Here is a 57,671-nt window from a genome sequence, read left to right on the forward strand (position 1 = left end):
CGACCCGCTCATGCCGGGTCCCCGGCGACCGGGAAGTTCTCCAGCTCGGCGGCCTTCCAGACACCCTCGCGTAGTTCCCAGATCGAGCGCAGGCCGATCACCCCGGCGGGGGTGTCGTAGACCGTTTCCCCGATCTGCTTATCGCCCTCGGCCCGGACGGCCTTGATCTCGTACCCGGTCACCAGGCCCCGGGGCACGGTGACGCCCTCGAAGACGGCCGGCAGATTCTCCTGCACCATATCGGCCAGGGCGGCCTTCATATCGCCGGCGACGACGTAGCCGACGTGCCGCTCGTAGAGCGTACGGAAATCCTCCGCGGACATATGTTTTCTCCTCGCTCCCCCCGGGGGGCGCCCTGTCGGCGACTCGGGAACCCTTCGACTTTTACCTTATGTCGTTAGGTATTTTTGGTCAACGTCCGAGCTCGAGGCCCTACCACGACCCGGCTAGTCGGTCTCGAACCGGAAATCTCCGTCGGCGGAGATCACGACGGGCTCCCCCGCCGTCTCGGCGGCCACCAGGCGGGCCACGGCCTCGGGTTCGACGGTGGACGCCAGCGTCCGCCCGCCGCCCGGCGTGCGTGCGGCGAGAAAGCCGCGTTCGGGCTCCCCCGCGCGGTCGTAGACCACGGTCCACGATTCGGCCGTGGCGGACCCGGCGTACCCGGGTTCGGCACGAACGGTCGGTTCACGATCCACCGCGGCCTGCACGTCGTCGCGGCGGAACCCGGCCCGCGGAGGTTCGGTGCGGTACACGCCGAACGCGTGTTTGGTCAGATAGCCGCTGTTCGCGGTCACCAGACCGTAGGTCCCCGGAGCTTCACGCAGCCGGGTCGCCATGGCCGCGATCGCGTGGGTGCTGTAGTTGTTCCACGGACCGCCCGCGAATGTCAGCCCGCCGGTGACGGTCAACGGCCGGCTCGGATCGCCGGTCGCCAGGCCCAATTCGCGGGCCGCCACCTGAACAGCCGAGGGGAAACACGAGTAGATGTCGATATGGGTGAGATCGTCGCGCCCGACCCCTGCAAGTTCGAGTGCGCGGGCGCCCGCGAGGCGAATGGCCGGTGACCGGTCCAGGGCGCCGCGGGCGGCGATATCGTAGGTGTCGTGCGCCTCGGTGCCGGACTGCGGGAAAACCCAGTTCTCCCGGGCGATACCGAGTCTCGTGGCCGTCTCCACCGAACACAGCAGCAGCGCGGCGCCCTGCTCGACCATATTGTTGGAGTTCATCAGCTTGGTATAGGGAGCGGCGATCCAGCGGTTCGCGGCATCGGGCGTGGTGATCTCCGCGGCGGTATGCGCCCGCGGCGTCCAGGCATACGGGTTCTGCGCGGCGACCTCGCTGAACCCGGCCCACAACGCGCCGATCACGGCGCGGTGCTCGGCGCGGGACCGGCCGGCACCGAGCCGGAGGGCCTGTTCGAAGATCGGGTAGATATACGCGGGCCGGTCCAGCCCGGCCCGCATCTCGGTATCCGAACGCATCGGCACCTCGGGGACGAGGATCGGCGCGGCCGGTACCGATTCGTCCTGCACCGTCCACTGCGGCCGGATTCCCTCGCCGCGCAACTTCATCCGGGTCCGCCACGATTCGGCGCCGCCGATCAGGACGATATCGGCCCGCCCGGTCGCGATATCCTCCGCCGCCGCATTGACCAGCACTTGCGGCGTACTGCCGCCGCTGCCGGTGTATCCGGTGTGCCGGGGTTCGGCGCCGATCCGGGCGCCCACCAGCGCACCGGGGTCGCGGTAGCGCCACGACAGCAAGCCGACGATCCGTACCGAGTCGACCAGTTCGAGCAGTTTCGCGCTGCCGGCTTCGTCGGCCGCGCGCACTGCCGCGTCGGCGATCAGATCGACCGGTTCGCGGCCACCCGCGCGGTCACTGATCTGGCCGCCGCCGACGAGTACCGGGGTACGTGGATCCAAGGTCACGACCGCACCGCCTCGAGAATCCGCTCACGGGATTCGGGCCGCGGCCAGCCGCCGAGTATCAGGGTGGTCAGGCACGTGGACTGCCAGCGATTCACGATGTCCTCACAGATCTTGTCGACCGGTCCGATGAGCGCCACGTCCTCCACCATTTCCGTCGGCACCGCCTGCGCCGCGTGGTCGATCCGGCCGCTCAGGTACAGCTCTTGAATTTCCGCGCAGGCTTCGCCCCAGCCCATCCGGACGAACACATCGTTGTGGAAGTTGGCCTCTTTGGCACCCATCCCACCCGCGTACAGCGCGATCACCGGTTTGAGCCGGGCCGCGGCGCGTTCCACATCGTCGTGCTCGACCAGCCAGCACACATTGGCCACTTCGAAATCCGCGGCTGTCCGGCGCGCTCCGGGCCGGGCGAAGCCGTCGGCGAGCGCGGCGCGGTAGAAATCGTCGCTCTTCGGGGAGAACCACAGTGGGGTCCAGCCGTCCGCGATCTCGGCGGCCAAGGCCACATTCCTGGGCCCCTCGGCCCCCAGATAGACGGGAATGTCACGGCGCAGCGGATGCACGATCGATTTCAGCGGTTTACCGAATCCGGTGCCGCCCGGGTACGGGAGCTCGTAGTGCCGGCCTCGATACGTCACCGCTTCTTCCCGCGCCCATACCGCGCGCATGATCTCCACGTACTCGCGGGTGCGTTCCAGCGGCCGCCGGTACGGCCGGCCGTACCAGCCCTCCACCACCTGGGGGCCGGACGCTCCGATACCGAGGATCAACCGGCCACCGCTGAGGTGGTCGATGGTCTGCGCAGCCATCGCCAGTGCCGTCGGGGTACGGGCCGAGATCTGGCACACCGAGGTACCCAGCGCGATCCGCTCGGTGCTCGCGCCCCACCAGGCCAGTGGCGTCAGGGCGTCGGAACCGTAGCTTTCCGCGGTCCAGAAGCTGTCCACGCCCAGCGCCTCGGCCTCGGCGACCGTTTGCGCCATCCGCCGCGGCGGTCCCGCGCCCCAGTATCCGGCCGCGATTCCGACCTTCATCTCACCACCTGCCGTTCCGGGGTTCGGTCACAACTGTCGTCCTGTCAGTGGTTGCGGTAGACCGGCGGGCGCTTTTCCAGGAATGAATGCACGGCTTCGCGATGGTCCTTGGTCATGGCACTGAGGATCTGGGTGCGGTTCTCCAGGTCGATCGCGGCACGCAGGCTCGGCACCTCGAGGTTGGACCACATGACTTCTTTGGTCATCCACACCCCGAACGGGCTGTTTCCGGCGATGACCTCGGCGGTGTCCAGGGCCGCGTCGAGTAGGCGATCCGCGGGCTCCACCGCCGAGACGATCCCGATCCGCTCGGCCTCCGCCGCATCGACGGAGCGGCCGGTGAGCAGGATCTGCGCCGCCCGGGAGAAGCCGATCATCCGCGGCAGCAGCCAGCTCACCCCGATATCGCAGTTCGAGAGCCCGCGCTTGATGAAGGAGGCGTGCAGCGCCGCGGTATCGGCCATGATCCGGATATCGGCCATGAGCGCCAGCGCCATTCCACCGCCCGCGGCGGCACCGTTCACAGCGGCGATCACCGGCGCACGCACCCCCCGGAACGCCTCGACCAGCGAGGCGATGTGCTGCTGCACCCGCAGACCGGCCTGCGGCCGTCCCTCGCCCTCCGCCGCACCGGGTGGCGTGCCGTAGCCACGCAGATCCAGCCCGGCGCAGAACGCCTTACCGTTTCCGGTGAGCACGAGGGCACGCACCGCGGAATCATCGCGTACCTCGGCCAGGGCGCCGTGCAGCGCTGCGATGAGATCGGTGTTCATCGCATTGAGCGCATCGGGACGATTCAGGCGCACCAGCAGCACACCCGGCCGCGGTCGCTCGGTCTGGATCAGGTCGGACATATATCGCATCACCTCGGACGGTCTGGCACAGCCCTTCCATCGAATCGGGCCGCTGCGACTAAAGCTAACGCCTTTAGATTAATTCCTCAAGGCCCGCCGCGTTCACGGCCACTTCCACCCGCGCGGCCCCACTCCTGGCGCCGGCACACAACACCGGCCGCGAGCCGCCCGACCTGAGCGAGGCCGGGCATACACCGCACCACACCGAATGCCCGGCGCCGACTCCCGAGCAAGCCGGGCATCGACAACTAAAGGCCAGCATCCGGGCGGCGGCGCCGTGGTCGCGCGCCTCCTCGGCCGCGTCCCTGATCGCCCAACCCGCGGCCGCGATCTACAGCGCGACGCAAGCGGGCGTCAACGGCCCGGTGCGGGGGCTGTCGCTCGGTCTCGGCAAGTACGGCATCCGGGTGAATGCGCCGGCCCCACGGAATGTCACCCAACTTCCTCGCCCCGGCCGGGGCACCGGTCGTGGGGCGGTCGTACGAGGAGGTCGCCGGGCCCTGGGATCCCGCGGTATCTCCTGTTCCGCTCGAGCTGAATCGACCACCGAGCTTGCGGGACAACGCGAATGTCGCCCTGTTCCTGGCCTCCGACGAATCGGCATACCTATCGGGCCCGACGGTCCCGACGACCGACGGCGGCACACTGTCGCGGGTCGCGATGGCCTTCGAGGAGGACACCGCGGCCACCTGAGGACGGCTACACCGGGCCACCCAGCCAGACTCCGACCTCCTCCCCCGACACATGCCGCGCCTCGTCGCTCACCAGGAACGACACCGTCGCGGCGATCGACTCCGCGGGTATGCGGGGCCAACTCGCCGCGAGCGTGTCCACCGCGTCCGGGCCGCCGGAGGCGATGATGTCGGTTTCGACGAATCCGGGCATCACCGCGTTGACGGTGATGCCCCGGCGGGCCACCTCGAGCGCGAGGGTGCGGGTCATGCCGAGCAGGCCGGCCTTCGCCGCAGCATAGGCGCTCATGGTGGGCGAGGGTTTGCGGCTGCCGGACGGACTGCTGACGAATACCACTCGGCCCCATCCGTTCTCATACATTCCGGGCAGGGCGGAGTGGGTGCAGTAGAACGCTCCGCTGAGGTTGACGCCGATCACCCGGTCCCACTCCCGGGGCGACTGTTTACGCGCCGAGCCGGCGAGGTTCATCCCGGCGTTGTTCACCAGGACGGTCGGCGCGCCCAGTTCGGCTGTCGTCGTGGCGATCAACGCCGCGGCCTGGTCGGCGTCGGAGATATCGGCGCGGACGGCGGTCGCCCGGCCACCGGAAGCGGTGATCTCGCCGACCACCTCTTCCGCGTGTTCCGCGCTCGCCGAATAGTTCACCGCGACCGCGAACCCGTCGGCGGCCAGGCGATGGGAGATAGCGGCCCCGATCCCCCGGCCGCCGCCGGTGACGATCGCGACTCCCCGATGCGGGGTGGATCCCGGTTCTCCGCTGTCCCGGGCTGTCATCGGCTCGACCTCGTCTCTGTCGGTTCCACGGGCAACGACCGGTATTCGCGCAGCACCTCGACGTTGATCCCGGTGAGATGGGATTGATTGCTCAGAGCGTCGTAGCCCGCCCGGCCGGTGGGCGCGAGATGGTTCGCGTTCACCCCGGCCTTGCGCCGAGCTACGCCGAGTCCACCGGCGCGGTGCTGGCCCCAGCCGTGCGTCAGGGCGACGACACCGGTGCGCAGTGATTCGTCGTACTGCAATACGGCATCGACCGCCCCGTATCGATTGCGGACGAGAACCGGGTCGCCCTCGACTAATCCGCGGTGTCGCGCGTCGTCGGGGTGCATCCACAGCGGGTTGCCCTGATGGATCTCCTGGTCGAAGACCGGGAGATTGTGCAGCCAGCTGTTGACCATATGGTGGGTCCGCCGGGTGATCAGCTTCAGCTGGCCGGGGCTTTCGGCCGCCAGTTCGGTGAGGATCGATTCCGCGGTGTCGTAGGCGCGGCGGAACAGGTCCGGGCAGCAGTCGATCAGGCCGTCGTCGTGCTGTACGGCGATCTCGAACACATGGGCCGGGTCGGCTTCGGGGAGGACCTCGGTGCCGCACGGCCGGGCCGCGAGCCGGTCCAGGGCGGTGCCGGCCGCGCGCAGGACGGCGTCGATGGGGGCGAACGGGTCCGGGTCGGGGTCGTCGAGCAGGGTCGGGACGCCGAGTTCCTGCTGGATGCGCGAGAGGATCCACCAGTCGTCGCGCCGTTGCCCCGCGGGTTCGACGACCGCGGGCGTGTACTGCACGTACGGTTCCAAGGCCACGCCCAGGGTGCTCAGGAAGTTGATATCGGCACGTTCGAGCCAATCGGTCGCGGGCAGCACGTAATCGGCCATCTCCCCGGTGACGGTCCGGTACAGATCGATCGTGACGATCAGCTCGAGCTTCTCGAACGCCCGGCGCAGCCGCTGTTCGCCGCCCACCGACAGCAGCGGGTTGCCGGAGACGACGATCAGGGCGCGGACCGGTTCATCGGGCTGTTCGATGAATTCCGGGAGCAGTGCGGCGGGCAGGTCGCCGCTCACGGTGCGGAGCTCGCCCAGCGGGCTGTCGAAGAACGGGTCGGTGCGGCGGCGTTTCGAACCCCGTACCGCGTCGGCGATACCGCGCGAGTAGATATTGCCGCCGCGGCGGCCGAGATTGCCGGAGAACAGGCTCACCATCGTGAGCATCCAATAGGCGAGCGCGCCCAGGCGGCCTTGGTTGACGCCGGTGGCCATATAGACACTCGCGCTGGGCGCCGCGCACAACTCGACGGCGACCCGGCGGATCGTCTCGGGCGCGATACCGGTCACCTCGCCCACTCGATCGGGCGGATAACGGCGGACGAAGTCGAGCAGAGCGTCGATATTGCGGGCGTGCCGTTCGACGGCGGCGCGATCGAACCCGATCCGGAAGACGATCTCGTGCAGCAGTGCAGCCAGGAAGAAGAAATCGGTGTCCGGCTTGATCTGCAGCACCTCACCGGTGTCCGGTGTCGAGGATTCGATCCGGCGCGGGTTCACGAACAGCACCGTGCCGCCGCGGGCGCGGACGGCGCGGATCTTGGCCATCGGATCCGAGATGTGCAGCAGGGTCATATGCGAGACGGCCGGGTTGCTGCCGAGGCACAGGAAATAGTGGGTGTGCAGCAGGTCCGGGATCGGGTGGGCCATCGACGCGCCGAACACGGCCTCACTGGCCGCGTATTTGGCGGAGGTGTCCTGGGTTCCGGCGCTGAAACGCATCCGGGTGTCGAAACCGCGCGCGATCCGGGCCGCGTTCGCGTAGTAGGCGCCGTTGAACGCCGACGGATTGCCCTGATAGACAGCCAGGGAATTGCGTCCGTACCGACGACGGATGTCCTGAATGCGGGCGGCGATATCGCGGAGGGCGATATCCCAGTCGACCGGCTCGAACCCGGCCGGCTCCGCACCGCGAAGTGTGCGTCGTTCCAGTGGGCGGTCGAGGCGGTCCGGGTCGTCGTGCACCTGGAGGTAGTGCACACCCTTGTGACAGCAGAAGCCTTTGTGCACCGGATGCTCGGTATCCGGCCGAAGCCGGGTCACCTTCCCGTCCGCCACCTCGGCCAGCAGACCGCAACCCGGTTCGCAGATACGGCAGAACGTGTGGATCTGTTCGGATGTCACCGGCTCACCCCTCGACGCGATCGGCGGCGGCGATCCGGGCGGCGTCCACGGAGTCGACGATCTTGACCCGCGGGCGCCCCGCTTCCTGCCCGCGCTGCCGCTCGTACCGGTCGATCGCGCGCCAGTCCGCACCGCTCAACGCGTCCGGGCACCGACGGCGGATCAGCGCCGCGAAATCGCCGGTCGCCGACGGTGCCGGCAGCCGGCCGAGCCGGTGATCGGCCACCAGCGTGGCCACCGTTTCAGCCGCACAGTAGCGATTCGTTCCGATCACTCCGGTCGCGCCGCGTTTGATCCAGCCCGCCACGTACTGACCGGGGACCGGGTCACCGCTGTCCGGATCGGTCACCCGGCCCGCGATATTGACGACCGTTGCCGTCTGCTCGTCGAACGGCAGGCCGGCGATCGGCAGGCCCCGGTATCCGGCGGCGCGGATCACCAGGCCGCACGGGATCGACTCCACTGTCCCGGTCTCGGTGCCGCGTACTGTCAGCGCCTCGGCATGCTCGCTGCCGTCGACCGCCCTCGGCGTGGACCCGAAGCGCAGCACGATCCGCTTGTTCCCCGGGGTCGGCCGATGCCGGGCATATTCGGCCAGCGCCCGCAGCTTCGTCGGCGCGCCCGGACCGGCGGCCACCGGGCCGTCCACCAGCACGTCCACGCCCGGTAGTGAACCCAGCGCCAACAGTTCCGGAGTGGTACAGGCCGCGTGTTCGGGGCCGCGCCGGCCGAGCACGATCACCTCCTCCACCGAACTCTCGGCCAGCACGGCCAGCGCGTGGTCCGCGATATCCGTGCCGCCCAGCCGCTCCACGTCCATGACCAAGAGGCGGGCGATATCGAGGGCGACATTGCCGGTGCCCACCACCACCGCGCGCCGCGCCGACAGATCGAAGCGCCGAGCGGCGTGCTCGGGATGGCCGTTGTACCAGGCCACGAATTCGCGCGCGGAATGGCTGCCCGGCAGTTCCTCGCCCGGGATACCGAGCCGCCGATCCCCGGCCGCACCGGATGCGTGGAGTACGGCGTGGTGGTATTGCAGCAGTTCCGCCGTGGTCACGTCCCGCCCCACCTCGACCCCGAGGTGCATACCGAACCCGGCGCGGCGCGCGGTCCGTGCGAAGACCCGGTCCACCGTTCTGGTGCGCCAGTGATCCGGAGCCACACCGAACCGCACCAGCCCACCGGCCACGGGCAACCGCTCCAGCATGGTGACCTCGGCGGCGATATCGCGCCGGGACAGCAGTTCCTCCGCCGCGTAGAAGGCGGCGGGACCGGATCCGACAACGGCTACCCGCAGCGGCGCGGGTACTCCCTCGGTGGCGGTCGCGATCGACAGCGGTAGCGGCTGAACGTGTGCTCCCGGCGCGGCTTCGCGCGGATTGCGTTCGAAGTACTCGGCATTCAGGTCGCGGTAGCGCTGCTGCTCGGGCCGGAGCATATCGGCGGATGCGATAGCGTCCACCGGGCACACATCGGCACAGGCCCCACAGTCGATACACGTAGCCGGGTCGATGTAGAGCATCTCGGTGCTCCGGTACGCCCGTTCGGCCGGGGTGGGATGGATACAGTCCACCGGGCAGACCGCGACGCAGGTGGCGTCGTTACAGCAGTTCTGCGTGATCACATAGCTCATCGGGTGTGCTCCTCGCGGCAGCGGGTGACGGTGACCGGCACCCCGTTGAAGATCGGGGCCGCGGTCAGTGGCTCGAGGGCGGCGGTATCGTCGACCAGGGCGTTGTAGTCGGCGCCCGGCGCGGCGGCCGAGCGGGTGGTCCGCAGCCCGGGGCCGCGATGCCCCCAGCCGTGCGGCATGCTCACCACGCCGGGCCGCAGCGCGGTGTCGACGCGCAGTTCCGCGGTGACGGTGGCGACCGGGGAGCCGACCAGCACCCGGTCCCCGTCGACCAGTTGACGCCTCGCCGCATCCGCCGGGTTCATCAGCAGCGCGCACTGGCCGTCGTCGGGCTGCGGCAGAGCATTGTGCAGCCACGAGTTCATGGCCCGCCGCTGCCGCCGGTTGATCAGCAGCAGATCCGGGACCGGCCGCGCGAGACTCGCGCGCAGGCGGGCGATATCGGCGACGATCCGCTGCGGGACCAGATCGATCCGGCCGTCCGGGGTGCGCAGCACGTCGGGGAGACGCGGGCGCAGCGGTCCGTAGTCGATCCCGTCCGGGTTCGCTTCGAGCAGCGCCAGGGTCAGGCCGCCGGGCACCGCACCGAAACGGTCCCCGTAGGGGCCACTGCGCAGCCGCAGGTCCAGCAGCCGTTCGGGCCCGCGGCGGCCGGCGGTCGCGGCGCGGACCCGGTCGAGTTCGGCGCCGGCCAGTTTCGCGGCCCGGCGCGCGGCGACCGCGGCGACCGCGTCGTCCAGTTCCTGCGTCGTCCGGCCCGTTTCGCCCTGGGCGAGGGCGGCCAGACGCAGCAGGATCTGCCATTCGGCCTGTTCTCCCTCAGCGAGGTCGAGCAGCGGCGGTGTGTAGCGCGCGACATTACGTATCTGGAAATGCGCGAGGGTCACGTCGTGATGCCCGCGGGTCGCCAGCGGTGGCGGTGGCAGGATCACATCGGCGTATCGGGTGGTCTCGTTGACGTAGCAGTCCACCGACACCATGAATTCCAGCTCACGCAGCGCCTTTTCGACACGGCCGGTGTTCGGCAACGATCGCGCGGGATTACCCGCCACCGTGATCAGGGCGCGCGTACGCCCCGGTCCGGGGGTGAGGATCTCCTCGGCGAGACATACCGCGGGTAGTTCCCCCATGGCCTCGGGCAGCCCGCGCACCCGCGACCGCCACCGGCCGATCATCGGGCGCACGGTGGATATCGGCCAGGTGTTCGGCCCACCGGCGGGCGGTAGCGCGAACATCGCGCCGCCGGGCCGGTCCAGGTTCCCGGTGACGACGGTGACCACCTCGACCAGCCAGTTCGCGAGGGTGCCGAATTCCTGCATACAGCTACCCATCCGGGAATGCGCCACGGCCGAATCGGCCGACGCGAACTCCCGGGCGACCCGGCGCACGAGTTCGGGCTCGATACCGCAGGCCGGGCCGACCACCTCCGGCGGGAATTCCCGCGCCAGTTCCAGCACCTCGGCCACCCCGGATACCTGCTCCGGAATCCGACGCGGACGGGTCGCGCGCTCGGTGGCGATCACCGACAGCACCCCGAACAGGAACAGGGCGTCGGTGCCGGGCCGGATGGGCACGTGCAGGTCGGCGAGGGCAGCGGTATCGGTGCGCACGGGATCGACCACGACGAGGGTGCCGCCGCGGGCGCGGAGCCGGCGCAACCGGTCGGCCATACCGGGTGCGGTGACAGTACTACCGTTCGACACGACGGGATTCGAACCGAGGATGAGCAGATGGTCGGTGCGGTCGATATCCGGCAGGCTCAACCCCAGCCCGGTGCCGTACAACAGGATATGCGCGAGGTTCTTCGGCCACGTGTCGACGCTGGCCGGCGAGTAGATACCGCGCGTACCGAGCGCGGCGATCAGCTCACCCAGGTAGAAGGTCGTATCCAGATGGTGCGCGCCGGGATTTCCGTGATATATCGCGCAGCTGCCCGGATCTCCGGTCACGAATTCGGGTAGCCGGCGGGCGATCTCGTCGAACGCCTCTTCCCAGCTCGCCGTACGGAAATCCCCGGTGGCGGTCCGCAGCAGCGGTGTGCGCACCCGGTCCGGGTCGGCTTCCAGCGCGCCCAGACCGAGACCCTTGGCGCAGCTGTGCCCTGCACTGAACACATCGCGCGGATTGGGGGTGATCCGGGTCATCCGCCGATCGTCGATATCCACGAGCAGGCCGCAGGTCGATTCGCACAGCGGGCAGATACGGTGTGCGCCGCGCAGAGTCGTCATATCGCCTCCGGGGTCGTTCGCGGCGCGGGTTCGACGGCGACCGGGACGGCCGTCAAGGTCGGCATCGCGTTGATCGCCTGCGCCCCGGCGGTGCCGGTCAGCGCATTGACATTCACTCCGGACTCCTCGTCCGGGTCGAGGGAGCCGAAGCAGTGGGTCATCGTCACAGTGCCCCGGGCGACCGTCTCGTCGGCACGTACGGTCGTCCGGACCCGGCCTGCCGCGCCGCGCACGATGACCGCGGCACCGTCCACCAGTCCGTAGGCGGTGAGGTCGTCGGGGTGCAGGGCGGCCGGGTTGGTGGCCCCGGGTACCGGGCCGGGCACCCGTACACCGGTCGAATTGACGGCCTCCCGGATGCGGCGGACCGTCAGGCGCAGCGGAAAGCGCTCTGCCCCAACGCGTTCGCCGAGCGCGGCCCGCAGTTCCGCGCGGACATCACCCGGCATCGACCGCAGGCGGTGCCCGGCGGCACCGGGCACCGGTGGGCCGACCACCGCGCCTGCGATATCTGCCCGACGACCGTGCGGTGCTTTCGTGAGTTCGCCGAACGGCACCCGGCCGCGTTCGGTCATCATCGCCAGCAACTGGTCGGAGGTGGGTGGCCGGTCCGGGTCGAGAATCCGGCCGGCGAACTTCACCGGTTGCCCGGACGCCACCGCGAGGCCGAAGAAGAAGCGCCGGTCGTCGATCGTCCCCGGCGGCGGATCCAGTACCGCGGGTGTGTACTGGGCGAAGGGACGCGGAAAGAACGGTTCCATTATCGCGGTGTGATCGGCGCGCTCGTACATGGTCGTCGGGGCGATGACGTAATCGGCCAGCCGGGCGGTATCCGACAGCCGGGGGTCGACGCAGACCAGCAGATCCAGCGAGCGCAGCGCACGCAGCGTCTTCGCCCGCCCGGGTAGCGCCACCGCCGGATTACCGCCGGAGACGATCAGCGCGCGCACCCGGTCGGGGCCCGGCGCGAGGATCTCGTCGGCGACCACCCATTTCGCGGACTGGTCGATCGTCATGGTGGAGAACAACTTGTGCGAGCCGGTACCGCGGAACCAGGCCCGGGCCAGCAGCGGGGTGAGGGCTGCGAAATTCTGCTGGGTTCCCATGTACAGGGCCACCGCGTCCGGGCCGTGCCGGTCGACGATGCCGCGGAGCCGCTGCGCGATCTCGTCCACCGCCGCGGCGACCGGTACCGGTGTGTGCGCACCGGTACCGGTACGACGCAATGAGCTCGTCAACCGGTCCGGTCCGTGGACGAGGTCGCCGGCCCGCCGGCCCTTGGGGCAGGCGTAGCCGCCGGAGATCGGGTGCTGCGCGTCGCCGAGAACACGCGTGATGCGCCCGTCCTCGATATCGAGCAGTACTCCGCACGAGGAGGCACACAGGCGGCAGTACGAGACACAACGCCGTGCGGAGGTATCGGTTTCACCGTCGGTGGCCACCGGGATCCCCCTTGTCTGCTCCCGACCCGGACGACCCCTCATCACGCCGTCCCGGCCGGATTCGCGCCCACCGGACGACCGTCGGCCACGAGCGCAATCTCATGCGCCCGCAGGTCGGCCCTCGACCGCGACCGCGTCGGCGGGCACCTCCGGAAACCGCTTCCGCAGAATCGGTTTGGCGAGTTTGCCCGAGAAGGTCCGCGGTAGCGGTTCACTCAGTGCCACAGCATGTTTCGGTCGTTTGAATTTGGCGAGATCCGTCGACGACACATGTGCGATATCGGCGACGATCTCGGCCGCGGGCCGCTCACTGTGGAAAACCACCATCGGCACCTCGCCCCACCGGTCGTCGCGCACCCCGATCACCGCGAGATCCACCAGCCCCTCGATCGCGTGCAGTGCCCGCTCGATCTCCGCCGGATACACATTCAGGCCGCCGGAGATCAGCATGTCCTTGCTCCGGTCCACGATCTTGAGGAACCCGCCTTCGTCCTGCAGGCCCAGATCGCCGGTACGCAGCCAGCCGTCCACCAGGGTGGCCGCCGTCGCCTCCGGTTTGTTCCAGTACCCGCGCATCACGTGTTCGCCGCGCACCAGGATCTCCCCGACCTCACCGGGCGGTGTCTCGACCCCGGGATCGCCGATCTTCACCTGCGTGCCGACCAGCGCCAGCCCGGCGAATCCGGGGCGGCTGCGAGCATCGGCGAAGCTCAGCGTGGAGACCATGCCCGACGCCTCCGTGAGACCGTAGGCCTGGGTGAGCGGGATCCCGTGCGAACGATAGAAATCGACCAGGTCCAGGCTCACCGGGGCACCGCCGGTACCGGCGTAGGTGAACTTCGCCAGCTTCCGGGAGCCGAAATCGGGCAGGGTGGTCATCCGTTCCCAGATGACCGGCACGGTGGTGGTCGCGGTGATCTGCTCACGTTCGAGAGTGTCCAGCGCGATCTCCGGATCGTATTCCCGCAGCAGCACCATGGTCGCGCCCGGAACCACCACCAGCTGCATGAAGATCGACAGCACCGAGCCGGTGTACACCAGCGGTGCCGAACACAGGACCCGGTCGCGGGCGGTGAACCCGTGACTGACGGTCTGGGAGATACCCGGTGCCATCGCGCTCCGATGCGTGACCAGTGCGCCCTTCTGGACCCCGGTGGTGCCGGAGGTGTAGCAGATGAAGGCCGCGTCGTCCCCGGCGATCTCGACCCGCGCCGCCGGACCGGAGTCGAGCAGGTTCCGGTACGGACGGTGCGCGTCACCACCGATCGCGAAGGTCTCGAATTCCGCCTGTTCGGCCGCGACCTCCAGCAGGGGCGCGAAATCGTCCTCCACGATCACCACCCGCGGCGCCGAATCCAGCACCATCGGGGCCAGCTCCTTGGCGGTGAGCCGGAAGTTCAGCGGGACACTGATGGCGCCCAGTTTGAGCGTGGCCAAGATGACGTGCGCCAGTTCCGGGCGGTTGAGCATCATGACCGCGACCCGGTCGCCCTTGCCGACCCCGCGGGCGGCCAGACCACGTGCGAGCGCGTCGGTCACCGCGTCCACTTCGGCCCAGGTCTCGACGGTATCGCCGAATACGATGGCCTGCTGGTCCGGGCGGGTCTTGCCCCAATAGCGAGTCAAGTCCGCAAGATTCATCTGAACTCCTCGTGATCCGCCGGAGACGCCGGCCGTAGACAGGGGCGATGTGATCGCGCTCACTGCGTGCCGTAAACCTAACACCTGTAGATAGCTGGAGCAATACCCGATTTCGGCGATATACCCGCATCCACCCGCGCGCACGCCGACGACACCCGCGGTGAAAATGCCCACCGGGGCGTCGTCCTAGGCGAAATGGCCGGCTCAGCCCTCCGTGGCGGCCCCCGCGCCTATCGATAGCCCAGCGGTAGCCGCGGCGATCCGCTCGTCGTCATATCCCGCGATCTCACGCAACACCCGCGCAGTATCGACCCCCACCACCGGTGGAAGAGCCGGCGCGAACTCCTCGCCCGCCACCCGGACGGGACTCACCAGGAATTCGAGCTCCCCGGCGCCCTCGTACTCGACGCGATAGGTGTTCTCCCGCGCCCGGAAGTGCGGATCGGCCAGCATCTCGGACACGGTATTGACCGGGCCGCCGGCGATCTGGTGCTCGACGAACAACCGCACCCACTCGTCCCGGGTGCGCTGCGCGAAGATCTCGGTCAGCGCCCGCCAGACGAGATCCGCGCGCGCGGGCGCTTCGTCGTCGGTGCCGGTCAGGTCCACCTCGACGAGATCGTCCCGCCCCACCGCGAGCAGGAAATTGCGCCAGAACTTCTCCACATGGGAGCCGAAGAGAATCGCCGCGCCGTCCTTGGTCCGGTAGGCCTCCAGCCGTGGCCAGTCCGGCAACCGCCCGTCCGGCAACCAGGTCGGTCGGGGCATCGACCGGTCACGGTTCAGCTCCGCGTCCGCCAGATCCGGCATCCACGCCGCCGCGATATCGATCCCGGACACCTCCACCCGGCATCCGGCGCCCGTGGTGCGCGCCCGGTGCAGCGCCGCGAGCAGCCCCATCGCCCCGTAGGCACCCAGCGCATACATGGCGATCGGCGGGCTGGTGGAACCGGCGATACCGGTGACCGGCGGCTCGTCCGGCGTAGTCACCGCGCGCAGACCCGCATAGGCGTCGAACACCGGACCACCGGTACCCAGCGTGCGGTACGGGCCGTCGGTGCCCATCCCGGATACGGTGCACAGGACGATTCTCGGATTCACGGCGTGCAATGCGTCGAAGCCGATACCGAGCCAGTCCAGATAGCCGCCGCGCATCCCCTCGATCACCGCATCGCAGGAGCGCGCCAGATCGAGAAACGCCTGCTTCCCCTCCGATGTCCGCAGATCGAGTGCCACCGACTTCTTGCCCCGGTTCCAGCGCAGATGCATGAATGCCGGACCATCCGGCTCGCCCACCGCGCGACTACCGCCGACCCGCACCGGATCGCCGCCCGGCGCGGCTTCGACCTTGATCACCTCGGCACCGAGATCGGCCAGATGGCCACCCAGTGAGGAGGGGGCGAGCTGGGCCACCTCGAGTACCCGCACGCCGTTCAGCAGCGAGAAGCCGCTCATTGCCCGGCTCCTTCCTGTCCGTCGGAAATATTGTGTGTCTGTTCGGGTTTCAGCTCGATCCACAAACCGTCGGCTTCGGCCAGCAACCGGTCACCGTGGTGGAGAGCGCCGCGCAGGAAGCGTTTGCGGCCCTCCTGCCGGACAATTCGGGCGGTCACCGTCAGTTCGGTGTGCAGCGGCGCGGGCGCCCGGAAATCGACACCGAGATGCGCGGTCCGCGCCCACGGCCGGCCGTGGTTGGCCAGCCGGGCCAGGATCTCGTCGAAGATCAACGGTGTCACACCACCGTTCATCGCATACCGCCCGGAGTGGAAGCGCCCCACGGTGACCCGGCCCCGCGCCGAGGTCGCGGTGATCTCGTCGAGATGCAGCGGCGGCGCCAGCGCGTGCCCGCGCCCGGCCAGATCCCAGCGTTTTCCGGCAGTCTGGCAATCCTCGTCGACTTCGAATTCCCGCATCCCGGTAGCGATCTCGGACAGGCGGGCACCCGCAGCGGCGGCGACCGCCGGAGTCGGCCGACTCCTGGTGACCGCTTCCTGAACAGCCCGCAGCGCCCGGACGAGTCCGGCGTATTCGTCGCCGGACTCCCGGGTCGGCAGGAATGGATCGTCCCAGCTCGGGTCATTCGCGCGCGACCCACCCGGGGCCCCGACACGGTCACGCCCAGGTCGTACCCCCGGGCCGTTCGCCATCTGCTCCTCCGGCCCGAACGGGCGCCGGGTGTGGTCACGCTGCGTTACCATCTCCGCGCTCAGTTCACGCACACGGTCCTCATGCGGCCCGAGCGGAGGCCCTACCCGGTCATGGTGCGCCGCCGCCTCGGGGCCCGGCACACTCATACCTCGACCTCCGGAACCCGACTCCGGCTCGCGAAGAACGACGAGAACATCTCGGATATCGGCTGCTCCGCCAGGTTCGATCGCACCGCGGCGTTCTCTCGGTCGAACCGGTCACGCAGGCTCCGGCCCGCACCTGCCAGCAGCAGCGCCTTGATCTCCCGCAACCCCGCGGCGGGCCGCTCGGCCATCAGCTGCGCGAGATCCACCGCGGCCGCGGCGACATCGACCGCGTAGCGATGCAGCAACCCGATCCGATGGGCCTCGGCACCGCGTACCTCGCGCGCCGTCAACAGCAGGTCACGAGCGTGCGCCCCGCCGATCAGCGAATCGAGCAGCCAAGTGAGGTTCACACCGCCGTATCTTGCGGCGGAGGCTGCCATCGAGGTATCCGCGCCGCCGACCCGCAGGTCCGAACACACGGCCAACATGGTGCCCGCGCCGTGCGCTGCGCCGTGCACGGCCGCCACGGTCGGTTTGGGAAAGGTGACGTACCGCCACAGCAGCTCCTCGCGCTCAGCGGTCGCGGCCACGGCCTGTGCGGGTGTCAGCGCGGCGAGTTCGGCCAGATCGTATCCGGCGCTGAACGCCCGGTCCCCCGCTGCGGCGAGCACCACCGCCCGCACCGAATCGTCGGCCGCGGCCACCGACAGCTCGTCGTCCATCCGCCGCTGCAGGTCCAGGGTGATCGCATTCCGCACGGCGGGCCGGTTCAGCGTCAGCCGCAGTACCCCCGGAGCCGGCCGGTCCGTGCGCAGATCGTCGTCGCTCACGACGCGCTACCGGCTTGCCACCGGCGCAGCCGTACGCTCCCGATCGAGCGTGGCGACATCGGCGGCGACCATATTGTGGAATATCTGACCGGGCAGTTCGTTGCGGCCGTAGATCAATTCGTGGACCTGTCCGTGCGCGGCATTGTCGGTGATCGTCTTGGTGACGAACCAGTCCTCGGCGTGCAGGGTTTCCATGAGCAGTTCCCAGTTCTTCTCCAGGATCCGCTCCTCCCGTGGTGTCTCCGGTTTGCGGGGTGAGAGCAGCCGGATGGTGCAGTAGCTGACATTGGGGTCTTCCTTGTCCGGGACGATGGTCCAGATCTCGAAATGGTTGGGCTCGGTGACCAGCATGGTGCCCGGATAAACCGTGTAGTTCGCCAGCGAGTAGTCGCGCACATCGAAGCTGTCGGGATCGGCGTCGCGTACCTCGGTGATCGCCTTGCGCGCCACCACCAGCCGCCAGGACCGGCCCACCGGGTCGAAGGCGGTGATATTGCCCTCGAGGTAGTTGCAGACCGTCTTGGTGTGCAGCTGGCAGAGGTGATAGGAGTCCTGCACCCCGTCCACGGCGATCTTCCAGTTCATGCCCAGCCGCCAGGTCTCCTTGCGGACCTGGTGGGAGGTGGCCATCCCGGTATCGGTGACCTCGGCGTCGTGTTTGGGGCCGAGCACCGCGGCGATATCCAATTCCGCGCCCACGGTCGGCACCACCCAGATCAATCCGTGCCGCACTTCGCACGGGAATTCGACCAGTCCGTATTCCGAGCGGTCCATACCCTCGAATCCGTCCGCGTGCGGTAGCCCCCGCAGCGACCCGTCCTTACCGTAGGACCAGTTGTGATAGGGGCAGGAGAAGACCCGTTTGCACCCCGACTCACCGAATTCGACCTTCGAACCACGGTGCCGGCACACATTCGAGAAGGCCTTCACACTGCCGTCGTTCTGTTTCACCACCAGCAGCGGAGTGCCGATCAGCTCGGTGGTCAGGAAATCGCCGGACTTCTGCAGTTCGTCGACGTGCGCCACGATATGCGGAAACCGGCGCACCACTTCGCGTTCCTTGGTGGCCAGCTCCGGGTCGTCGAACACCGAGAAGGGCACGCGGAGCAGATCGTCCGCGTAGTCGGTGGTGTCGTTGTCCACATGAGCGATCAGCCGCTGGGTGAGCCTGATCTTCTCCTCGCGCTCCATACGTCCGAGCGTGGCACGTGTTACAAATTTTGTCTAGTGTCTTATCTAAAGCTTTTCGATTATGTTGATCGTTGGTACGGTGCGAACCGTGACAGCGAGCGGTACGAGGACGGCGAACGGCACCGACGCGCGGTCGGCCATCCTGGTCGCGGCGGAATCGTGCTTCGCCCGTTACGGCATCACCAAGACGACCATGGAAGATGTGGCACGTGCGGCGTCGGTCTCCCGGGCCACCGTGTACCGCTACTTCACCGACCGGGATTCACTGGTCGCCGAATCCGTGACCCGCCGGGCCCGGGCGAACATGGGTCCGGCCCGCGCCGGTATCGCGCGCTGGCCGGGCATCGAGGACAAGCTGGTCGAAGGAATCTGCGAGGACATCCGCAAGGGCATGCTCGACCCGATGATGCACCGCCTGGTCTCGCCGGAGGAGATGATCCTGTCCACCCAGCTGCTCACCGAATCCGGACGCGCGGTCGAGCTCACCTACGAACTCTGGGAACCGGTGCTCACCGCCGCGCAGCGCAGCGGCGAGATCCGGCCGGAGCTGGATCTGCGGCTGGTCTGCGAATGGATCTCCGAGATAGAGATCATGTACATCAGCCGCGGCGCCGAGGAAGCGAGCTCACTGGACCGGATGCGCGAGAAGATCCGCACTTTCGTGGTACCGGCTCTGGTCCCGCGCGGTGTGTGAGCGTGCCCGACCGGTTACGAGCCCGCGGGCGGCCGCGGGCTGTTCCCCGGTCCCCGATAGGTCCCGAACAGGGCACTGCCCGGTTCCGAGCGCTCCACGAACAACGCGTTCGACACCCGACCCTCGTAGCGCCGCATCGTCACAGTGCCGGTGGCCGCATGGATATTGCCGGTGACCGCGCCCGGCCCGTGCAGGCGCCCGGCCGCCCCACGCGTCACAGAAACCAGCATCGACCCGCCCCATACATCCCTGCACCGCTTCCATGTCACCGATCTCCCCACACTGCGGAGGCCGGCATTCGATCTTCCGGGCCCCGGCCGGCCCGGGCTTCTCGTCGGCGGCCTCGCACATGCTCCGGCGTGGAGCGCGACCGAACTCGGCGAAAACCCCTCGATTCCGCCGCGGTCGCAGTCGCTGACCGCCGACGAAACGAGGATCGTCGTATAGGTAGAAGGCACACATCGGCAATCGGAGTGCCGTTCCCTAGGTATGACCCGTCGGCACCGGCTGCGCCGGCGATCCGGCCACGATCATCGGCGCCCTGGACCGGGCGGCCCCGGCAACGCGACTGCCGAGGGTTGCGACATCCGCTCCCTCCGGATCGTCGGCAGCGCCGAGCCGGTCGTTGCCGACGGTGCTCTCGCCCGGTCGTTGCCCCCGGACAGTGCCGTCGGCGGCTCCCGGAGGAGAGTCAGTCTTCGGCGACCACGATCACGCTGTCCATGGCGGACAGCGTGATCGTGGTGTCCTTGGACGGATTGAGAGTGACACCGTAGGCCGGTGGACGGCCGGCGTAGCGATGGAGCCGGTAGCCGATCGCCGCCTCCCCACGCAACCGCGCCGCATGGACGACGGTGGCGAAATTGACCTCTACGCCGGGGGTGACGTAGTCGGCGGCGGGCTTGAGGTAGATCTCCGAACCGCTGGGATCGAACAGATCGGTGAACACCGCATGCAGATGGCGGTTCTCCGCGAGCTGAGTGAGCAGCAGGCTGATCAATTTACTGCTGACAATGAAGTCGTCGGCTCTGGTGACCTGCGCGATCTCCCGGTTCGCATCGTCGTTCATCTCGGTGACGATCGAATACGGATCGCCGAGCCGGACTTCGATGTCGCGCAGATGCAAGAGGGTCACCAGGGTCCGGTCGTCGGCGCGATCCTCCTCCAGCAGATCGTCGGTGAGCACGATGACGTGCTGGTAACTGCCCGGGTTCAGCGCTTCCAGCGAGCGCCGGCTGGTCGGCCGGCAGGCCCGATAGCCGACAATCAGATTGGCTCGCGGACTGTCGGTGACATCAGCGGGCGGGGGCTGCGGGGCAGCGATGTCTAGCACCGAGCCGGGGGCGACGTACTCGTCCAGCAGCCCGAGAATACGAGGGCCGCGTGAGTTCCACCCGATCAGCAGGGTCCGGTCGGGTGCGGGGCCGGGGGCGTCGTCGGGAAGCTGAACCACGGCCTCGGTGACCACGGGCACCGGCTCGGCCGCCAATTCCACCAGCAGGTCGTCTTCGGCGAGCACGATGATCTGGTCGTCCGCGGCGATCACAGTGTCCATGGGCGGGTTCACCGCCACCGTCCCGTCGCTGCGGCGCAGTCCCACCGGACAACTCGTGTCGTAGGCGCTGAGTGCGTCACCGAAGGTCTGTCCGGCCAGGGTGGGCTCGGCCCGCAGGTAGAGGCCGTTGCCGGCGAAGTCCAGCAGGTCTGTGCACACCGTGGACAGGCCCGACTGGCGATGCGACTGGACCACGATCCGGACCGTGATGTCCTCGGCATCGATGACCAGGGTGTCTGCGTCGGTGGCCAGCCGGGCCGCGGCCACGTCCTCGGACTGCCGGACGGCGGTGACGATATGGGGTCGCCGGGCCGGCCACGATCGGTTGTTCAGCAGCAGCAGAGCTTTGATCACGTCGATATCGGCGTCGTCGCCCGGCCGCGGCAGCACGATGATCGATTTGGCCGTGTCCGGACTGACCAGCTCCAGGTCGCTGCGCTTGAGCGGGCTGCCCGACCGGCAGGTCACCCGGGTGCGGCCGGTGGCCCCGACCCGGGCGCGGATCTGATCCTCCATATCGACCTTGTCCCGATCGGCCAGGACCACCACGCTCGAGCGGCGAGTTCTCTCGTTTGCCGTGGCCAGTTCGGACACCACGGTGAACACCTGATCCGACCAGCCCAGCACGACCGTATGTCCGGCCTCGATCAACGGGGCGCGGCCCTTGCGCAGTTGCGCTATCCGATGTTCCATCCCGGTCACGAGCACACCGATCAACGAACTGACGATGAAGATCCCGCCGAGCGTCACCACCAGCATCAACACCAGGAACGGCACACTGAACACGGTCGCGTCGTCGCTGCCCATGGTCCCGGGATCGAGCGTGCGCAGCAGACTCATCCACGCCACACCCACCCAGCCGCCTTTGACGCCCGCGACGTCGGCCGGTGCCAGCAGCGCGGCCAGCGCCGTGGTCACCCCGATCAGCACCGCCGATGCCAGACCGAGCCAGCCGATCAACGCCGGCGTCCCGCGATCCATCGTCCGGTCGAACCAGAATCGCAGCCGATCCCGCACTCTGATCCTGGCCACACTCACCCCTACTCACACCCACACCCACCGCAACTCTTCGAGGACGAAGGTAGCCGCCCGCCGCGAATCACGCACTACCGAAGCAACATCCACGCCGAGACCCGGCACGAATTCCGAGAGGTGTTCGCCGGACCTTCACGGTCGGGCCCGACCGCTCGCGTCGACGCGGTCGGCCGAATCGCCGTATATGGGCGGTGCTGGATCCGCCGGCATTCTCGTCATCTCGGGCGGCGAGTACCCGCAGGGTATGCACCCATGACGCTTACTCCAGCGACGGCCGCAGTCGTCCTCGAGCCGTGAACTTTCACCGGCGCCGAGATATCGGCCGGGGCGGCCTTCCATGCGTGTTCGTGATCAGCAGAGCACCGGCGGGAACCGAGCTCCGGCGAGGCTCCCGACCGAGCGCGAGGGCCCGTACAGAGTCCGGGTCCGCGGCAGTGAACCGCCCGGCGACTCACAGTCCGGGGAGCAGTGGCGACCTGCCGGTCACCGGGACGCGGGTGGGATGCTCTGCTCGTACCGGAAGACGTTGCGGGGATCGTATTCCGCCTTGATCCGCCGCAGCTGTTCGAAGCGCTGCCTCCCCCAGTAGGCGATTTCCCACTCCTGCATTCCGACGTTGGGTACGTTGACGTAGGCGCCGTCCACATACGGCCGCAGCGCCTGGCTGAACTCAGCGGTCCAGGCCTGGGCCTGCGCGGTCAGCGGGTCGTCGACACCCGGTCGAGTCGAACGAGTCCCCCAGCCCGCGCCGATCTCGCCGTAGAACAGCGCATCACGATGCGCGAACGCCGTGCCGCCGGGTGGCTCCGTCCGGATCGCGCCGCCGAAGGCATCGACGAAGTAGTTGCTCTGCTCTGTCGGGGCGTTTCGCATGAAGTCGCCGATGATGTCGATCGCTTTCTTCGGGAACGGTTGTTCGACGAACTGCGAGAAGAACTTCCAGTTCGCGGGCTCCTGCGGAAGCGGGGTCTGGGCTGCCGCGAAGATATCGCCCCAGTTGCCGACCTGCCCTGTGACATCTGGCTTACCGACCGACAGGATCGGAGCCAGCATCTCTTCGGCCTGTGCTGTCGTCCCCTCCACGAGCCACGCCGACAGCAGGATCTGGGACTTGTGGATCTCGAGCTCGGAGCCCAGGCGGCTGTCGGCGGACGGTATCGTGCGCTGCCAGGCCTCGAAGATCTCGTACAGGTCCCCTGTTCCATCCCAGGTCGCCTGCACAGCGGCGAGGCGCGCGAGCGGATGCACCTGGTAGGTGAGTTGTGTGACGATGCCGAAGTTACCGTTGCCCGCCCCGCGCAGCGCCCAGAGCAGGTCCGAGTGGTGCTGCGCGTCCACGTTGATCACCTCGGCGCAGTCGTGACCCGACGGGACGACGACTTCGGCGGCCACCAGGCTGTCGCAGGCCATACCGAGCCAGCGGTTGAGGGGCCCGAGGCCGCCGCCGAGCGTCGCACCGCACACGCTCACGCTGCCCTCGCTTCCGGTTGTGACCGCGAGATTCTGCTTCGCGAGCGCCGTCACCGCTTCGAGCTGGGTGAGTCCGGCACCGATCGTCGCGGTATGAACACCGGGGTCGATCCGGACCGACTTCAACCGGCTGACATCGATCACGATGCCGTTGTCGATGTTCGACCAGCCTTCGAGGGCGTGCCGGCCGCTGCGTACTCGCAGCGCGACGTCGTGCTGCCGGGCCCAGGTGAGAGCGTTCACCACGTCCCGGGTTTCCTGCGCGAAGACGATGACCAGCGGGTAGTGGGAAAAGAGCTGGTCCCAGCCGAGTCGCTCCTGCGGGTACGACGCGTCGCCGGGGCGGACGATATGGCCGGTCAGCGTCGCGGGCGGGCATTCCGGGCTTCGGCTCGGGGCGCCCACGGCCACCTCTTCCGAGACGCTCGTATCCGCGCCCTCCGGCTTATCTGCGGCCGTGAGACCCGATACGACGATCGCACCGACGCCGGTGGCGGCCGACGTTCTGAGCAGGTCACGGCGCGAGATTTCGCTCAAGTCCAGATCCTCTCGGTCGGGCTGCGCGGTGCCCGGCCGCCGAAGGAGCTCCTACCCGTCGGCCGCCGGGCAGTTCCGATGGGTCGACCCCCGCACCGTAACGGGATGACGGGGCAGTGTGTCCCGACACGCCAATCGAGGACGACGGCGACAGTCGGATCGAGCCGCTGTCCGGGCAAGGCGAGGCTGGATCGACCACGCGCCGCTGCGGTGATCCCCCGAACCGCTCTCGACGAGCACGGGACCGTCCGCGATGTGCATCTCGGCGTCCCCGCGCCGAACAGCTGCTCCGCCACCCTCGACACCGGCGGCCCGGCCCCGGCCGAATTGCACTGGACGCTCGCGCGGGTGCCCGCGTCCAGCGCCGTCGACGAAACGCGCCGGGTGGGCGAGGTCGCGGTGGAGGTGCCGGCCCCGATGGGCGAGACGCCGCCCGGTTCGAGCGGGCAGTGCTGGGTGACCGCCCAGTTCCCGTCCACGGTGCAGGTACTCCTCTCCCTGCGGGCGGATCCGGCGACCGATACCTGCGCGCTCGGCAATGCGCTGATCGACGTAGCCATCGCCCAGCTGCCCACCGGCCCCGCCTACGGAACGTCGCCGGATTCGGTGCGCACTGTGCTCACCGGCGCCGATCCCTGCGAGATCCTGCCGCGGATCGGCGCCGCACCGCTGCTGCCGGCCGAGGACAACCAGCTGGTGCAGAACTGCAAATTCGGCGCGGACACCATGATCGAGTACACCTATCAGGCCGTAGCCGATATCGATCATCAGGAAACGCGCACCTTCGACGGGCGGCAGGTGTTCGTCACCCACCTGCCGGAGATCGGTCATACGAGCTACGCCTTCGCCGCCGGACCCGCCGTCACCGGCGATATCTTCCCGGTCGTCACGGTCCTCGGCCGGAATCAGCCCGAGGTCGAAAGCGCCCGCGACGCTCTGCTGACCCGATTTCCCGCAGCCTGAACACGGGCAACGTCGGCTCACCGGTGTGTGAAGGCGAGCCCACCCGCGACGGCGAGCATCGTGGCACCGGTGCCACGATCCAGCAGTCGCCGGGTGCGTGATCTGATGTCGAACGAGTTGAGGGTTCCGCCGACCCCCGTGTACACCGTCGCCGCGACGAACTCGACAGCGAGGTAGGCGACGCCCAGCGCGAGCAGTTGCGCATTCATCGACCCCGCCGCGTGATCCACGAACTGGGGCAGGAGCGCGGCGAACAACAGCAGCGCTTTGGGATTGGTGAGCGCCACCACGAACTCCTGGCGCGTCAGCTGCCATCGGGTTCGGCGCAGCGACCGCGTGCCCGGGTCCCGGCCCCCGTGCGCGTCCGATGGCCCGGCAGCGCGGCTCTGATAGAGCATGTATCCGCCGAGGTAGAGCAGATACGCCACCCCGCACCATTTCACCGCGGTGAAGACGGGCTCGGAAGTGACCAGCAGCTCACCCAGCCCCACCGCGGTCGCGAGGACGAGCAGCAGGAAAGCCGACAGCCGGCCGGCCACAGCCACCAGCGCGTCCATCGTTCCCTGCTGCACCGCGTTGCGCAGCGACAGAAGCTGGTTCGCACCCGGAGTGAAGGCGATCAGCGGAGCCGCCACCAGGAACGGCTGCCAGTGCGGACTCGGCATGCCCCCTGTATACCGTCGACACAGCTTCATCGGATACCCCCCTTTTTTCGGTCACGCAGGACTGACGAAGTGGGCCCTCGAGACGCGCCGCATCGGCCTCTGCTCCCCGGAGCCGCCGCCGGGTGTCCCCGCGAATATCAGATCGGTGCCTCGCCGGAGAAACAATGGGCGTGGGCGCCCGGCCACGGCGAAGTCGGCGCGGCCGCGGAGGTGTCCGGTGATCGCCGCCCTGTCGTCGTGTTCTCACCGGGCCTGGGTTCGCCGCGTGAACTGAGCACCGCGCAAGCCGTAGATCTTGCCGGCCACGGTTTCGTCGTCGTCACCCTGAGCCACACCTGTGAAACCGCGACGGAATTTCCCGGCGAGCGGATCGAACAGAGCGTTCTGCGTCCGGCCACCGACCGGCCGGGCCGAGGCACAGATCACCACCGCATCGACCATCCGGGTGGCCGACACCGGGTTCGTGCTCGACGAGCTCACCGATATCGCCGCGGGGAACAATCCGGACGTCGACCGGCATCCGCTGCCCGCGAACCTCTCCAGCGCACTCGACATGTCGAAGGTCGTGATGTTCGGACATTCCCTGGGCGGCGCGACCGCGGCCCAGGCGATGCACGACGATCCCCGGATCGCGGCGGCTGCCGATCCGGACGGCCGGCTGTGGGGATCGGTTGTCACCGATGGGCTGAACCGTCCGTTCATGCTCATCAGCGGAGACGGCGAGGTCGACAACTCACCGGTGCTGGGACCACCGCTGGGGAGTGGTGACGTTCGCGCCGAAGTAATATTTCGACCCCGGGCCGCTCATCTCGGCGTGGGCCGTCGATACCGAATCACCCCAGGAGTGCATGTGGCAGACGAACGCGGAGTCCGAATCCCCCGCTGGCTCAAACCCGTCAACCGGGCAATGGTCGCGGTCAGCCGGATAGGCGTGTCGCTGCCGATGGCGCTGCTCACCGTGCCGGGTCGGAAATCGGGTAAACCCCGGACGACTCCGGTGACGCCGTTCGAATACGACGGCCTCGAGTATGTGCTCGGTGGTATTCCCGGCGCGGACTGGGTGAAGAACGTACAGGCCGCGGCCACCGCGGAGTTGAAGGTCGGCCGGCTGCAGCGCACCGTGCGGCTGGTGGAGATACCGGCGAGCGAAAGCGAACCGGTGCTGCGGGAGTTTCCGCGCCTGGTGCCCACCGGGGTGCCGGTCATGATCAAATCCGGCGTGGTGACCAGCGACGACCCGGACGAGTTCGCCGCGCTGGCAGGCCGGTGCGTGCTCTTCCGGATCGACGATATCTGACCGCACGCTGCACGGCCGGGAAGTCGGTGACGAAGTTGCGACCACGATGCGTGCGGCGAGCAGCAGCGGCTGAGCCCGGTCAATAGTGGGTCGGCGGCCGGTATCGCCATCTCGACAGCGCTGCCGGGCTGATGCTTTCCGGTAGCGGCGCCACTTGGCGGGCGTTGTTCATCCGCAGCGAGAGCCTGGGCGAATCCGGTCGGCCTCGGTCCTGGATATCGCGCGTCCACATGCCGTAACCGATGTAGTGTTTGCCCGATCCCGCTGCGAATGCCGCCTCCACGAGTTGTTTCTCGCCGACTACGACAAGCTCTCCGGCCGTCGGTCTTCCTGGCTCGGGTAGCAGCGGATACCTCGCCGCCCGACAGCCGTCGCGGGGCCGCCGCCCGAGACGGACCCTGCCCGGCCATGGTGTCCTCGGTTCGTACGCGGCGAAGATGACGGCCACCGGATGGGCCGGCGGCCGTTCGAGCCTCAGCCGCTCGCGCAGGGCCCAGGTGCGCTGCGGGATATAGAGGAAGCTCAGCCATTTCACCCGCTTCCCCCGGCATTCGGCATACCATTCGATGTCCGGGTCGACATCTCGAGCTGTGTAGTCCTCGAGCAGCGCCGCGATCTTCGCGGCAGTGTTGAGAACCGTCGTCAGTCGTTCGGCGACCACCTGGACACCACCGGCGACACTCTCGCGCGCGTCGGCAGGGCCGAACGCCTCCGGAACCACCAGCCGGTAGCGTCGGCGTCCCGACATCGACCGTTCCCGAACCAGCGCTTCGGCGCTGTCGGCTCGAATCACACGGATCCGCTGACTCACGTTGTAGCGGCAGTTGGGATCGTGCGGGTTCGCTCTACCGTCTGCGTGTGGCTGGCGCCGGAAATGCGGCCGGTGGGCTCGCGACCGCTCCTTCGGCGTGGGATACACCGCGTGGACCACTGCGGAACAGTTCGCGCACCGCAACATTCCGGCCGGCCATCGATGCCGGTGAGTCGGTATGTCCTCGGCGCGCACATACTCCGGTGGGTTCGTCGCTATCAGGCGCGCTTCCGGCATCGCCAGCGTCGATCTGTGTTCGTGTGGATCGGCCCCCATCTACCGATGGTGACCCGTCCGAGCCTGGTGGCGCCGGAAAACGCCTCGGTCGTTACCGAAACGCGCTATACACCGATACTTCTCGTGGGTACACACTGCGGGCGCGGACTCGCGCAGCCACCCGGACAGTGGATGCCGGGGCGGATTCGGCTCGCGAACGACGAGCCGAATCCGCGAAGCTCACCAGCCGGAGCCCGAACCACCCGATCCGGTATTGGCAAGGATGGTGCCGATGATCATCTGCAAGATCCCGGCGACAGAGCCCAGATATTCCACGGTATTCCTCCGACTTCTCATCGCCGACTGTCCGGCGTAGCAGGAATCTAGCCCACAAAGGATGTGAAATGTCATTTTTTCACCAAAATGACAGGTAACCAGCTATCTCTTGGAAAACCTCTCACAATGCAAGACCCGCGCCGCAGTCCACTTCGGCGTTCGATATGCTCGAGCCTCCTTCGGGCGGGCGAGTCCAGCCGTGTGACATCTGCGCAGCGCCGGTCGGACGGCCGCTGTCTGTACTGTTCAGCCGCAATGCACCTCGAAGGTCTGCCATATGTCGTCACCGATGAGACCGCCCCAGTCGATGCACTCACCCTTCGCCTCGACTTTCACCGGGCCGGCGAACTCGGTGTAGTCGGCATCATCGATGAGCACATCGCTGTGATCCTTCGACGTCCGCAGTCCGGCGCCCATCCGCACCGGTTTCCCCGGCCGGTCCCGTACGGTGACGACGCAGTTCCGCACACCGTTGTAGGTCAGGTAGACGGTTCCGCCGTCGAGTTCGCGCGAATCGATCACGTCGTAACCCTTACCGCACTGACCGCCGTAGGTTGCCGCGGACGCGGTTGCGGGGTGGAGTACCGCCGCGCCGGTGGCAATTCCGATTGCGCTCGCGCACACTGCGATTGTCCTCTTTGCCTTCATCACGTGAAATCTCCTTCGAACGGCATTCGCTTCAGCGACCGCAATTCTTCGGCTTCGGACCCGACGGGTCTGTACGCGCAACGACATCCACTGTGTGTCCGAGCCGACACAAGACCCGCCGAAACGTATCGATCATCGATATCGGCACCCCGCCGGACGGCGTCCGCCGAAAAGGAAGCTGCGAGAAATCCTCAGCGGCTCGCTCGAAGTATGCGGACCGGGCGCAACGCCCGGGGTGGTTCGCCCTCGAATTCCGCGGATCCACCGAGGTACCCGGCGATGAGGTCGGCGGCGGAGTGGTCCTCGATGTCGGTGAAGCCGAGCGCACGCAACTGAGCGGCGAGGTCGTCCGGAGCGAAGTAACTGAACCAGGGTTCGCCGACCGCTGCCGCGCGATTCGCGCGCGCCTGCAGCTGTGCGCGATCCTCGTCGGTGTCCGCCGACTGTAGATAGTCGAAGATCACCTCGACCGACCCGGGTCGACGCGCAATGTATTCGAGGGTGGTGCGAGCGGCGTCGGGGGTCAGATAGAAGACGACACCGAGCCACACGAATACCGCCGGATCGGTCCGGCTGAACCCGGCGGCCTCCAATCGTGTTGCCAGTGTGTCGGTTTCGAAGTCTACCGGCACGAAGGTCAACCGCTCGGGCCGGTCGATACCGGATGCGGTGAGCCGTTGATGCTTCCACGCTTGGGTAGCGGGATGGTCGACCTCGAAGACACACAGGTCGGGATGCGGGTTGCGATAGGCGAAAGTATCCAGGCCGGCACCGAGGATCACCACCTGTCGCACGCCGGCAGCGGCAGCCGCCGCCACCCGATCCTCGGCGAAACGGGCACGAGCAGCGAAGAACAGGCGACGCGGCCGATCACCGACAGCCAGCCGCAGGATTCCCGTGCCGCCACCGTCACCGGGTCGATCCTGCGCGGGCCGGCCCAACTCGGTGAGCTCATCGGTGGTGACCCCCAGCAGACGGGCCGCCAGTGGATCGGTGAGAATCCTCGGCCGGTCGGCAATGTGATGGTAGGCACGGGCGTAGGCGGCCGCGAGCGCTGTCCGGCTCGGTCCCTCGTTGTCCATATTCACGAACCTACTCACGAAAACGCCAGGAGATCGCGCCGCGCGTTGTAGATCACCGATTCCCCGATCGATTCCGGCGACCGCCCTGCCCAGCTCGCAGTGCCCTACCCGTCGAGGCCGAGTCGGTGGCCGAGCCACGGGAGCTCTTTCTCGAGGCCGGCGGCCCACACAGTGAAGGTGTGCTCACCGGGCACTTCGGAGAGATGAACGTTCATTCCCGCGGCGTGCGCGGCGGCGGCGAGTCGCTCCACGGCACCACGATTATCGGTGTCCTCGACTCCCACCACGAACGCACCGGCCGAGTCGGGGTATCGGTTGCGCGCCAGCAGCTCGGCCGGATCGTTACGGGCGAAGGCCTCCGCGTCGCCGCCGAAGACGTCCCGGATGGTGGTGTTCCGATCGCCGATGGACGGTTCGGCCTGTCCGGACAGGTCCAGGAAGGTGGGATAGACCTCAGGGCGCGTGGTCGCAAGTTGCACAGCGCACGTACCACCGGACGACAAACCGCCGACGGCCCACGCACGCGGATCCGGATCGGTCTGCAAATGGCTGCGCACCCACTCCGGCACATCGACGCTCAGGTACGTCGCCGCATTGCCACGATGCGAATCGACGCAGAGCGGATTACGGAACTGGCCACCGGTGCCGTCGGCGAGCACGACGATCGGGGCCAGCCCCCGATGCCCGGCTGCGTACGCGTCCATGGTCTCGGTCAATCGGCCTCCGACCAGCCAGTCGTCGGGGCCGCCGGGCTGGCCTGCCAAGAGCACGAGGACCGGCAGATCGGGGCGCGGAGACGCGAAGTAGGCCGGCGGCAGATAGATCCGCGCCTCCCGCGCGGGGAACCGGGAGACAACCCCCGGGATGGCGGTCTTCGCCACCGCACCGGAATCCGGAAGATCGGCGGGCGGCGTCCAACCCCCGAGCCCCTCGACCGGTCGCGGCCCGGGTGCCAGGGCGGCATCGAACGGAACGATGCGGAAGTCGTTGATGCCGAGGACCGTACGCACTGTCGGGTATGCGTCGTAGACCGCGTTGATTCCGCCCACAGCGCAGAGCACCACCGCCGTCGCCACGCCGAGCAACCCGGCGGCGACCAGCGGTCGCGACCGTTCCCGGCGACGGACGACACAGCGACCGGCCAGCAGCGCGACGGCGAGAACCGCCACCCCGGCCCATACATAGACGACCACGGGCAGCCGGTCGGGGAACGGCCGCCATACCTTCTCGACGAGCACTGCCGCGATCACTACCGTTGCGACATCCGCCACCGCCACTGTGGTGAGGCCGACGCGCAGCCAGCGACGCTGCAGACGGGTGGCCAGCGTCGCCAGGCCCACCGCCGTGACGACGGTGAACACAAAGACCGCACCTGTCGTCGTCACCGGTAGGTCGAGCACCGCTCCGAGGAACCCGGTCCACGACATGACGTCCAGTATGGCGCGCGCCGCATCCGCGGCGTTCGGCCGATGTACCGGCCGGCGACCTTCCGAAATAAGATGCGACGAGCTTCTGACCTGCGGGTAATGTCGAACCCGAAGCTACAGAGGGCGACCGCGGCCCTCAGGTCGAAGGACTCCACAACGGAGGGCCGCCGATGGGTGACATAGCTGATACCGTCCGTACACCGCACCGTGGCACAGCTTTCCTGTGGCACTACGTCCGCAGCGCGCCGTGGACCTTTTCCTGGCTGACGCTGCTGTTGATGACCACGGTCGTGCAACATCTGCTGCCGTCCGCCGACCTCCGACACCTACTCGGCGAACGGTCGACCAATCTCCGGCACCTCGAGTCCGACCCGATACATGTCCTCGTGACCAGTCTGTTGTGGATCGACGGCGCGTTCTGGCTGCCCTACCTGCTGCTCTTCTGTATTTTCCATGCCCCGGCCGAGCGGTGGCTGGGTTCGTTGCGCTGGGCGGCCGCCGGTCTTTCCGCGCATATCGGGGCCACCTATCTCAGCCAGGGAGTGCTCGCCCTGGCCATTCGTCACGGTTACGCCGATTCCGGCATGATCGATGTACGCGATATCGGCGTCAGCTATTTCCTCGCCGGCATCGTCGGGATTCTCACCTATCATGTGGCCCGCCCGTGGCGGTGGCTGTACCTCGGGGCGAGCCTCGTGTGGTTCGCTGTTCCGTTGGCGACCGACCCCACTTTCACCGCTCTCGGGCACTTCTCGGCGCTGTCGATCGGGCTGGCCGCCTACCCGCTCACTCGGGCACGAACCGCGCCGCAGTGGAACCCCGCTGTCGAGTGGCAGCGGCGCCGGGCCCGGGCCCGCTGACCCGACCGGAAACCGGCGGCCGGGGAGTCCGCTATTCGTGCGGTTTGGCCAGCGGGAACGCCAGCGATTCCCGGATGCTGCCACCGGTGATGAGCATGACGACGCGATCGACACCCAGGCCCAGTCCACCCGTCGGTGGCATGGCGTGCTCGAGGGCCTGGAGAAAGTCCTCGTCCACCTCCATGGCCTCCTCGTTACCGGCGGCAGCCAGCAGCGACTGCGCGGTGAGCCGACGGCGCTGGTCGATCGGATCGGTCAGTTCGCTGTAGGCCGTACCGAGTTCGACGCCCCATGCCACCAGGTCCCATTTCGCCGCGACACCGGCGATGGTCGGATGCGGCCGGGTCAGCGGCGACGTCGAGAGCGGGAAATTCGTATAGAACGTGGGAAACCCGGTATGCCCTTCGACCAGGTGCTCGTACATCTTCTGCGCCAGGGCGCCGGCGTCCCAGTTCGGTTGGTGCGGGACCCCCCGCTCGTCGCACAACTGCCGCAGCACCGACGCCGGAGTCTGCGGCGTCAGGTGGTATCCGATCACCTCGCCGACCGCGTCGTGCATCGTCGTCACCGGCCACGGCCCAGAAATATCGATATCGACCGGCGTGCCGTCCGGACCGGGGCGTCGGACGACAGGCCTGCCGTGCGCGGCGATCGCGGCCGCACGAACGAGATCCTGGCACAGTTCCATCATTTTCTCGTAGTCGCCGTAGGCCGCATAGGCCTCGAGGATCGTGAACTCAGGATTGTGGGTGGAGTCGGCGCCTTCGTTCCGGAATGCTCGGCCGAGTTCGAAAACCTTGGGGATACCGGCGACGCACAGACGCTTGAGATATAGCTCCGGTGCGATCCGCAGATACAGATCGAGGTTGTAGGCATTGATGTGGGTATGGAAGGGCGCCGCGTTCGCACCACCGTGCACTTGCTGGAGGATCGGGGTCTCGACTTCGAGATAGCCGCGGGCGCCGAGCGTATCGCGTATCGACCCGATGACGGCGCTGCGCTGCCGCAACAGTATGCGGGCGCTTTCGTTGACAACCAGGTCGACACAGCGCTGCCGGATCCGGGACTCCGGATCCACCAGACCGCGCCATTTGTCCGGGAGGGGGTGCAGGCATTTCCCGTCCAGTCGCCAGTCGGTGGCGAGGACGGAATCCGTTCCGTTCCGGCTGGTTCCGACAGTTCCGCGGATACCCACCAGATCGCCGAGATCGAAGTCGGCGAATTCACGCGCCCGGCGTCGACTCACCCGGCCGGCATCGACCAGCACCTGGATATCGCCGGACCAGTCCCGCAGCACCGCGAACACCACACCGCCGAAATCGCGCAGCCGCAGAATCCGGCCGGCGATGCTCACCGTGGCACCCAGCTCCGCCTCTGCCGCGTCGCCGATCGTATGGGTCGGCGCCACGGCGACCGGATACGGGTCGATACCGGCACGGGTGAGTGCGGCGAGTTCGTCCATCCGGACCCGGACCTGTTCGGGCCTGCGGCGAGGATGCGAGGCCGGCGCGGGTTCGACGGTCCGCGGCGGGCTACCGTCGGCGTGCAGTACACCGGATTCCAGCACTGCGGCGGGCACCGCGATCCGGGTGCCGGTGTACTCACGCGCGGCGTCTCCACGATCGTTGCGCCACGGCATCGTGACGAAACCCTCCGCGAGTGCTGCCGCCCAGCCGACACGCGGAAGGGAGCGCTTGTCCTGGAAGCAGAGGAACCGGGGCACCCATTGCGGCTGATATTTCGCGTTGGCACGGTACAGGGTCTCCAGTTGCCACCATCGGGACGAGAAAACCAGCAGCGATCGCCACAGCCGCAGGACCGGCCCGGCACCGATCCGCGCACCTTCCTCGAACACCGAGCGCATCACCGCGAAATTCAGCGACAGCCGCCGCAGGCCGAAACCGTCGGCGGCCGCCGCCAGGTCGGTGACCATCAGCTCCACGCAGCCGTTCGGTGCGTTCGGGCCGCGGCGCATCAGATCCAGTGACGCGCCGGAGGTACCCCACGGTACGAACGACAGCAGTCCGACACACTCACCTTCGGCGGTCAGCGCCTCGACGAGCAGGCAATCCCCGTCGAGGCGGTCGCCGAGCCGGCCCAGCGCCATCGAGAAGCCTCGTTCGGTTCCGGTGTCCCGCCACAGGTCGGCCAGCCGGATGATCTCGTTCATCTCACCGGGTGGGATGTCACGGTGCCGGCGCACCCGCGACCGGAGGCCGTGTCCGCGGGCCCGGGTGACGGCCTGTCGCACCGCCCGCATCTCCTGGCCGCCGAGCGTGCGCAGCGCGCGGGTCGACACGATGGCCTCGTCCCCCAGGTGCAGTACCGCCGCCCCAGCCTCCGCGTGTGCGTGCGCGGCCGCCTCGCTCGCCCCCATCACCGCGGGTTCCCATCCGTATCGCTCGCATAATCGACGCCATTCGGCGATCGCCTGTGGCCAATGGGCAGCGGAACCGAGCGGATCGCCACCCGCCAGGCATACACCGGCCTCGACCCGGTAGGTGATCGCAGCGGTCACGTCGGGCGCGAACACCACCGACTTGTCGCGACGGGTGGCGAAGTAGTCCAGCGAGTCGGGGTCGGCGGCGGTGGCGAGCAGACCACGGAGGGCGGATTCATCGGGGCCGGCCATCGCATTGTCGGCGCGCTGGGACCGGAACAGTACGAAGGCGGCGGCCAGCACCGCGACCACGCCGAATAGCCCGAGCAGGGTGTTGAGCCCCGGTCCGGGACGGCCGTCGAACACCTCGGACTCTCGGCTGATCGCCGCGGCCAGCGCGGTGACCCGCGCGAACGACCAGAGGAAACGTTGCCCAGGAGCGAGTGTCCCGGGAAAGAGCTCGACCAGGCCCCAGCCGAGCATCGTCCCGACCGACAGCAGGCCCACGAGCACCAGCAGCGCGCGCCACCCGGCGCCGCGCCGGACCCGGGTACCGAACTCCCGGTGCGCGGCGATCAGGACGGCGAGTACCACGAGGTGAACAACGAGAGCTGCCCCAGCGTGCACATTGTGGTCCACGATCACCTCGACGAGGTCGAGCGCGGTGAACGCGACCAGGTACACCGTCAGCAGCCACCAGGCGACGCGTTTCCGGCGGGCCAGCGCAGCGGCCAGTAGGCCGAGCACCAGCGCCCAGGTGACGCTCGTATCCGGTGCGCCGAAGTAGTAGTGGTCGATGTACGCGCGGGGGACATGCAGCAACCGGCGCACTGTCGAGGACAGGCTCCACAGCGCGACAGTGGTGGCGAAAACACCGACGATGACCGCGGCGAAATGCGGAACCTCGGCGCGGTGGGCAGTCCACCCGCGTCCGAGGTGCGAGCGCGCCGCTTCCGCTTTCGTAGCCATGGCGATGATCCCTCTCTCACGTCGCCCGCCGACACCGGCCTCGTCGCTGCACCGACCGAAATCTCCGCTATCCCGCGCCCGGCCCGGGCATACGCGAAGGCGTTCGGGACGATTCAGGGAGCCGTGGCGGCGGGCACGGGCCTCCGGTAGACACCCGGGTAGGCCGACCTCGGCCGACCGGGGTCACATCGGCCGGGCAGCCGGGTCATCGCGACGGCCGCAGGATCGCCGTCGTGACGAAAAGGCCCGCGATCAGCACAGCGACCGCCGTGATCACCCGAGCCACCGAATGCGAGATATCCGCGACAGCGGCGCCGAGCACGAGACAGGTGAGCAGGGCCAGCATGACGGTAACCCGATCTGTGCCGATGCCCCGGCCACTGCGATCGGTCAGCGCCGGCCGACTTCGCCGGTTCGTCCGTGTGCCGTCGGCGGCGCGGCGCAGCCGACGTTCCTTGTGCGGTTCGTCCCTCGCAGACCTGATGTGTCGGGCCATGCCTGACCTTCCGGATTGTGCCGTCTCCACCTGGATGGATACATCCGGCCGACGCGCGCCGACCACGCAGTTGCCGGTTACCGACGCCCGGCAACTGTCGCCCTCTCGTGAAAACTGTAGCCCTACCCGGGCACGTTGCACACCGATTCCACCGAGCCTCACCGATCGATTTGCCGGTCGGATGCGGGGTGCTGAGATCGGCATCCGGTGGCGGGCTTCTCCCGGTCGCGCGCTGCACGCCGCCGAGCGCGATCGTGCCCACCGAAGCCGGATAGTCGATCGATGATCGACGGGCACGACAAGCGGGGTACCTGCCGAAGCGAACGCGCCGACGGCACGGGTCCGCGGCGGCATCGAAGCGATGCGGCCCGGGAGACTCCACTGGGCGGAATCCGACACCCACCGCTGTCCCGGTCGACTCGAGCTGATCGACACACTCTTGTGCGCCGACCAGCCGCCGGTCCCGGCCGTTGGTTCAAATCGATTGCGTCGCAAGCATGTCCATGCACAGTTCCCCCACGAATGGGAGGACCAGCTGCCTTGACTAGTGGTCCAGAACACACCAAACTCTCATTACTCCAGCACTTCTGGAGACCTGTCGGCCGACATGGTGAGTTCTGAGCGAATCGAGGATTCCGGCTATGACGACGAGTATCGCGGCCGTATCGGCTGAAACAAAGGTACCCGCTGCGGATTTCGACACGACACATCTCAAGGAGAACCTTCGCTGGGGCCATTTGTTCTGGCCGGGCTCCACGGCGCTGACCGAGGAGCAGATAGACGACCGAGTAGCCCGCTACCAGCGGTCGCTCGAGCGCTTCCGGGCCGGCGGAATGCAGGGCAACTACCTGCCCGACGATCTGGAAGTGGACTCGGCGTGGCATGCGCACCAGTGCGATCCGGTCGGTTACGCGGAGTTCTGTAACCGCTATTTCGGTGGCATTCTCGCCCACACGGTAACGCTGTGTGTCTGCAAGTTGGTCGATCTCGACAAGAAGTGATCCACGCACCGTGGTAGCCGACTCGGCAGGGCCCGGCTTCCCGGCGGTTCATCCCCGTGGGTAAACGCAAGAATTGATCCCGCCGGTGTGGTTCCACTGCAGGGGGCTACACCGGCGGCAACTATCCGACCGTACCGATGTCCGCGTGCGGCCGGGCAACCCCACCGCCCATAGGATCGACCGCACCGTTTGCGCGACCACGAATTGCATTACTCACGTGTAGCTTTCGAGGATCCATCGATGAACAATTCCGTGGAGCAGCCGACGATCCCGACCCGGAGCAGGCGTCACACTCTGTTATCGGAGCCGGCTTGCCCGCTCGCCGTGGCGGGTCACCGTCTCGGTACGACGGTCGAGAAGATCGTCTTGAAGGGCTCCGGCACGATCCGGTTGTTACACCGTGACGCGTCGCGGAGCCAAAACTTTTCCGGCCCGTCATGATGAGCACTTCCGGACACCTCACGCGCGAGAACTGGGCAGCTGGCTTCTTCGACGAAGGTTTCCGTGAAACCTTTACCATCCTGGGACGATTCGACGCGACCGAGAGCGAGGTCGAGGCGATCGCCACCCTGCTCCGGCTACCCCGCGGAGCGCGAATACTCGACATACCCTGCGGTTTCGGCCGACACGCCGGACCACTCAGCCGCCGCGGCTATCGTGTGGTCGGTGTGGACAGCTCGCCGGAACAACTCGACGATGCTCGCCGTCGATATCCCGACTGCACCTTCGTACTGACAGATATGCGAACACCGCCCGCAGGGCCCTACGACGCAATTCTGAACCTGTGGACGAGCTTCGGATTCTTCGACACCCGCGAGGAAGACTTTGCCGCTCTCTCCGCCTGGGCCGACGTTCTCGTGCCCGGAGGCAAACTCGTCATGGAAATCGATACTCTCGAATACTTCGAGCACCGTGTACGCAAGGGCAGCGAACCGATCAGTACCCAGCTGACGCAGCGGTCCGATCTCATCGGGAATGCTCGATATGATTGGACCACACAGGAACTCGAGCTCCACTGGCGGCGTCCTGGATGGTCTCGACGGGGTCGCCTGCACATGTATTCCCGCCAGGAGCTCGAGACAGCAATCCACGCAGCCGGATTCGACCACGCCGCATTCACGAGCGACTTTTCCGGTAATCCGGTGGAAATCGACAGCAGTACGGTCATAGTCGCAACCAGGTAGCGCCCACTCCTACGATGGTCGACCACTCCGAGGTCGTCCTGTTTCGTCATCTGCTCGCGCTCGGAAGCCGCCACGCTACACCCAGGCGTATCACCGGGATCGAACCCCGTTCGGATACTGAGCGTGCATTGCCGGTGGGTGTCGGTGGGCACCGGCAGACGGTGCCCACCGACCCGGCCGATCGCCTACTTCTTCTCCACGGTCCTGGCGAGGATGCCGAGCGAGGCCCGGAGCGCGGATTCGGGAAGGATCGGGAATATTCCCATTTCGCGGTATTGCGCGGCGATCCGACTCCAGTCGTAGTACGACGTCACCACGGTAGTGCCGACCTCACTGGGTTCCACGCGATAGCCGTAGCGGTGTTCGACCGGCGCCTGGGTCTCCCGGGAAACTGTCCACTCGAGATGCGCGTCCTGTTCGAACGCGGTGATGGTCACCGTGACGTCGTACTTCCCCATCAATGGAAAGTCATTGAGTGATTCACGGTCCATATGCACGAGGAATTCATCTCCGACGGCGGTGATGATCTCACCTTCTGCGGATTGCAGCATGCCCGTGCTGTCGATCGACACATGCCCTTCGGGCGAGCACAGCAATGCGAAGATCTCGGCGGGCTGCGCCGCGATCTCCCGTCGAACCTCGAACCGTTCTTCAGTCATACGATCATCCTCCCACAATCGCCCCGCGTACGCGGGGGAAAGAGGTCCCGGAGATGGGGCTCGGCGAGATAACGGGGTATGCAGCTGCGAAATAGCGGCGCGAACCGGAACAGACTCTCCTACAGAGTCATTCGCTGCCCGTCGGCACCCTCGGGTACATCGTTCGAATATCACCCTCGCACAGGATCGACAGCCGCTCCGGGGGTGGCGCGGTGGGCTTCGTTTCCGATTTCGCCGCCGCACAGCGTAATTCTCGAGACGGTCTCGCAGCGGATTTCGGCCATCCTTGGATGTCGCAATTCCACAGCACAATTCCGCCGCGCATCCGACGGCGAACTCGCTTATCCCCCGATTTCTCTGTACCGCAGCAGAATTTACCCAGGGCGCGTCCGAGGAGTTCGTGCGTATCTCCGATACGTGTATTCCGGTGCCGACAAACGGCCGTCGCGGACGTACACCGAATTCCGCGGCAGCCCCTCTTCGCGCAGAGCTGCCCTGCCCTATCCGAGTCGACGTTTCAGGATCTCGCCGCTGCCTGCCCTGGGCAGACCATCGACGAACTCGACGACCCCCGGGCGCTTGTACCGGGCGAGCCTGCCCTCGAGCCAGCCGTTCAGTTCCTTCTCGTCGAGCTCCTCACCGCTGCGCAGCACCACGACTGCCTTCACCGCCTCCCCCCGGCGCGGGTGGGGTACGCCGACGACAGCGACCTCGAGCACCGCGGGGTGCGCGCCGATCGCGTTCTCCACCTCGACCGAGTACACATTCTCGCCGCCCGAGATGATCATGTTCTTGAGCCGGTCGTGGACGTAGAGGAATCCGTCGCTGTCGATCATCCCGATATCGCCGGTACGGAACCAGCCGTCGGCCGATATCGCGGCCGCGGTCTCCGCGGGCTTGTTCCAATATCCCGGAGTCAGTTGCGGCGTCCGCAACCAGATCTCGCCGTCTTCGCCGGTGCCGACGTCGCGACCGGTGGAAATATCGATGATCCGGCACTCACAGGTGGGGTGGATACGGCCCACACTGCCCGGATGCGGGTCGACCTCCCCCCGGCGCAGGATCGGCGCGACCGCCACCCCGGCACAGGTTTCGGTCAAGCCGTATCCCTGCGAAAATCCGGTCCGTGGCAGCATCTCCATCGCCTCGTCGATCAGCGAGCTGCTCGACGGTGCGGAACCGTAGATGATCACTTCGAGGCTGGACAGGTCGAAGGTCGCGGCGGCGTTCTCGGACACCAGATCGGCCAGCAGTGTCGGCACCAGGCTGGTGTGGGTGACAGCCCGGTCCTCGACGGCGCCGGCGATCGCGGCGACCGAGGTCCCCGACGGGATGACCACTTCGCCGCCCAGATGCACACAACACGTCACCGAGCTCATCCCGCTCATCCGGAACATCGGGAGGCAGGCCATGTACCTCATCTCCGGGTACAGCGCCCAGGCCGTCGCCGCCTGCCGGGCCATCTCCCGCAGATTCCGCTCGACCAGCTGAATGCCTTTGGGCTCGCCGGTGGTGCCGGTCGTGTAGGCCAGCAACACGACGGACTCGTCGGTTTGCTCGACATCCGGCGCGTAGCCGGAATCGCCTGCGGCATACCAACGCTCGAATTCGGATTCGCCTGGCCCGTCCAACCGGATCACCGGGCACCGAGGGTCCGCCCCGGATGCCGGCTCCCGCTCGGCGAAGAGCAGCGAAGGGCTGCAGTCCGCCAGCACGGCCCGGAGCTCGGCCGCCGTCAGCTCCGTGTTCAGACCGACGAGCACGATTCCGGCCCAGGAGGCGGCGTAGACGAGCTGGACATAGGCCAGGTCGTTGTGCGCGAGCACCGCCATCCGGTCTCCCCGGCGAAGACCGGCAGCGCGCAGCCGGTCCGCGATTCGCGCGACGTCCCCGGTGAACTCCGCATAGGTCCGCGACCCCGCGGGCGCGCTGATCGCGCGGCATCCGGCGCGGTCGCGGGCATGCCCGACCAACTGACCGGCCAACGTCGGAGAGTGCGGGATGTTCATCGGCGTCTCCCTGGATCCTGGCCGCAACCGCGGCCATCTGCCCGGCGTACCGGATGGTCGATAACCCATCCGTGCCGGATCACGCTGCCAGCGTAGCGATCTCGTCGACAGCGAGCTGCCACGCCAGGGAAGGATCGTGGATCATCTGCGCCGACCGGGATCCTCCAGACGCAGATCGTGCGCCCGCCGGTGTGTTGCCGGTGGACGATTCGGCGCCCGCTGATGACGAACGTCGTGGATTCGGCCGACCCGGATCTCGTCCGCCCGCTGCGTAGCGCTCGAAGGCTGCGCGAGATTACTTGTGGTGCAACGATGTCGGCCACCGGCCGGTAAGTGTGCTCCGTGCCGGTGCCCGCCCGATCTTCCCACATCCGGCAATGCGGGCGGTTGCCGCGGTGGGAGTATTGCGCAAGTTCGATGCGGCGGTCGCAGGATATGAATCGTCCTCGACCCGCTGCCGCAGACGGGAGTCGCACGTGGATACGAGCCGCGAACAGCCGGTCACCGACTCAACGGAATTCTCGGCTGCTCACCCCGACTACGCGACCACCGGTGCCCTGGATCTGTTGCGCAGCAGCGAATACCGATACCTGGACGACGGTGGCGTGGTGTATCTCGACTTCGCCGGCGCCGGACTCGCCGCGACCGCTCAACACCGAGCCCACGAGGCCAGGCTGACCAAGCAATGCTTCGGTAATCCGCATTCGGAGAATCCGACGTCCCGGGCTGCCACCGCTTCGGTCGAAGAGGCCCGCCGCGCGGTGCTGGCGCATCTCAATGCCGACCCCGCCGACTACTGCGCGGTCTTCACCGCCAACGCCTCCGCCGCCTGCCGTCTCGTGGGCGAGGCGTATCCGTTCACCCGCGGATCGCGATTCGTCGTGACCTCGGATAATCACAACTCCGTGATCGGCGTCCGTGAATTCGCGCGACGGCGCGGCGGGCGGGTCGTCTACGTGCCCATCGACACACCCGACCTGCGCACGAGCGACGAAGCGGTCGACGCGGCGCTGAGCCCGGGGAGTGCGCGCCGCACCGCCACCGCCGGGCGTCGTGGCCTCTTCGCGTATCCGGCGCAGAGTAATTTCACCGGGGTACAGCATCCGCTGGACCGGGTGGAACTCGCACATGAACGCGGCTACGACGTACTGCTGGATGCCGCCGCCTACCTACCGGCCAACACGCTCGATCTGAGCGTGGTGAAACCGGACTTCGTCCCGATCAGCTGGTACAAGCTGTTCGGCTATCCCACGGGGGTGGGCTGTCTCGTCGCGCGCCGGTCCGCGCTGGCCAGGCTGCGCCGGCCATGGTTCGCGGGCGGCACCATCGCCGCGGCGAGCCTGCAGGGTAATTGGCACGTCGCGGCCGACGACGAGTCGGCCTTCGAGGACGGGACCCTGAACTTCCTGTCCATTCCCGACGTGACCTTCGGTCTCGGCTGGTTGCGCGATATAGGCCTGGATCTGGTGCGCCGCCGCGTGACCGCCCTCACCGACTGGCTACTGACCCGGCTGGTCTCGTTGCGCCACGACAACGGGTCCCCGATGGTCCGCATCTACGGTCCGCTGGATACGGCCGACCGCGGTGGCACCGTGGCGTTCAATTTCCTCGATCCGGAAGGCGTCGTCGTCGATGAACGCCTGATCGCCACCGAATCGGCGGCAGCGGGTATATCTCTGCGGACCGGATGTTTCTGTAATCCAGGAGCAGGCGAAGCCGCGTTCGGGATCGGCCTGCCGGTCCTGAGCCGCCTGTTCGGTACGCGCACGGCCACCATGGAGGAATATATCGAGGCGTTGGGCCTACCCAGCGGCGGTGCGATCCGTGTCTCCTTCGGCCCGGTCTCCGATATCGCCGATGTGCAGACCTTTCTGCGGTTCGCGGAGACCACCTACCGCAACCGGCCTGCCACCCAGGAAGGTCTGCGTCCCCGGGAACGCTGCTGACCGGTCGGGCAAGAGACGGCGATCGACCGTATCTCGTCGCATCGTCGGCCACTCCGCCGTCTGGGTTCCCGAGCCCGACAGACGCTTTCAGGCCGAGAACGCCACCCACTGGACGATGCCCGGGCACAGGCGGAAGGCAGCCGGCTCCGGGAGGGATCCGGGTCGAGATTCGGACCGCACCGCGTCACCCCCTCATCGGGTCACGCGGTGCGGTCCGGTCCATGAGCCACGGTCGGTTTCGTTGCAGTGACCGACGGTCACCGGGTCGGCCCACTACAGCTCGTCATGGTTGTCTCACGGGTGAGGTGCCGGATACGCCGGTTCGACGGCCGGCGACGCGGGGCGGCTCACCGCGCGGTCCGCTGCTGGACCTGGGCGTAGAGCGCGGTAGCCGCCAGTGCGATCATGCCGACGAACAGATACTGCCACGCTTGGGAGAGCCCCAGGAATATCGTCGAGTTCTCGATCAACTGCAGGAAGAGTACGCCGAAGAGCACGCCGACGAAGCTGCCGCGACCACCGAAGATAGAGGCGCCGCCGAGCACCACCGCGGTAATCGAGGTCAGCGTATAGGTGAGGCCGGCTGTCGGGTCCCCGACACCGATCTGCGACATCAGCAGCAGCGCACCGAACGCGGTGAGCACGGAACTGGCGATATAGGCCAGCGATTGGACACGTCCGACCGGGATCCCCCGGTAGTGGGCCGCCGAGTCGTCGGACCCCGCGCCGCGCAGGCGCAGTCCCAGCGAACTCCGGCGCGACAAGTACTCGAGCGACACCAGCAGAGCCGCACCCACCAGGACAGCGACCGGAATCGGACCGACCCGGGTGTTCAGAACATCGACCACATCGAGGGCGATGATGCCGCCGGGCGCGTCCCGCAGGACCAGCGAAAGTCCCTGCAGGGCGGTATAGGTGATCAATGTCGCGACCACCGGGCTCACCCGCGCGAATCGGATCATGGACCCGTTGAGCAGGCCGACGGCGAGGGCGAGCACCACCATCGCCAGAAAGCCCAGCACCCACCAGCCCCACCCGTAGCCTTCGACGACGAAAAAGGAAGCGACGACGACGAGTGTCCCGGCCAGCGGACCCACCGACAGATCGATACCACCGGTCAGCATCACCACCAGTTGCCCGGCCGCGATGAACAGGATCGGTGCCAGTAGTGCCAGCATGCTGCCGATGTTGAAGGCGGAGAGGAACCGTTCGCTCTGGGTAGAGCTCACCGTTGCCAGCACGAGGGCAGCCACGATCAGGACCAGACTCGGCGCCTGCTGACTCGCGATGAACCGCCGGAACCTGCTGCCACGGCCGGCTGCCGCGTCGACTCCGGTGGCGACCGGGCCATCGCCCCGCCCCGCCGTGAGCGATGCTTCGGTGATGGTGTGCTCGGTCAGTGCGTCACCGGTCAGTTCCTCGACGATCCGGCCGTGCGAGAAGACCAGCACGCGATCACAGAGTCCGGCCAGTTCGACATTGTCGGAGCTCGAAACCACCACGGGGATACCGTTGTCGGCGGTATCCCGCAGGCGGTGATAGATATCGGAGCGGTTTCCGACGTCGATGCCCTGAGTCGGTTCGTCGCACAGCAGCACGTGCGGTTCGGACAGCAGGGACCGGCCGAGGACCACCTTCTGCTGGTTGCCGCCGGACAGATGCTCGAGGGGTGTCTCGATCGTGGCGGTCTTGACGCCCAGCGCCCGGACCTGGGCACCCGCGAACTCTCGTTCGGCGGCGGCGGAGACAATTCCCCCGCGCGATACCCGGCCCGGCGCCGCGACGGAGAGGTTCTCCCGCACAGACAACGCAGGAGCGATGCCCTCGATATGCCTCTCCTGCGGCATCAGGACTATCCCGGCGGCCCGGGCTGTCCTCGGCTCGGAGAGGTCGACGGTGGTAGCGCCGACCCGGACGCTGCCGCCGGCGGCGTTCGCACCGCCGAGTGCTCTGATGAATTCGCGCTGGCCGTTACCCTCCACCCCTGCCAGCCCGAGGATTTCCCGGCGATGCACCCGGGTGGTGGCGCCGCTCAGCAGCCCGGCGCTCAGACCCTCGATCTCGACGGCTACTCCCCCGATATCATCGGCCCGCGGCGGGAACAGCGCGTCGATGGTCCGTCCGGCGATCAGGGTGACGATCTCGCCCTCGGTGACCTCGCCCGCGGCGAATTCGCCGCGTTTGCGCCCGTCGCGCAGCACTGTCATCCGGTCGGCGAGGGCGAACACATCCGGAAGCCGATGGCTGATGTAGACGACAGCGACGCCGGACTCCGCAAGTGAACGGATCAGCCGGAACAGCGTTTCGGTCTCGGTGGCGGCGAACGGTTCGGTGGGTTCGTCCAGGATCAGGACACGCGGGTTCGAGGCGAGGGCGCCGCAGATCTCGATCGCCTGTTTCTCGGCCAGTCCGACGCTGCCGGCCGGCGCCGACGGGTCGATGTTCATTCCCATCGGCGCCAGCACCTGTTCGGCCCACGGGTGCGCGCCCGCCGGATCCGGTCGCAGTGCGGGCGGGACCGCGAGCACCAGGTTCTCCGCGACCGTCAGATCGGGCAGGATCGCCGGGTGCTGGTAGGCGATGGCCAGGCCTTGTTCGCGGACTGCCATGGGCGATCCGCTCACAATCGGAGCGCCGTCGATCGTCAGGGCTCCCTCATCGGCGACGAGCGCACCGGAGGCGATGGCCATCAGCGTCGACTTACCTGCGCCGTTTCCACCGATCAGGGCGTGGATCTCGCCCGCTTTCGCAGTGAACGAGACGGAGTCGAGCGCGGTGACGCCGGGAAAGCGTTTGGTGACGCCGGTCAGAGCCAGACCACCGGTGGACACGGTTGTCATAGGGAGGGCCTTTCGAGATGGAGGTGGAACCGGTTGTGCGCGTCGACGGTTCGCGCGGCGGTGTTCACCGATAGATCCGGGACAGCGTGGCGGTGGAGAGCTCCGAAGACAACACCGCACTGCTCGGGAGATCACGGTCGCATCGAGGTGGCGACTTCGGGTCCAGCGAGTTCTCGACGATCGGAATATCGACGATATTCGGCTCCGGATCGTCGATACCCTGGGCGTCGGCAACGGCCTTGCGTAGCGCCAGCCGGACCATCCAGGTCCGGGACGAGACCGTGACCACCTGAAAGCCGGGCTGTTTCGCGCGGTTGTCCTGATAGGCACAGGCGAAACCGTTGACGTCGTTGGCCGTCCAGATCGGTAGTGGGCGCCCGGCCTGCAGGAAGGCTCGGATACCGCCGAGCGAGGCATCGCCGGAATCGGCGATCACCGCGTCGATCTCCGGGTACTTGGTGATGAGGCCGGCGACCACTTTTTGTGTTTGAGCGGGGTTCCAGCCGGTATCGATCGGCGCGCTCGGCGCGTTGAGCAGCGTGACCGCGGCGCAGTCGGGGTTCTCGCTCAGTTCGGCTTCGATACCGGCCATTTCGGTGAGGCTCTGCGCATTGCCCGGCGTGCCGCCGAGGAATACCGCGTTGCCGCCTTTCGGGCCCAATGTCTCGCAGGTCCACCTCGTCCAGGCCCGGCCGTCGTTGACGGTGTTGTGGCCGACGAAGGTGGTGTAGTCCACACCTGCTTCACCACCGGGGCTCGCGGTGTAGGGAACCACCGACACCCCGGCCTCGTAGGCTTCGCGCAGGGTGGGTATCAGCGCTGGTCCGGCGTCGGGGAACACGACGAGCGCGTCGACGCCCTGGGCCACCAGAGCCTTGATATCGCCGATGGCCTTCTGCGGATTCCCCTGCCCGTCGGCATAGGGAAGGAGTTCGATATTGGGGCATTTGCTCGCCTCGTCCTCGAACTCCGCGCGGGCAGTCTTACGGAAGGCGTTGTCGCCGACGCCGTCGGCGAGCGCGACCCGCACCGTATCGGTCCCACAGAGCCGGCTCATGGGGACGAATTCGTCGACCGAGCCGATCTGCGATCGATCCAGATAGACCGGGTCGACCTCGAAGTCACCGGTGGCGTCGGAGAAGGGGCCGCCCGCGCATCCGCTGAGCGCGAGCGCGGCGAGTCCCAGCAGTATCGAGGCCCGGCGGCGGAGAAGGTGCGGTGATTTCACGTGAGAACAGTCCTTGCCTGGAGTCGGCGATGCCGGGTCAACTACGCGTAGCGGGGCGGCGGAAGTAGGTGCGCCAAGGGATGCCGCGGACGACGACCGCCACGGCGAGTACCAGGGCCTGCACCAGCAACTGCACGGCGGTCGAGGCGCCGGCCGCGAGTACGACCTGGCCGAGCTGGGTCAGGAACACCGCGGCGACCGCGGTGGCCGCGATGGAGGAGATACCGCCGCGCAGCAGACTGCCGCCGAGGACGACCGCCGCGATGGTGGTGAGCTGGTAGCTGTCGCCCAGCCGCAGATCGGGCGTGCGCAGGTACGCGGCCAGCAGCGTTCCGGCCACGGCGTAGGCCACACCCGCGAGGACATACGCGCTGATCTCGGTCACCGAGGTGCGCAGACCGAGGATTCGGGCGGCGGGCACACCGGCTCCCACCGCGATGAACCTGCGCCCCGGTACCGAATGCCGGAGCAGGATATGGCCGAGTGCCACCACGACTGTCGCGACGAGGAAGAGGCTGGGGACACCGAACACCGAGCTGACCGCGAACGCGCTCAATGCCGGGTCCGCGGTGCCGGGGAACCCGTCCGACAGGATCAGGACGAAGCCGAGCAGCAGCGAGTTGACCGCGAGTGTCGCGACGAACGCCGCCACGGAGAACCGCACGACGGCGATACCGACGATCAGCCCGGATACCGCACCGCACGCTATTCCCAGCAGCACGCACGCCGCCAGCGGTAACGAGCCGTTCTGGGCGATCTTGGTAGCGAAAACGGCGGCGAGTGCCATGACCCCGGGGACCGAGAGATCGATACCGCCGTGTGCGATCACCAGTGTCTGGCCGAGGGCCGCGATCGCCATGATCGCCGCGAAGGGCAGCATCGCGCTCAGCGCGGAGGACGACAGGCTGCCCGGAGCCAGCAGCGGACTGAGCACGAACAACGCCACGGTGATGGCGACCACCGGCAGAAAGCGGTCGGCACGCAGCCGGGACAGCCACGGGCCGGTGAGCGACGCCGCCGGACCGGCGGTGGCGGTCAGGAGTTGTCCGGTCCGTGCTGATTCGTCCGTCTTCGGTTTCATCGGTTCAGACACTGGTGTAACCGCCGTCCACGGCAAGATCCGCTCCGGTGACGAAACTGGAGTCGGTGCCGAGCAGGAACGCGATACCGGCCGCGATCTCGTCGGCGTCACCGATCCGTCCCAGCGGATGCGCGGCGTAGAGATCGGCGCGCGCCGCCGCGGGATCCGGCTGGGCGGCAAGGTAGGTGGCGAGTTGATCGGTCGCCACCGAACCCGGACTGACTACATTGCACCTGATTCCGTGCGGCGCCTGTTCCACCGCGATCTGCCGGCTCAGCTGCGCCACCGCACCTTTGGACGCGCAATAGGCGGCCTGGTTGGGCAGCGCCACCGATCCGGAGATCGAGGACAGGTTCACGATGGCGCCGGGTCGGCCGGTTCGGCGCAGCCGGCGGACGAATTCCCGGCAGGTGAGGAATGTTGCGGTGACATTCACCGAAAGAACGGAATTCCAGTCCGCCACACTCGTATCGATCAGCGACGTCGAGATCATCGTCGCGGCGCTGTTGACCAGACCGTCGACCTCGCCGAACTGTTCGTATGCGGTGGCGAATGCGGCCGCGACCGCCTGCTCGTCGGTCACATCGGTGGCGTGGGCGACGGCACGTGCGCCGACTGCTTCCACGGCCGCGGCGACCGGTTCCAGCGTGGACATATCACGATCGAGCAGAACGATATCGCTTCCGCGTCTCGCGAGGAGCCGCGCCGTGGCTGCTCCGATACCACCGGCTGCCCCGGTGACCAGTACGACTTGGCGGGTCATGGGTGTTCCATTCTGAGTAAACATGTTGCATGCAACACGTGACGTGTCGAGTAGGTTGACATGCTGCATGCAGCATGTCAACCTCAATCGAGCTTCGACCCAGAAGGGAACCCATGTCCGACTCCCCCGTACGTGTGTCCGTTGCCCAGGTCCCCTCGCTACGTGGCGATATCCCGGCCAACGTGGCAACCGTCGCACAGACGATCCTCGACGCGGGCAGGTCCGGGGACACCCTGATCGTCTTCCCCGAATGCGGGCTGAGCGGCTATATGTTCACCGATCGTGACCAGGTGCTCGCCGCATCGCTGCCGGTCTCCGACCCGCGGCTGGCACCGATCTTCGAAGCCGCCGCACGAGCCCGTGTACACGCCGTGATCGGGCTACTCGAAGCCGACGGTGACCGCGTGTACAACACCGCGCTCGTCGTCGGGCCGAACGGTATCGCCGGCCGCTACCGCAAACAGCACCTGCCCGAACTGGGCGCCGATAATTTCGTGGACCCCGGCGGCGGTGACGAACCGCGGGTCATCGATATCGGCCCGATCCGGGTGGGTTTGATGATCTGCTTCGATCTCCGGTTCCCGGAATCGGCCCGTGCACTGGCGCTGGCCGGCGCGGACGTTGTCGCGATGCCCACCAATTGGCCGCTGGCCTCGCATTTCCTCGCCGATCACATGACCCGCGTTCGCGCCGTCGAGAACCTGCTCTATCTGGCCGTCGCGGACCGGGCGGACAGCGAGGCGGGTACCCGCTTCCTCGGTCGCAGCCAGATCATCGATCCCGGTGGCGACGTTCTCGTGGACGCCGGTGACACCACCGCGGTGGTGACCGCCGAGATCGATCCGCGGCGCGCCCGGGTGAAACGACTCGAATTCGACGAACCCGAATTCGCGCTACCCGTTTTCGCAGCACGGCGACCGGAACAGTACCGGGCGCTGACCGAGCCCGCGCCCGAAAACCAGAACCAGCACCCCTGAACCCCACGAGCGAGGAGGCCGACCATGTGCGGACCAGGATTCGTCGACGAACGCGCACGGGCCACGATCGCCGCCCACGCCGCGAAATTCCGGCAGGTCACCATGAGTCCGTTCGGACCCGACGACGAAATAGGAATGCTCAACCTCATCAGTGCCGAGACCTCGCGCGAGGTACTGCGCGCGGCCGACGGGGGGCGGGTACTCGATCTGTCGGTCGACTATTTCACCGGTATGCCGTCCTGGACCAAGGCCGGTGACCCCGGGTTCCAACAGTGGATGACCCATACTCCGGCGGGAACCGTACTCGACGACATCACCGGCGTGGGCGCCGAACAGAACGAACTCGTCTCGTATTCGGGCGACGCGATGTCGATGTACACCCACTGCGGCACCCATATCGACACGCTCAACCATTTCGGATACCACGGCAAGATCTTCAACGGATTCGAAGCCGCCCGGTGCATCAGCTCCAAACACTGGACCAAGGCCGGCGCCGACAAACTACCGCCGATCATCGCCCGAGGTGTGCTCTTCGATATCGCCGCCCTGCTCGGCGTCGACGTCGTACCCGACAACTACGGTATCGGCGCCACAGATCTCGCGGCCGCGCTGAAACGACAGGGCACCGAATTCCGGGTCGGCGATATCGCTATCGTCCGCACCGGGCGGATGCGGGCCTGGCCCGATGTCGATGCCTATATCGACAACGCGCCCGGCCTCAACCGTGACGGCGCGCAGTTCCTCGCCGAGGCGGGCGCGAGCGTTATCGGTGGCGACACTCTCGCGCTCGAACAGTCGCCCGCCGCCGATGCCGAGAATTGGCAGGTCGTGCACACCTATCTACTTGCCGAGGCCGGGGTGCCGATCATGGAGGTGGTCGACTGCGAGGCGCTGGCAGGCGAGCAACTGTACGAATTCGCTTTCATCGCCGCGAGTATGAAGATCCGCGGCGCCACCGGCGCCCCGATGCGCCCGCTCGCGATGCCCCTGCTGAGCTGACCGCGATTTCCGGCTCAGTCCACTTCTCACTCGCGACCCGGCCGCCGGCTCGCCCGTAGTCCACGAAAGAGGCTCCCATGCCCGAACACACCGATCAGATCGGCTCCCCGGAATCGCCGGCACCCGGATACAGTGGCCGATCGGCCGTCGACAGCAGCCGGACCTCGTACGGTGATATCGGATTCAGCCGCTACCTTCGGCGGGCCTTTCTCGCGTCCGCGGGCTACGACGACGAATCGCTCGAACGACCCATCGTCGGTATCGCGGTGACCTCCTCGGACTACAACACCTGCCATCGGGACATGCCCGCGTTGCTCGCGGCCGTGCGCCGCGGCGTCGAACAGGCCGGCGGCCTGCCGATGGATTTCCCCACCATCTCGCTCGGGGAAATCCTCACCTCGCCGACCACGATGCTGTTCCGGAACCTGATGGCGATGGACACCGAGGAGATGATCCGCGCCCTGCCGATGGACGCCGCGGTACTGCTCGGCGGTTGCGACAAAACCGTTCCGGCGCAGTTGATGGCGGCGGCCTCGTCGGATATCCCGGTGATGCTGGAGGTCGTCGGACCGATGATGACCGGCAGTTGGCGCGGGGAACGACTCGGCGCGTGCACCGACTGCCGCCGCTTCTGGGGCAAACACCGCGGCGGCGAACTCGACGGCGCCGAGATCACCTCGGTTCGCAACGAACTGGTCACCACCGCGGGAACGTGCACGGTGATGGGCACCGCGTCGACGATGGCATCGATCACCGAGACCCTCGGCATGATGCTGCCCGGCGGCGCGACCCCACCCGCGGTCAGTGGCGCCCGGCTGCGGCACGCCACCGAAACCGGGCGCCGTGCGGTCGAACTCGCACGTAACGGCGGCCCACTGCCCCGCGAGGTGATGACGCGGGCGGCGTTCGACAATGCCATCCGGGTGCTGGCGGCCATCGGCGGCTCCACCAATGTGCTGATCCATCTGATCGCGGTCGCCCGGCGCGCCGGGATCGAACTGACCCTCAGCGATTTCGACACGATCGGCGCCGACACTCCCCTGCTGGTCGACTGCAAGCCCTCCGGTAACGGATACATGGAGGACTTCCACCGCGCCGGCGGGGTACCCGCGCTGCTGAAAGAACTCGCGCCACTGCTCGATCTGGACCAGGTGGGAGTGAGCGGCCGGCCGATGCGTGCGCAGGTCGAGGAGACCCGGGACCGTGCGGACTGGCAGGCCACCATCCGGACCCTGGACGAACCGCTGGGCGCGCCGGGCGCGCTGGCTGTATTGAAGGGATCGCTCGCACCCAACGGTGCGGTGATCAAGGTCTCCGCCGCGAGCCCGCACTTGATGAAGCACACCGGACCGGCACTTGTGGTGGACAATCCCGCCGACGCGACCCGCATCCTCGATGATCCGGACCTCGACGTGACCCCGGATCACGTTCTCGTCCTGCGCTATTCGGGCCCGATCGCCGCCGGGATGCCCGAGGCCGGCGCGCTGCCGATTCCGGCGAAACTCGCCGCGCAAGGAATCCGCGATATGGTCCGGGTCTCCGACGCCCGGATGAGTGGGACGTCCTACGGCACAGTCGTACTGCACTGTGACCCCGAAGCCGCGGCGGGCGGCCCCCTGTCCATCGTTCGCGACGGCGATATGATCAGCCTCGACGTAGCTGCCCGCTCCCTCGAACTGCTCGTCGAGCCGGATGAGATCGCAAGGCGACTGGAATCTTTCACGCCACCGGCCCGTGCGACACGCGGCTGGCAGAAGCTGTATCAGGACACCGTCCTTCCCGCCAGCGAGGGCGCCGATCTCTCCTTCCTGTGAGGAGCGCCAACAAGTAGCATGATGCATGCAACATATCGGTTACCCTGAGACGATGATTCCGCCCGAGGAGAGTAGAGGACATCTTCGATGAGCGCGTTCGTGCCGGAGCAGACCTCGTTGACCGACCAGGTCTACGGCGAACTGCTGCGTGCGATCCAGGCCGGTGAGCTGCCGGCCGGCACCCTGCACTCGGTGGTCGAGCTGTCCGCCAAACTCGGCGTCTCGCGAACCCCGGTACGCGAGGCGTTCCAGCGGATGGCGAGTAGTGGACTGGTCAAATTCGAACGCAGCCGCGGCGTCCGCATCCTGGAGATCTCGACGCGCGATATCGAAGAGATCTACTCGCTGCGGATGCTCCTGGAAGTGCCCTCGGCGCACCGGGCAGCCGCCCGGATGACACCGGCGCTCCTGCAACCCGTCGAAGACGCGTTCGCGGCGATGAAACAGGCGGCACAAGCAGGCAGCGAACCGGATTTCCAGCAGGCCGATATCGCCTTCCACGCCGCGATCCTGCACGCCGCCGGTAACGGCAGAGTCGTCGATGTCGCCGCGAACACTCGTATGCAGATGCTCGATCGGGGACTGTCCACCACCAAGACCCGGACGCTCGACGATATCCTCGTCGTTCACGAGCGCATCCTCCTCGCACTCCGCAGCAGCGACCGAGCAGCCAGCGCGAGCAGCATGCGCGATCATCTGGTCGAGACCACCCGGCTGCTCATCGCCCAATCGACCGGCGACCAGGAACTCGCGAACGCCTATCAGCCACCGCCCCTACCCATCACCGACGCATTCTGATCCGCCGGGCAAAAGGCCCACGGAAAGCCTTCGGTTCCTCCCGTCACCACCGGTCGCGTCGACAGCGGCGAAGCTCGCCCCCGATAGGCGCATCGCCTTGCTCTTCCCCGAGGCCGCCGGGGTATCGGCGGTCCACGCCCACTCCGGCGCCGACCGCCGGTGCTGTGACCGCCGCTGGTGATACGCCGGACAATGTGCTGTGATTCGACAGCGAATCGACCTGTGGCACAGGGTGAACGGACCGGGAAGTGGAATGATGGCGACGAGTGGTGGCGCGGGACGGTTGCGTAGGCGTGTTGTCCTCGCCTCGGCGCTGACCGCGGCATGGCTCGTCGCGGACGGCTCGGCGGGCGGCGTCGACCGGGACGGCAATCGGCGCACGGCAGCGGTGGTCCGGCGGCGAGCGCACACCGATGTGCTGTTCATCGGAGCACATCCCGACGACGAGTCGTCCAATCTGTCGACTTTCGGCCAATGGGGGGAAGACCTCGGCTGGAGTACCAGCGTCGTCACCGTCACCCGCGGTGAGGGCGGCGGCAATGCGACCGGCCCCGAGGAAGGCCCGGAACTCGGGCTGATCCGGGAGACCGAGGAGCGCCGGGCGACCGGCATGGTCGGCATCGAGAATGTCTACTACCTCGATAAACCGGATTTCTGGTACACGCTGTCTGCGCCGTTGACCGCGCGCATCTGGGACGAACAGGATACGTTGGCGCGGTTGGTGAGACTGGTCCGCCAGATCACGCCGCACACGATCGTGGTCATGGACCCGCGGCCGTTCGATCAGCACGGTGGCCACCAGCTTTCGGCGCGCCTCGGGATCGAGGCCTTCCGGTCGGCAGCCGATCCACTGGCATTCCCGGAGCAGATCACCGTCGAGGGACTGACGCCGTGGTGTCCCGACCGGCTGCTCGCGCAGAACTACGGCTTCGGGTCGCTGCTCGGCCGCGAGCCGGCCGGCGTGCGGCGCACCGATCCCGCCACCGGGTTGCCGGTTATCGGGGTGTGGTCCGGTACCCGCTCACGGGAACACGGCACGACCTGGGCGCAGGTCGAGCGCGACGCGACCCGGTTGTACCGGACCCAGGGGTTTGCCGCGATGCCCGCGCAGGTGCCGGCGGATCCGCGACTACTCGATTCGGATTGGTTCACTGTGCTGGCCGAACAGGGCCGGTTCACCGAAGCGGCCGTGCACCGGCAGAGTGGACTGACCCCGTTGTACGCCGAATTCGGTACCTGGGCCGACCGAATCGGATTGCCGTGGCTGGCCAACCGGGTCCAGCCGGATTACCCAGCCGAACCGAGGGTCACGATCCCGGCTGTCCCCGTGGCGCCCACTCTCAACGGCGCCGAAGGCCCCGGCGAGTACCCGGGGCCGGACCTGCCGCTCAGGGTCTGGCAGGGCGACAGCCGGTGCACCGCGAAGGCGAAGGTGTCCAGGCACGGCGAAGAACTGTATGTGCTGATCGAGGTCACCGACCACCGGACCGGTGCCGCATTGGCATGCGACGACGTGAAACGGCACTGGCGCACCGACTCGGTCGAGATCGCCATCGATCCGCGTGGCGATTCCGAGGACACCTCGACCACTCTCAAGGTCGGCATCCTGCCGTATACGAACGGCGGGTGCGGCCCGTCGGCCGCGCGCGACGCCGACAATCACCAGGGCCCGGTACACGAGACGGCACCGGGTATCCGGGTGGCCGCGGTGGTCACCGAGCCGTATCAGGGTTACAGCGTCGAGGTGCGGATCCCGTTCCGGGAGCTACCGGCCACCGTGGATCCGGCCGGATTCGCGATGAACATCATGGTCTACAACTCCGATACCGACGACAAGACGGGTCAGACCCGGCTCGCCTGGTCGCCGTTCGGCAGCGCCCAGGCAGATCCCCACGTATGGGGGACCGCAACGCTCGCCGGCTACCGCTCGCCGATGGACCGGTCGACGCCCGGGGCGCTACCCGTCATCCCCAGGACGGCGGCGCGCAGTGCCGACTCGCCCGCCGCGCTGGCCCAGGCCCGGCGTACCGGGGTCTCGATTACGGGCTAGTACTGCAACGGCACTCATTCGAGTAACGGGCCTGCGTGGTTTTGGGTGTTGGTGCAGCGGAGTTGGATTCGCTGCACGCGCGGGTTGGTGGGCGTTTCACGAGTTCGGAGCCGCGGGGCCGGGCTCGGGAGTATGTGACCGGGCTGGTGGCGGGGCTCGAGCGGAAGAACGGGTGGACGCCGGCCGAGCGGGCCGGTGGGGTGGGCCCAGACGGGATGCAGCGGCAGTTGCGGCGGTCGGACTGGGATATCGACGGGGTCCGCGACGATATCCGCGGCTATGTCGCCGAGCGGCTCGGCGACCGGGACCTCGGCGCGAGCGGCGAACTCGCCGATAGCGACAACCGTGGGTGCGGTGTTGATAGCTGATGACACCGGGTTCCTGAAGACGGGTGTTCGTTCGGCCGGCGTGCAGCGCCGGTACTCCGGCACGGCCGGTCGCACGGAGAACTTTCCAGATCGGGTCTTCCTGGCCTACGCCCCCGCCATGGGCATCGGCCGGTCGGCTGTGCCCCACCTCGTCGGGTCAGCCACGCGGCGACCGCCGTGGGCCGAAAGGTCACACAAAGATCACGGCGGTTCGGGCACTTCGGGGCCGTTGAATCCGTTGACGGCTCCGGGTCGTTCGTGTTGCGGTCAACGTTTGATTTCAGGCGGTCAAAGGTCGCCGGTTGTGCAATTGGGATGTGTCCGGCACCTACTGGACCAGCCTTGTCATTCATAGCAAAATGGGATGACCAGTTCATGATCGCTCGTGATTCTACTGGCCGTACACGCCTGGACTTGCGCCCTTCCAATCGCGGAAGAAGCTCATCGATGAAAGGTAGACCAGAACCTTGCCGCTTCGAAAGCGCAGCTGACAGCCTTTCGGTCGTCAGCTGGTTTTCACCGCGGATTCCTGCCCGGTGGCCACTTCGACAATGTGCTCAGAAGCACTGCTATGCCCAGCGATGACCGGGTGTGGCCGGAGGCGCTCGTCTATCTGGCGAATGCCTCACTGGATTTCAGTTCCCTACCGCCGCCGTCGGAGTGGTACCCCGTGCCGCCATCGGCCCGCCGCCTCGAGCATATTCTGGGAATCGGGGTCGGCGAACACGATGGCTCGGCACCACTGAGTGAGTCACTGCTCGCGGGTCTGGCGGGCGAAGGCCTGCCGTTTGCATTCCAGGTCGCGGGAGGACCGCAGGGAGTGAGCTTCTCGGTTGGTACGTGGGCCGCGCAACCACCTGCACACCCCACGGATCTCGACGGGCAACAGCAGATTGTGTCAGGGCTGCTGGATGGCCTCTTCCGTTCCGTGGATCGGATTCCGGCGTCGGTGGCCGGCGAGGGCCCGTACGGCCTGGCACAGTTACCGATGGGTGGGCTCGCCCACGGCATTCCACGGGTAGACCCGAGCGAAAAAGGTCCGGCTCCGTGGGATCGGCTACTCCGGGTCCTCCAAGGACACCGATTCGGCGTTCTGATCCTCGCCCAGCCCATCGACCCCAAAACCTTGGACGAATTACGCAATGTGGCCCTCGAGGATGCCCGCACCGCGACCGGGGTGACCGAAAGCCGAGAGCCCAGTCCTTTGACCCGGACCTATGTCGCTCAACTCGATGTCCTCGTTGATTCATTGACCCGGGCACTCGCCAACGGTGGATGGCGAACAGCTGTCTACCTCCTGGGTGAGGAGTCGAGCTGGCTGCGCCTGTCGGCGGCATGGCAAGCAACGTTCGCCGAGGCAAAGTCGGTGCTGACCCCGCTGCGCACCGCGCTCAACATGCACGCCACCCATCTCGCGGCGAGTTGGGCAATGCCGTATGCGCCGGTGAAGCCCGGGCCACGGGCATGGCATCACCCGTTTCTGAACCAAACTCTGCTCGACACAAGGCAACTGGCTTCGTTCGCCCATCTGCCTCGCTATGACACCCCAGGTTTTGCTGTGCGGCCGGCACCGTTGTTCGCACTGTCGCGGCCCTCCCCCGAGACCGGTCGGCGGGCTGTCGACGTGGGTGAAGTGATGGTGCAGCGGCGGACGACGGGTCTGCCGTATCGGGTCGGGCTCGACCAACTGACTCGCCACACGTTCATAGCCGGTCTCACCGGTTCGGGCAAGACCAACACCCTGATGCACGTCCTGACGCAGGCGGCAGCCGCCGGCATACCGTTCCTCGTGATCGAACCGGCGAAAACCGAGTACCGCGAACTTCTCGCACACCGGTCCCTCGGCGCCGACCTCAG

Annotated in this window: 43 protein-coding genes and 3 pseudogenes (1 of these 46 only partly in view); 16 read left to right on the forward strand and 30 right to left on the reverse strand. The window is 67.5% G+C overall.

Annotated features, from left to right (window positions below; genetic code table 11):
- Nucleotides 1-8 precede the first annotated feature (8 nt).
- The 4 genes from ACWCPQ_RS15020 to ACWCPQ_RS15035 form a co-directional block, all read right to left on the reverse strand.
- Nucleotides 9-323 carry a hypothetical protein gene (locus ACWCPQ_RS15020; protein WP_449898788.1) on the reverse strand — a complete coding sequence of 105 codons (315 nt, stop codon included), beginning with the start codon at nt 321-323 and terminating at the stop codon, nt 9-11.
- 123 nt (nt 324-446) lie between these two features.
- On the reverse strand, nt 447-1,934 hold the full coding sequence (locus ACWCPQ_RS15025) for an acetyl-CoA acetyltransferase (protein ID WP_449898791.1): 1,488 nt from the start codon (nt 1,932-1,934) through the stop codon (nt 447-449).
- Entirely contained in the window at nt 1,931-2,968 is a 1,038-nt protein-coding gene (locus ACWCPQ_RS15030; RefSeq protein WP_449898793.1) for an LLM class F420-dependent oxidoreductase, read from the reverse strand. The genes ACWCPQ_RS15025 and ACWCPQ_RS15030 overlap by 4 nt, the downstream gene beginning before the upstream one ends.
- 44 nt (nt 2,969-3,012) lie before the next feature.
- Entirely contained in the window at nt 3,013-3,822 is an 810-nt protein-coding gene (locus ACWCPQ_RS15035; protein WP_449898795.1) for an enoyl-CoA hydratase/isomerase family protein, read from the reverse strand.
- Nucleotides 3,823-4,087: 265 nt separating this feature from the next.
- On the opposite strand from ACWCPQ_RS15035, the pseudogene ACWCPQ_RS15040 reads away from it, so the two are divergent.
- A pseudogene (locus ACWCPQ_RS15040) lies at nt 4,088-4,515 on the forward strand (SDR family oxidoreductase); the annotation flags it as partial.
- Nucleotides 4,516-4,521: 6 nt separating this feature from the next.
- On the opposite strand, the gene ACWCPQ_RS15045 reads toward ACWCPQ_RS15040, so the two are convergent.
- From ACWCPQ_RS15045 to ACWCPQ_RS15090, 10 genes are all read right to left on the reverse strand, one after another.
- Nucleotides 4,522-5,289, reverse strand: coding sequence for an SDR family oxidoreductase (locus ACWCPQ_RS15045; RefSeq protein ID WP_449898798.1), 768 nt, complete (start codon nt 5,287-5,289; stop codon nt 4,522-4,524).
- Entirely contained in the window at nt 5,286-7,454 is a 2,169-nt protein-coding gene (locus ACWCPQ_RS15050; protein WP_449898800.1) for a molybdopterin-containing oxidoreductase family protein, read from the reverse strand. Before ACWCPQ_RS15050 ends, ACWCPQ_RS15045 begins: the two co-directional genes overlap by 4 nt.
- A gap of 4 nt (nt 7,455-7,458) precedes the next feature.
- Nucleotides 7,459-9,090 (reverse strand): FAD-dependent oxidoreductase, encoded by a 1,632-nt coding sequence (locus tag ACWCPQ_RS15055; RefSeq protein WP_449898802.1) that lies wholly within the window; start codon nt 9,088-9,090, stop codon nt 7,459-7,461.
- Nucleotides 9,087-11,318: a molybdopterin-dependent oxidoreductase gene (locus tag ACWCPQ_RS15060; protein ID WP_449898803.1), complete on the reverse strand. Its 2,232-nt coding sequence runs from the start codon at nt 11,316-11,318 to the stop codon at nt 9,087-9,089. Before ACWCPQ_RS15060 ends, ACWCPQ_RS15055 begins: the two co-directional genes overlap by 4 nt.
- Entirely contained in the window at nt 11,315-12,760 is a 1,446-nt protein-coding gene (locus ACWCPQ_RS15065; protein WP_449898805.1) for a molybdopterin dinucleotide binding domain-containing protein, read from the reverse strand. The genes ACWCPQ_RS15060 and ACWCPQ_RS15065 overlap by 4 nt, the downstream gene beginning before the upstream one ends.
- A 99-nt stretch (nt 12,761-12,859) precedes the next feature.
- On the reverse strand, nt 12,860-14,401 hold the full coding sequence (locus tag ACWCPQ_RS15070) for a class I adenylate-forming enzyme family protein (RefSeq protein WP_449898807.1): 1,542 nt from the start codon (nt 14,399-14,401) through the stop codon (nt 12,860-12,862).
- A gap of 204 nt (nt 14,402-14,605) precedes the next feature.
- The gene (locus ACWCPQ_RS15075; protein ID WP_449898810.1) at nt 14,606-15,856 is read right to left on the reverse strand and encodes a CaiB/BaiF CoA transferase family protein; all 1,251 of its coding nucleotides are present in this window, start codon (nt 15,854-15,856) and stop codon (nt 14,606-14,608) included.
- Nucleotides 15,853-16,620, reverse strand: coding sequence for a PaaI family thioesterase (locus ACWCPQ_RS15080; RefSeq protein ID WP_449898812.1), 768 nt, complete (start codon nt 16,618-16,620; stop codon nt 15,853-15,855). The genes ACWCPQ_RS15075 and ACWCPQ_RS15080 overlap by 4 nt, the downstream gene beginning before the upstream one ends.
- A 71-nt stretch (nt 16,621-16,691) precedes the next feature.
- Nucleotides 16,692-17,465 (reverse strand): enoyl-CoA hydratase/isomerase family protein, encoded by a 774-nt coding sequence (locus tag ACWCPQ_RS15085; protein ID WP_449898814.1) that lies wholly within the window; start codon nt 17,463-17,465, stop codon nt 16,692-16,694.
- 6 nt (nt 17,466-17,471) lie between these two features.
- Nucleotides 17,472-18,656, reverse strand: a complete 1,185-nt coding sequence (locus ACWCPQ_RS15090; protein ID WP_449898816.1) for an aromatic ring-hydroxylating oxygenase subunit alpha — start codon at nt 18,654-18,656, stop codon at nt 17,472-17,474.
- An 88-nt stretch (nt 18,657-18,744) separates the two neighbouring features.
- On the opposite strand from ACWCPQ_RS15090, the gene ACWCPQ_RS15095 reads away from it, so the two are divergent.
- On the forward strand, nt 18,745-19,350 hold the full coding sequence (locus tag ACWCPQ_RS15095; protein WP_449898818.1) for a TetR/AcrR family transcriptional regulator: 606 nt from the start codon (nt 18,745-18,747) through the stop codon (nt 19,348-19,350).
- 14 nt (nt 19,351-19,364) lie between these two features.
- Here ACWCPQ_RS15095 and ACWCPQ_RS15100 read toward each other — a convergent pair whose 3' ends face one another.
- The 3 genes from ACWCPQ_RS15100 to ACWCPQ_RS15110 all read right to left on the reverse strand — a co-directional run bounded on the left by ACWCPQ_RS15100 (nt 19,365) and on the right by ACWCPQ_RS15110 (nt 23,947).
- Nucleotides 19,365-19,568 carry a hypothetical protein gene (locus ACWCPQ_RS15100; RefSeq protein ID WP_449898820.1) on the reverse strand — a complete coding sequence of 68 codons (204 nt, stop codon included), beginning with the start codon at nt 19,566-19,568 and terminating at the stop codon, nt 19,365-19,367.
- 473 nt (nt 19,569-20,041) lie between these two features.
- Nucleotides 20,042-21,937 carry a CASTOR/POLLUX-related putative ion channel gene (locus ACWCPQ_RS15105; RefSeq protein ID WP_449898822.1) on the reverse strand — a complete coding sequence of 632 codons (1,896 nt, stop codon included), beginning with the start codon at nt 21,935-21,937 and terminating at the stop codon, nt 20,042-20,044.
- Nucleotides 21,938-22,423: 486 nt separating this feature from the next.
- Nucleotides 22,424-23,947 (reverse strand): FAD-binding oxidoreductase, encoded by a 1,524-nt coding sequence (locus tag ACWCPQ_RS15110; RefSeq protein WP_449898825.1) that lies wholly within the window; start codon nt 23,945-23,947, stop codon nt 22,424-22,426.
- Nucleotides 23,948-24,157: 210 nt separating this feature from the next.
- Between ACWCPQ_RS15110 and ACWCPQ_RS15115 the strand changes: the two genes are divergently transcribed.
- Nucleotides 24,158-24,910 carry a hypothetical protein gene (locus tag ACWCPQ_RS15115; protein ID WP_449898827.1) on the forward strand — a complete coding sequence of 251 codons (753 nt, stop codon included), beginning with the start codon at nt 24,158-24,160 and terminating at the stop codon, nt 24,908-24,910.
- 17 nt (nt 24,911-24,927) lie between these two features.
- On the opposite strand, the gene ACWCPQ_RS15120 is transcribed toward ACWCPQ_RS15115, so the two are convergent.
- Nucleotides 24,928-25,575 carry a LysE family translocator gene (locus tag ACWCPQ_RS15120; RefSeq protein ID WP_449898829.1) on the reverse strand — a complete coding sequence of 216 codons (648 nt, stop codon included), beginning with the start codon at nt 25,573-25,575 and terminating at the stop codon, nt 24,928-24,930.
- Nucleotides 25,576-25,812: 237 nt separating this feature from the next.
- On the opposite strand from ACWCPQ_RS15120, the pseudogene ACWCPQ_RS15125 reads away from it, so the two are divergent.
- Nucleotides 25,813-25,863 (forward strand): annotated as a pseudogene (locus tag ACWCPQ_RS15125) (hypothetical protein); the annotation flags it as partial.
- A gap of 157 nt (nt 25,864-26,020) precedes the next feature.
- Nucleotides 26,021-26,872, forward strand: coding sequence for a nitroreductase family deazaflavin-dependent oxidoreductase (locus ACWCPQ_RS15130; protein ID WP_449898832.1), 852 nt, complete (start codon nt 26,021-26,023; stop codon nt 26,870-26,872).
- Between the two features lie 79 nt (nt 26,873-26,951).
- Here the strand turns inward: ACWCPQ_RS15130 and ACWCPQ_RS15135 are convergent, their stop codons facing one another.
- The 4 genes from ACWCPQ_RS15135 to ACWCPQ_RS15150 all read right to left on the reverse strand — a co-directional run bounded on the left by ACWCPQ_RS15135 (nt 26,952) and on the right by ACWCPQ_RS15150 (nt 31,392).
- A complete protein-coding gene (locus ACWCPQ_RS15135; RefSeq protein ID WP_449898834.1) occupies nt 26,952-27,620 on the reverse strand; it encodes a hypothetical protein in 669 nt (222 codons plus the stop codon).
- 861 nt (nt 27,621-28,481) lie between these two features.
- Nucleotides 28,482-28,859 (reverse strand): hypothetical protein, encoded by a 378-nt coding sequence (locus tag ACWCPQ_RS15140; protein ID WP_449898836.1) that lies wholly within the window; start codon nt 28,857-28,859, stop codon nt 28,482-28,484.
- 215 nt (nt 28,860-29,074) lie between these two features.
- Nucleotides 29,075-29,965: a class I SAM-dependent methyltransferase gene (locus ACWCPQ_RS15145; RefSeq protein ID WP_449898838.1), complete on the reverse strand. Its 891-nt coding sequence runs from the start codon at nt 29,963-29,965 to the stop codon at nt 29,075-29,077.
- A gap of 104 nt (nt 29,966-30,069) precedes the next feature.
- Nucleotides 30,070-31,392: an alpha/beta hydrolase gene (locus ACWCPQ_RS15150; protein WP_449898839.1), complete on the reverse strand. Its 1,323-nt coding sequence runs from the start codon at nt 31,390-31,392 to the stop codon at nt 30,070-30,072.
- A gap of 170 nt (nt 31,393-31,562) precedes the next feature.
- On the opposite strand from ACWCPQ_RS15150, the gene ACWCPQ_RS15155 reads away from it, so the two are divergent.
- Nucleotides 31,563-32,252, forward strand: a complete 690-nt coding sequence (locus tag ACWCPQ_RS15155) for a rhomboid-like protein (RefSeq protein ID WP_449898841.1) — start codon at nt 31,563-31,565, stop codon at nt 32,250-32,252.
- A 31-nt stretch (nt 32,253-32,283) separates the two neighbouring features.
- Here the strand turns inward: ACWCPQ_RS15155 and lysX are convergent, their stop codons facing one another.
- Nucleotides 32,284-35,601, reverse strand: coding sequence for a bifunctional lysylphosphatidylglycerol synthetase/lysine--tRNA ligase LysX (gene lysX, locus ACWCPQ_RS15160; protein WP_449898844.1), 3,318 nt, complete (start codon nt 35,599-35,601; stop codon nt 32,284-32,286).
- A 205-nt stretch (nt 35,602-35,806) separates the two neighbouring features.
- A complete protein-coding gene (locus tag ACWCPQ_RS15165) occupies nt 35,807-36,097 on the reverse strand; it encodes a hypothetical protein (protein ID WP_449898846.1) in 291 nt (96 codons plus the stop codon).
- Nucleotides 36,098-36,738: 641 nt separating this feature from the next.
- Between ACWCPQ_RS15165 and ACWCPQ_RS15170 the strand changes: the two genes are divergently transcribed.
- Together ACWCPQ_RS15170 and ACWCPQ_RS15175 are read left to right on the forward strand one after the other, a co-directional pair.
- Nucleotides 36,739-37,098, forward strand: coding sequence for a hypothetical protein (locus ACWCPQ_RS15170; RefSeq protein WP_449898848.1), 360 nt, complete (start codon nt 36,739-36,741; stop codon nt 37,096-37,098).
- 437 nt (nt 37,099-37,535) lie between these two features.
- Nucleotides 37,536-38,282, forward strand: a complete 747-nt coding sequence (locus ACWCPQ_RS15175) for a class I SAM-dependent methyltransferase (protein ID WP_449898850.1) — start codon at nt 37,536-37,538, stop codon at nt 38,280-38,282.
- 185 nt (nt 38,283-38,467) lie between these two features.
- On the opposite strand, the gene ACWCPQ_RS15180 is transcribed toward ACWCPQ_RS15175, so the two are convergent.
- Both ACWCPQ_RS15180 and ACWCPQ_RS15185 read right to left on the reverse strand, forming a co-directional pair.
- On the reverse strand, nt 38,468-38,941 hold the full coding sequence (locus tag ACWCPQ_RS15180; RefSeq protein WP_449898852.1) for a polyketide cyclase: 474 nt from the start codon (nt 38,939-38,941) through the stop codon (nt 38,468-38,470).
- Between the two features lie 500 nt (nt 38,942-39,441).
- Nucleotides 39,442-40,950, reverse strand: a complete 1,509-nt coding sequence (locus ACWCPQ_RS15185) for a class I adenylate-forming enzyme family protein (RefSeq protein WP_449898854.1) — start codon at nt 40,948-40,950, stop codon at nt 39,442-39,444.
- Nucleotides 40,951-41,426: 476 nt separating this feature from the next.
- Between ACWCPQ_RS15185 and ACWCPQ_RS15190 the strand changes: the two genes are divergently transcribed.
- A complete protein-coding gene (locus ACWCPQ_RS15190; protein WP_449898857.1) occupies nt 41,427-42,896 on the forward strand; it encodes an aminotransferase class V-fold PLP-dependent enzyme in 1,470 nt (489 codons plus the stop codon).
- A 347-nt stretch (nt 42,897-43,243) separates the two neighbouring features.
- Here the strand turns inward: ACWCPQ_RS15190 and ACWCPQ_RS15195 are convergent, their stop codons facing one another.
- The 4 genes from ACWCPQ_RS15195 to ACWCPQ_RS15210 all read right to left on the reverse strand — a co-directional run bounded on the left by ACWCPQ_RS15195 (nt 43,244) and on the right by ACWCPQ_RS15210 (nt 48,808).
- On the reverse strand, nt 43,244-45,736 hold the full coding sequence (locus ACWCPQ_RS15195; RefSeq protein ID WP_449898860.1) for an ATP-binding cassette domain-containing protein: 2,493 nt from the start codon (nt 45,734-45,736) through the stop codon (nt 43,244-43,246).
- A gap of 64 nt (nt 45,737-45,800) precedes the next feature.
- Nucleotides 45,801-46,964 carry a substrate-binding domain-containing protein gene (locus ACWCPQ_RS15200; protein WP_449898862.1) on the reverse strand — a complete coding sequence of 388 codons (1,164 nt, stop codon included), beginning with the start codon at nt 46,962-46,964 and terminating at the stop codon, nt 45,801-45,803.
- Nucleotides 46,965-47,001: 37 nt separating this feature from the next.
- On the reverse strand, nt 47,002-48,045 hold the full coding sequence (locus tag ACWCPQ_RS15205; protein ID WP_449898863.1) for an ABC transporter permease: 1,044 nt from the start codon (nt 48,043-48,045) through the stop codon (nt 47,002-47,004).
- 4 nt (nt 48,046-48,049) lie between these two features.
- Nucleotides 48,050-48,808 carry an SDR family NAD(P)-dependent oxidoreductase gene (locus ACWCPQ_RS15210; protein ID WP_449898866.1) on the reverse strand — a complete coding sequence of 253 codons (759 nt, stop codon included), beginning with the start codon at nt 48,806-48,808 and terminating at the stop codon, nt 48,050-48,052.
- 113 nt (nt 48,809-48,921) lie between these two features.
- Between ACWCPQ_RS15210 and ACWCPQ_RS15215 the strand changes: the two genes are divergently transcribed.
- The 7 genes and pseudogenes from ACWCPQ_RS15215 to ACWCPQ_RS15245 all read left to right on the forward strand — a co-directional run.
- A complete protein-coding gene (locus ACWCPQ_RS15215) occupies nt 48,922-49,785 on the forward strand; it encodes a carbon-nitrogen hydrolase family protein (RefSeq protein WP_449898869.1) in 864 nt (287 codons plus the stop codon).
- A gap of 24 nt (nt 49,786-49,809) precedes the next feature.
- Nucleotides 49,810-50,784, forward strand: coding sequence for a cyclase family protein (locus tag ACWCPQ_RS15220; protein ID WP_449898870.1), 975 nt, complete (start codon nt 49,810-49,812; stop codon nt 50,782-50,784).
- A gap of 77 nt (nt 50,785-50,861) precedes the next feature.
- The gene (locus ACWCPQ_RS15225; protein ID WP_449898872.1) at nt 50,862-52,598 is read left to right on the forward strand and encodes a dihydroxy-acid dehydratase; all 1,737 of its coding nucleotides are present in this window, start codon (nt 50,862-50,864) and stop codon (nt 52,596-52,598) included.
- A gap of 87 nt (nt 52,599-52,685) precedes the next feature.
- Nucleotides 52,686-53,396 (forward strand): GntR family transcriptional regulator, encoded by a 711-nt coding sequence (locus tag ACWCPQ_RS15230; RefSeq protein WP_449898874.1) that lies wholly within the window; start codon nt 52,686-52,688, stop codon nt 53,394-53,396.
- A 253-nt stretch (nt 53,397-53,649) separates the two neighbouring features.
- Complete coding sequence (locus ACWCPQ_RS15235; protein WP_449898876.1) at nt 53,650-55,446, forward strand: sugar-binding protein; 1,797 nt, start codon at nt 53,650-53,652, stop codon at nt 55,444-55,446.
- A gap of 35 nt (nt 55,447-55,481) precedes the next feature.
- Nucleotides 55,482-55,938: pseudogene (locus tag ACWCPQ_RS15240) on the forward strand (transposase); the annotation flags it as partial.
- 447 nt (nt 55,939-56,385) lie between these two features.
- Nucleotides 56,386-57,671, forward strand: partial view of an ATP-binding protein gene (locus ACWCPQ_RS15245; RefSeq protein WP_449898879.1) — the start only. The gene runs 1,867 nt beyond the window's last position; the window shows 1,286 of its 3,153 coding nt (coding positions 1-1,286); the start codon lies at nt 56,386-56,388; its stop codon lies off the right edge, out of view.

It is taken from the genome of Nocardia sp. NPDC001965 (assembly GCF_053594175.1).

Coding starts and splice junctions, on each gene's coding strand:
- ACWCPQ_RS15020 (WP_449898788.1), bottom strand. CDS start 323: ATGTCCGCGGAGGATTTCCGTACGCTCTACGAGCGGCACGTCGGCTAC.
- ACWCPQ_RS15030 (WP_449898793.1), bottom strand. CDS start 2,968: ATGAAGGTCGGAATCGCGGCCGGATACTGGGGCGCGGGACCGCCGCGG.
- ACWCPQ_RS15035 (WP_449898795.1), bottom strand. CDS start 3,822: ATGTCCGACCTGATCCAGACCGAGCGACCGCGGCCGGGTGTGCTGCTG.
- ACWCPQ_RS15045 (WP_449898798.1), bottom strand. CDS start 5,289: ATGACAGCCCGGGACAGCGGAGAACCGGGATCCACCCCGCATCGGGGA.
- ACWCPQ_RS15055 (WP_449898802.1), bottom strand. CDS start 9,090: ATGAGCTATGTGATCACGCAGAACTGCTGTAACGACGCCACCTGCGTC.
- ACWCPQ_RS15060 (WP_449898803.1), bottom strand. CDS start 11,318: ATGACGACTCTGCGCGGCGCACACCGTATCTGCCCGCTGTGCGAATCG.
- ACWCPQ_RS15070 (WP_449898807.1), bottom strand. CDS start 14,401: ATGAATCTTGCGGACTTGACTCGCTATTGGGGCAAGACCCGCCCGGAC.
- ACWCPQ_RS15075 (WP_449898810.1), bottom strand. CDS start 15,856: ATGAGCGGCTTCTCGCTGCTGAACGGCGTGCGGGTACTCGAGGTGGCC.
- ACWCPQ_RS15090 (WP_449898816.1), bottom strand. CDS start 18,656: ATGGAGCGCGAGGAGAAGATCAGGCTCACCCAGCGGCTGATCGCTCAT.
- ACWCPQ_RS15120 (WP_449898829.1), bottom strand. CDS start 25,575: ATGCCGAGTCCGCACTGGCAGCCGTTCCTGGTGGCGGCTCCGCTGATC.
- ACWCPQ_RS15135 (WP_449898834.1), bottom strand. CDS start 27,620: ATGTCGGGACGCCGACGCTACCGGCTGGTGGTTCCGGAGGCGTTCGGC.
- ACWCPQ_RS15145 (WP_449898838.1), bottom strand. CDS start 29,965: ATGGACAACGAGGGACCGAGCCGGACAGCGCTCGCGGCCGCCTACGCC.
- ACWCPQ_RS15150 (WP_449898839.1), bottom strand. CDS start 31,392: ATGTCGTGGACCGGGTTCCTCGGAGCGGTGCTCGACCTACCGGTGACG.
- ACWCPQ_RS15155 (WP_449898841.1), top strand. CDS start 31,563: ATGGGTGACATAGCTGATACCGTCCGTACACCGCACCGTGGCACAGCT.
- lysX (WP_449898844.1), bottom strand. CDS start 35,601: ATGGCTACGAAAGCGGAAGCGGCGCGCTCGCACCTCGGACGCGGGTGG.
- ACWCPQ_RS15165 (WP_449898846.1), bottom strand. CDS start 36,097: ATGGCCCGACACATCAGGTCTGCGAGGGACGAACCGCACAAGGAACGT.
- ACWCPQ_RS15170 (WP_449898848.1), top strand. CDS start 36,739: ATGACGACGAGTATCGCGGCCGTATCGGCTGAAACAAAGGTACCCGCT.
- ACWCPQ_RS15175 (WP_449898850.1), top strand. CDS start 37,536: ATGATGAGCACTTCCGGACACCTCACGCGCGAGAACTGGGCAGCTGGC.
- ACWCPQ_RS15180 (WP_449898852.1), bottom strand. CDS start 38,941: ATGACTGAAGAACGGTTCGAGGTTCGACGGGAGATCGCGGCGCAGCCC.
- ACWCPQ_RS15185 (WP_449898854.1), bottom strand. CDS start 40,950: ATGAACATCCCGCACTCTCCGACGTTGGCCGGTCAGTTGGTCGGGCAT.
- ACWCPQ_RS15195 (WP_449898860.1), bottom strand. CDS start 45,736: ATGACAACCGTGTCCACCGGTGGTCTGGCTCTGACCGGCGTCACCAAA.
- ACWCPQ_RS15205 (WP_449898863.1), bottom strand. CDS start 48,045: ATGAAACCGAAGACGGACGAATCAGCACGGACCGGACAACTCCTGACC.
- ACWCPQ_RS15210 (WP_449898866.1), bottom strand. CDS start 48,808: ATGACCCGCCAAGTCGTACTGGTCACCGGGGCAGCCGGTGGTATCGGA.
- ACWCPQ_RS15215 (WP_449898869.1), top strand. CDS start 48,922: ATGTCCGACTCCCCCGTACGTGTGTCCGTTGCCCAGGTCCCCTCGCTA.
- ACWCPQ_RS15220 (WP_449898870.1), top strand. CDS start 49,810: ATGTGCGGACCAGGATTCGTCGACGAACGCGCACGGGCCACGATCGCC.
- ACWCPQ_RS15225 (WP_449898872.1), top strand. CDS start 50,862: ATGCCCGAACACACCGATCAGATCGGCTCCCCGGAATCGCCGGCACCC.
- ACWCPQ_RS15230 (WP_449898874.1), top strand. CDS start 52,686: ATGAGCGCGTTCGTGCCGGAGCAGACCTCGTTGACCGACCAGGTCTAC.
- ACWCPQ_RS15235 (WP_449898876.1), top strand. CDS start 53,650: ATGATGGCGACGAGTGGTGGCGCGGGACGGTTGCGTAGGCGTGTTGTC.